The organism is Enterobacter cloacae complex sp. IR5418 (assembly GCF_049238105.1).
In the GTDB taxonomy this organism is placed as follows: Bacteria; Pseudomonadota; Gammaproteobacteria; order Enterobacterales; family Enterobacteriaceae; genus Enterobacter; species Enterobacter hormaechei.
On record NZ_JBMKHS010000023.1, the window covers coordinates 1 to 55878 of the forward strand.

Annotated in this window: 52 protein-coding genes and 4 pseudogenes (1 of these 56 only partly in view); 35 read left to right on the plus strand and 21 right to left on the minus strand. The window is 56.2% G+C overall.

All coding sequences use genetic code 11. The features are described from left to right. The 4 genes and pseudogenes from dmsB to ACOTX7_RS16790 form a co-directional block, all read right to left on the minus strand. Window positions 1–170, minus strand: a pseudogene (dmsB, locus tag ACOTX7_RS16775) (dimethylsulfoxide reductase iron-sulfur subunit DmsB); the annotation flags it as partial. A 10-nt stretch (window positions 171–180) separates the two neighbouring features. Next, window positions 181–2489, minus strand: a pseudogene (gene ynfE / locus ACOTX7_RS16780) (selenate/tellurate reductase subunit YnfE). 258 nt (window positions 2490–2747) lie between these two features. Beyond that, entirely contained in the window at window positions 2748–3053 is a 306-nt protein-coding gene (locus ACOTX7_RS16785; protein WP_006808860.1) for a DUF1161 domain-containing protein, read from the minus strand. Between the two features lie 128 nt (window positions 3054–3181). Next, window positions 3182–3985 (minus strand): glycosyltransferase family 25 protein, encoded by an 804-nt coding sequence (locus tag ACOTX7_RS16790; protein WP_421626138.1) that lies wholly within the window; start codon window positions 3983–3985, stop codon window positions 3182–3184. Between the two features lie 88 nt (window positions 3986–4073). Here ACOTX7_RS16790 and ACOTX7_RS16795 point away from each other — a divergent pair, with 88 nt between their 5' ends. Next, window positions 4074–4784, plus strand: coding sequence for a YnfC family lipoprotein (locus ACOTX7_RS16795; RefSeq protein ID WP_006808858.1), 711 nt, complete (start codon window positions 4074–4076; stop codon window positions 4782–4784). A 17-nt stretch (window positions 4785–4801) separates the two neighbouring features. Here the strand turns inward: ACOTX7_RS16795 and speG are convergent, their stop codons facing one another. Continuing rightward, window positions 4802–5362: a spermidine N1-acetyltransferase gene (speG, locus tag ACOTX7_RS16800; RefSeq protein ID WP_047354707.1), complete on the minus strand. Its 561-nt coding sequence runs from the start codon at window positions 5360–5362 to the stop codon at window positions 4802–4804. After that, a complete protein-coding gene (locus ACOTX7_RS16805; protein WP_006808856.1) occupies window positions 5362–5700 on the minus strand; it encodes a DUF1283 family protein in 339 nt (112 codons plus the stop codon). The genes speG and ACOTX7_RS16805 overlap by 1 nt, the downstream gene beginning before the upstream one ends. Window positions 5701–5986: 286 nt before the next feature. Here ACOTX7_RS16805 and rspA point away from each other — a divergent pair, with 286 nt between their 5' ends. From rspA to ACOTX7_RS16825, 4 genes are all read left to right on the plus strand, one after another. After that, window positions 5987–7201 (plus strand): starvation-sensing protein RspA, encoded by a 1215-nt coding sequence (gene rspA, locus ACOTX7_RS16810; protein WP_006808855.1) that lies wholly within the window; start codon window positions 5987–5989, stop codon window positions 7199–7201. Window positions 7202–7215: 14 nt separating this feature from the next. Next, complete coding sequence (locus ACOTX7_RS16815; RefSeq protein WP_221257239.1) at window positions 7216–8235, plus strand: Zn-dependent oxidoreductase; 1020 nt, start codon at window positions 7216–7218, stop codon at window positions 8233–8235. Window positions 8236–8308: 73 nt separating this feature from the next. Further along, a complete protein-coding gene (locus ACOTX7_RS16820; RefSeq protein WP_421626139.1) occupies window positions 8309–9688 on the plus strand; it encodes an MFS transporter in 1380 nt (459 codons plus the stop codon). A 222-nt stretch (window positions 9689–9910) separates the two neighbouring features. Further along, complete coding sequence (locus ACOTX7_RS16825; RefSeq protein ID WP_205923956.1) at window positions 9911–11374, plus strand: mannitol dehydrogenase family protein; 1464 nt, start codon at window positions 9911–9913, stop codon at window positions 11372–11374. Between the two features lie 44 nt (window positions 11375–11418). Here the strand turns inward: ACOTX7_RS16825 and ydfZ are convergent, their stop codons facing one another. Further along, window positions 11419–11622: a putative selenium delivery protein YdfZ gene (ydfZ, locus tag ACOTX7_RS16830; RefSeq protein ID WP_003857405.1), complete on the minus strand. Its 204-nt coding sequence runs from the start codon at window positions 11620–11622 to the stop codon at window positions 11419–11421. 287 nt (window positions 11623–11909) lie between these two features. On the opposite strand from ydfZ, the gene ACOTX7_RS16835 reads away from it, so the two are divergent. Then, window positions 11910–12341 (plus strand): universal stress protein, encoded by a 432-nt coding sequence (locus tag ACOTX7_RS16835; RefSeq protein WP_015570611.1) that lies wholly within the window; start codon window positions 11910–11912, stop codon window positions 12339–12341. A gap of 35 nt (window positions 12342–12376) precedes the next feature. Here the strand turns inward: ACOTX7_RS16835 and ACOTX7_RS16840 are convergent, their stop codons facing one another. Together ACOTX7_RS16840 and ydfG are read right to left on the minus strand one after the other, a co-directional pair. Then, window positions 12377–13063: a GntR family transcriptional regulator gene (locus ACOTX7_RS16840; protein ID WP_221255921.1), complete on the minus strand. Its 687-nt coding sequence runs from the start codon at window positions 13061–13063 to the stop codon at window positions 12377–12379. 90 nt (window positions 13064–13153) lie between these two features. Beyond that, window positions 13154–13900, minus strand: a complete 747-nt coding sequence (ydfG, locus tag ACOTX7_RS16845) for a bifunctional NADP-dependent 3-hydroxy acid dehydrogenase/3-hydroxypropionate dehydrogenase YdfG (protein WP_221255922.1) — start codon at window positions 13898–13900, stop codon at window positions 13154–13156. Window positions 13901–14043: 143 nt separating this feature from the next. Between ydfG and dcp the strand changes: the two genes are divergently transcribed. Continuing rightward, a complete protein-coding gene (gene dcp / locus ACOTX7_RS16850; RefSeq protein WP_221813598.1) occupies window positions 14044–16095 on the plus strand; it encodes a peptidyl-dipeptidase Dcp in 2052 nt (683 codons plus the stop codon). Between the two features lie 25 nt (window positions 16096–16120). Here dcp and ACOTX7_RS16855 read toward each other — a convergent pair whose 3' ends face one another. Both ACOTX7_RS16855 and ACOTX7_RS16860 read right to left on the minus strand, forming a co-directional pair. Then, window positions 16121–16360, minus strand: a complete 240-nt coding sequence (locus ACOTX7_RS16855) for a DinI family protein (RefSeq protein ID WP_006808847.1) — start codon at window positions 16358–16360, stop codon at window positions 16121–16123. An 86-nt stretch (window positions 16361–16446) separates the two neighbouring features. After that, window positions 16447–17679 carry an amino acid permease gene (locus tag ACOTX7_RS16860; RefSeq protein WP_221257241.1) on the minus strand — a complete coding sequence of 411 codons (1233 nt, stop codon included), beginning with the start codon at window positions 17677–17679 and terminating at the stop codon, window positions 16447–16449. Window positions 17680–18345: 666 nt separating this feature from the next. Here ACOTX7_RS16860 and ACOTX7_RS16865 point away from each other — a divergent pair. Together ACOTX7_RS16865 and ACOTX7_RS16870 are read left to right on the plus strand one after the other, a co-directional pair. Then, complete coding sequence (locus tag ACOTX7_RS16865) at window positions 18346–18711, plus strand: hypothetical protein (RefSeq protein WP_047354714.1); 366 nt, start codon at window positions 18346–18348, stop codon at window positions 18709–18711. A gap of 10 nt (window positions 18712–18721) precedes the next feature. Then, window positions 18722–20818: a pyrroloquinoline quinone-dependent dehydrogenase gene (locus ACOTX7_RS16870; protein ID WP_221255923.1), complete on the plus strand. Its 2097-nt coding sequence runs from the start codon at window positions 18722–18724 to the stop codon at window positions 20816–20818. A gap of 74 nt (window positions 20819–20892) precedes the next feature. Here ACOTX7_RS16870 and ACOTX7_RS16875 read toward each other — a convergent pair whose 3' ends face one another. Then, window positions 20893–21483, minus strand: a complete 591-nt coding sequence (locus ACOTX7_RS16875; RefSeq protein WP_221255924.1) for a DUF4142 domain-containing protein — start codon at window positions 21481–21483, stop codon at window positions 20893–20895. Window positions 21484–21710: 227 nt separating this feature from the next. Here ACOTX7_RS16875 and ACOTX7_RS16880 point away from each other — a divergent pair, with 227 nt between their 5' ends. Together ACOTX7_RS16880 and ACOTX7_RS16885 are read left to right on the plus strand one after the other, a co-directional pair. Beyond that, window positions 21711–21989 (plus strand): DUF1471 domain-containing protein, encoded by a 279-nt coding sequence (locus ACOTX7_RS16880; protein ID WP_003857380.1) that lies wholly within the window; start codon window positions 21711–21713, stop codon window positions 21987–21989. Window positions 21990–22294: 305 nt separating this feature from the next. Then, window positions 22295–22468 (plus strand): GnsA/GnsB family addiction module toxin, encoded by a 174-nt coding sequence (locus tag ACOTX7_RS16885; RefSeq protein ID WP_006808842.1) that lies wholly within the window; start codon window positions 22295–22297, stop codon window positions 22466–22468. A 180-nt stretch (window positions 22469–22648) separates the two neighbouring features. On the opposite strand, the gene ACOTX7_RS16890 is transcribed toward ACOTX7_RS16885, so the two are convergent. Further along, window positions 22649–23638 (minus strand): 2-hydroxyacid dehydrogenase, encoded by a 990-nt coding sequence (locus ACOTX7_RS16890; RefSeq protein WP_006808835.1) that lies wholly within the window; start codon window positions 23636–23638, stop codon window positions 22649–22651. A 210-nt stretch (window positions 23639–23848) separates the two neighbouring features. Between ACOTX7_RS16890 and ACOTX7_RS16895 the strand changes: the two genes are divergently transcribed. From ACOTX7_RS16895 to ACOTX7_RS16905, 3 genes are read left to right on the plus strand one after another with little or no spacing between them, the layout of a single operon-like run. Then, the gene (locus tag ACOTX7_RS16895) at window positions 23849–26488 is read left to right on the plus strand and encodes a YdbH family protein (protein ID WP_221255925.1); all 2640 of its coding nucleotides are present in this window, start codon (window positions 23849–23851) and stop codon (window positions 26486–26488) included. Then, complete coding sequence (locus ACOTX7_RS16900; protein ID WP_221255926.1) at window positions 26485–26676, plus strand: YnbE family lipoprotein; 192 nt, start codon at window positions 26485–26487, stop codon at window positions 26674–26676. Before ACOTX7_RS16895 ends, ACOTX7_RS16900 begins: the two co-directional genes overlap by 4 nt. A 7-nt stretch (window positions 26677–26683) precedes the next feature. Beyond that, window positions 26684–27001 (plus strand): YdbL family protein, encoded by a 318-nt coding sequence (locus ACOTX7_RS16905; RefSeq protein WP_205922878.1) that lies wholly within the window; start codon window positions 26684–26686, stop codon window positions 26999–27001. Here the strand turns inward: ACOTX7_RS16905 and feaR are convergent, their stop codons facing one another. Continuing rightward, window positions 27002–27910 (minus strand): transcriptional regulator FeaR, encoded by a 909-nt coding sequence (feaR, locus tag ACOTX7_RS16910; protein ID WP_221255927.1) that lies wholly within the window; start codon window positions 27908–27910, stop codon window positions 27002–27004. 241 nt (window positions 27911–28151) lie between these two features. On the opposite strand from feaR, the gene ACOTX7_RS16915 reads away from it, so the two are divergent. Then, entirely contained in the window at window positions 28152–29651 is a 1500-nt protein-coding gene (locus tag ACOTX7_RS16915) for an aldehyde dehydrogenase family protein (RefSeq protein ID WP_221255928.1), read from the plus strand. Between the two features lie 82 nt (window positions 29652–29733). Here ACOTX7_RS16915 and ACOTX7_RS16920 read toward each other — a convergent pair whose 3' ends face one another. The 3 genes from ACOTX7_RS16920 to paaZ all read right to left on the minus strand — a co-directional run bounded on the left by ACOTX7_RS16920 (window position 29734) and on the right by paaZ (window position 35472). Beyond that, complete coding sequence (locus tag ACOTX7_RS16920; protein ID WP_006808829.1) at window positions 29734–30840, minus strand: GGDEF domain-containing protein; 1107 nt, start codon at window positions 30838–30840, stop codon at window positions 29734–29736. A 120-nt stretch (window positions 30841–30960) separates the two neighbouring features. Continuing rightward, complete coding sequence (gene tynA / locus ACOTX7_RS16925; RefSeq protein WP_421626140.1) at window positions 30961–33234, minus strand: primary-amine oxidase; 2274 nt, start codon at window positions 33232–33234, stop codon at window positions 30961–30963. A 195-nt stretch (window positions 33235–33429) separates the two neighbouring features. Continuing rightward, window positions 33430–35472, minus strand: coding sequence for a phenylacetic acid degradation bifunctional protein PaaZ (gene paaZ, locus ACOTX7_RS16930; protein WP_221813600.1), 2043 nt, complete (start codon window positions 35470–35472; stop codon window positions 33430–33432). Window positions 35473–35757: 285 nt separating this feature from the next. Between paaZ and paaA the strand changes: the two genes are divergently transcribed. From paaA to ACOTX7_RS17000, 14 genes are all read left to right on the plus strand, one after another. Beyond that, window positions 35758–36687, plus strand: coding sequence for a 1,2-phenylacetyl-CoA epoxidase subunit PaaA (gene paaA, locus ACOTX7_RS16935; RefSeq protein WP_221255931.1), 930 nt, complete (start codon window positions 35758–35760; stop codon window positions 36685–36687). Window positions 36688–36699: 12 nt separating this feature from the next. Next, the gene (gene paaB / locus ACOTX7_RS16940; protein WP_003857353.1) at window positions 36700–36987 is read left to right on the plus strand and encodes a 1,2-phenylacetyl-CoA epoxidase subunit PaaB; all 288 of its coding nucleotides are present in this window, start codon (window positions 36700–36702) and stop codon (window positions 36985–36987) included. An 8-nt stretch (window positions 36988–36995) separates the two neighbouring features. After that, window positions 36996–37742: a 1,2-phenylacetyl-CoA epoxidase subunit PaaC gene (gene paaC / locus ACOTX7_RS16945; RefSeq protein WP_221255932.1), complete on the plus strand. Its 747-nt coding sequence runs from the start codon at window positions 36996–36998 to the stop codon at window positions 37740–37742. A gap of 11 nt (window positions 37743–37753) precedes the next feature. Beyond that, window positions 37754–38251, plus strand: a complete 498-nt coding sequence (gene paaD, locus ACOTX7_RS16950) for a 1,2-phenylacetyl-CoA epoxidase subunit PaaD (RefSeq protein WP_032673482.1) — start codon at window positions 37754–37756, stop codon at window positions 38249–38251. A gap of 7 nt (window positions 38252–38258) precedes the next feature. Further along, entirely contained in the window at window positions 38259–39329 is a 1071-nt protein-coding gene (gene paaE / locus ACOTX7_RS16955) for a 1,2-phenylacetyl-CoA epoxidase subunit PaaE (protein WP_047354722.1), read from the plus strand. Continuing rightward, window positions 39326–40093, plus strand: a complete 768-nt coding sequence (paaF, locus tag ACOTX7_RS16960) for a 2,3-dehydroadipyl-CoA hydratase PaaF (protein WP_221255933.1) — start codon at window positions 39326–39328, stop codon at window positions 40091–40093. Before paaE ends, paaF begins: the two co-directional genes overlap by 4 nt. Then, window positions 40093–40881 carry a 2-(1,2-epoxy-1,2-dihydrophenyl)acetyl-CoA isomerase PaaG gene (gene paaG, locus ACOTX7_RS16965; protein ID WP_205922904.1) on the plus strand — a complete coding sequence of 263 codons (789 nt, stop codon included), beginning with the start codon at window positions 40093–40095 and terminating at the stop codon, window positions 40879–40881. The genes paaF and paaG overlap by 1 nt, the downstream gene beginning before the upstream one ends. Before the next feature lies 1 nt (window position 40882). After that, entirely contained in the window at window positions 40883–42307 is a 1425-nt protein-coding gene (paaH, locus tag ACOTX7_RS16970; RefSeq protein ID WP_221255934.1) for a 3-hydroxyacyl-CoA dehydrogenase PaaH, read from the plus strand. After that, window positions 42297–42719, plus strand: coding sequence for a hydroxyphenylacetyl-CoA thioesterase PaaI (paaI, locus tag ACOTX7_RS16975; RefSeq protein WP_006808819.1), 423 nt, complete (start codon window positions 42297–42299; stop codon window positions 42717–42719). The genes paaH and paaI overlap by 11 nt, the downstream gene beginning before the upstream one ends. After that, the gene (gene pcaF / locus ACOTX7_RS16980) at window positions 42719–43924 is read left to right on the plus strand and encodes a 3-oxoadipyl-CoA thiolase (protein ID WP_221255935.1); all 1206 of its coding nucleotides are present in this window, start codon (window positions 42719–42721) and stop codon (window positions 43922–43924) included. Before paaI ends, pcaF begins: the two co-directional genes overlap by 1 nt. 26 nt (window positions 43925–43950) lie before the next feature. Next, the gene (paaK, locus tag ACOTX7_RS16985; protein ID WP_006808817.1) at window positions 43951–45267 is read left to right on the plus strand and encodes a phenylacetate--CoA ligase PaaK; all 1317 of its coding nucleotides are present in this window, start codon (window positions 43951–43953) and stop codon (window positions 45265–45267) included. Between the two features lie 154 nt (window positions 45268–45421). Continuing rightward, entirely contained in the window at window positions 45422–46357 is a 936-nt protein-coding gene (gene paaX, locus ACOTX7_RS16990; RefSeq protein ID WP_047354727.1) for a phenylacetic acid degradation operon negative regulatory protein PaaX, read from the plus strand. A 9-nt stretch (window positions 46358–46366) separates the two neighbouring features. After that, window positions 46367–46972: a phenylacetic acid degradation protein PaaY gene (gene paaY / locus ACOTX7_RS16995; protein WP_221255937.1), complete on the plus strand. Its 606-nt coding sequence runs from the start codon at window positions 46367–46369 to the stop codon at window positions 46970–46972. 180 nt (window positions 46973–47152) lie between these two features. Next, window positions 47153–49150 (plus strand): BCCT family transporter, encoded by a 1998-nt coding sequence (locus ACOTX7_RS17000; protein ID WP_006810542.1) that lies wholly within the window; start codon window positions 47153–47155, stop codon window positions 49148–49150. Window positions 49151–49205: 55 nt separating this feature from the next. On the opposite strand, the gene ACOTX7_RS17005 is transcribed toward ACOTX7_RS17000, so the two are convergent. Together ACOTX7_RS17005 and ACOTX7_RS17010 are read right to left on the minus strand one after the other, a co-directional pair. Further along, on the minus strand, window positions 49206–49958 hold the full coding sequence (locus ACOTX7_RS17005; protein WP_006810543.1) for a hypothetical protein: 753 nt from the start codon (window positions 49956–49958) through the stop codon (window positions 49206–49208). Window position 49959: 1 nt separating this feature from the next. Beyond that, on the minus strand, window positions 49960–50157 hold the full coding sequence (locus ACOTX7_RS17010; RefSeq protein WP_006810544.1) for a hypothetical protein: 198 nt from the start codon (window positions 50155–50157) through the stop codon (window positions 49960–49962). Between the two features lie 258 nt (window positions 50158–50415). Here ACOTX7_RS17010 and ACOTX7_RS17015 point away from each other — a divergent pair, with 258 nt between their 5' ends. The 5 genes and pseudogenes from ACOTX7_RS17015 to ACOTX7_RS17035 all read left to right on the plus strand — a co-directional run. After that, a complete protein-coding gene (locus tag ACOTX7_RS17015; protein WP_221255938.1) occupies window positions 50416–50850 on the plus strand; it encodes a nuclear transport factor 2 family protein in 435 nt (144 codons plus the stop codon). Further along, window positions 50847–51509: pseudogene (locus ACOTX7_RS17020) on the plus strand (SDR family NAD(P)-dependent oxidoreductase); the annotation flags it as partial. The gene ACOTX7_RS17015 and the pseudogene ACOTX7_RS17020, both read left to right, overlap by 4 nt. 190 nt (window positions 51510–51699) lie before the next feature. Beyond that, window positions 51700–53451 carry an S-type pyocin domain-containing protein gene (locus ACOTX7_RS17025; RefSeq protein ID WP_221813601.1) on the plus strand — a complete coding sequence of 584 codons (1752 nt, stop codon included), beginning with the start codon at window positions 51700–51702 and terminating at the stop codon, window positions 53449–53451. Continuing rightward, a complete protein-coding gene (locus ACOTX7_RS17030) occupies window positions 53451–53918 on the plus strand; it encodes a DUF6392 family protein (protein WP_221813602.1) in 468 nt (155 codons plus the stop codon). The genes ACOTX7_RS17025 and ACOTX7_RS17030 overlap by 1 nt, the downstream gene beginning before the upstream one ends. A 243-nt stretch (window positions 53919–54161) precedes the next feature. Beyond that, window positions 54162–54335: pseudogene (locus tag ACOTX7_RS17035) on the plus strand (DUF3833 family protein); the annotation flags it as partial. On the opposite strand, the gene ACOTX7_RS17040 reads toward ACOTX7_RS17035, so the two are convergent. Together ACOTX7_RS17040 and ACOTX7_RS17045 are read right to left on the minus strand one after the other, a co-directional pair. Next, window positions 54332–54790 (minus strand): DMT family transporter, encoded by a 459-nt coding sequence (locus ACOTX7_RS17040; RefSeq protein WP_221255939.1) that lies wholly within the window; start codon window positions 54788–54790, stop codon window positions 54332–54334. The pseudogene ACOTX7_RS17035 and the gene ACOTX7_RS17040 overlap by 4 nt on opposite strands. 4 nt (window positions 54791–54794) lie before the next feature. Beyond that, complete coding sequence (locus ACOTX7_RS17045) at window positions 54795–55229, minus strand: DMT family transporter (protein ID WP_003857304.1); 435 nt, start codon at window positions 55227–55229, stop codon at window positions 54795–54797. Between the two features lie 98 nt (window positions 55230–55327). On the opposite strand from ACOTX7_RS17045, the gene ACOTX7_RS17050 reads away from it, so the two are divergent. Then, window positions 55328–55878: the 5' portion of a LysR family transcriptional regulator gene (locus ACOTX7_RS17050; RefSeq protein WP_221255940.1), read on the plus strand. 382 nt of this gene lie beyond the right edge of the window; 551 of the gene's 933 nt are visible here — the first part of the coding sequence; its start codon is at window positions 55328–55330; its stop codon lies off the right edge, out of view.

The window sequence follows — 55878 nt, forward strand, 5'->3', positions numbered from 1 at the left end:
TTCTGATGCCAGACGCCGTTGTCCTCCTGCCAGTCGCCGCCCGCGTATTCATAAATACGACGGAAGCTGACGTCCGGGGTTAAGTCTTTGTAATCCTTGCAGGCCAGCTCGCAGGTTTTGCACCCGGTGCAGCGGCTGGAATCAATAAAAAATCCATACTGGGTTGTCATCGGTTAATCCTTATGCCTTCTCGATCTGCACCAGGTTAGTGTGCTGCGGGTTGCCTTTCGCCAGCGGTGACGGGCGGTGCGTGGTCAGGGTATTAATGCAGGAGCCGTGATCGACACGATCGCCGTTCATGTTGGCGTCATGCCAGGCGCCCTGGCCCATCGCGCTCACCCCCGGCATGATGCGTGGTGTCACTTTCGCGGCAATGCGCACTTCGCCGCGGTCGTTGAAGACGCGCACCATATCCCCGTTTTTGATACCGCGTTTCTCTGCATCCACAGGGTTAAGCCACACCTCCTGGCGACAGGCGGCCTGGAGCACGTCCACGTTGCCGTAGCTGGAGTGGGTGCGCGCTTTGAAGTGGAAACCGAACAGTTGCAGCGGGAATTTGCTGCGCTCGGGCGCGTCCCAGCCTTCGAAGGTTGAGGCATAGACCGGCAGGGGGGTGATGGTTTCGTCTTTTTGCAGTTCCCAGGTTGCTGCAATATCCGCCAGCTTGCTGGAGTAGATCTCGATCTTCCCGGACGGGGTTTTCAGCGGATTGGCATCCGGATCGTCACGGAATTTTTTGTAGGCCACAAAATGTCCATTTGGATCTTTGCGCTTATAAATACCCATTTTTTTCAGCGCGTCGTAGGACGGCAGCAGCGGATCTTTGGCGACCATTTTGGCGTACAGGTAGCGCAACCACTGCTCCTGCGTACGGCCTTCGGTGAATTTCTGATGGATATCCGGGCCGAGGCGTTTCGCCACCTCGCTCATGATCCAGTAAATAGGCTTGCGCTCGAACTTCGGTGCGGTCACCGGCTGGAGGAAAATCAGGTACCCCATGTTGCCGGCGTAATCGTTGGGGATGATATCTTCCTGCTCAACGGTCATCAGGTCCGGCAGAACAATATCGGCATACTTCGCGGACGAGGTCATGAAGTTGTCGATGACGACGATCGTTTCGCACTTACTCTCGTCCTGCAATATGTCGTGGGTTTTGTTGATATCGGAGTGCTGGTTGATGATGGTATTACCCGCGTAGTTCCAGATGAACTTGATCGGCACATCGAGCTTATCCTTGCCGCGTACGCCGTCGCGCAGGGCGGTCATCTCCGGTCCACGGGCAATGGCATCCGTCCAGCTGAAGCAGGAAATTTGCGTTTTCACCGGATTTTCCGGCAGCGGCATACGTTCGATGGTGATGGTGTAGGTTGATTCGCGCGCGCCGCTGTTGCCACCGTTAATGCCAACGTTACCCGTCAGGATCGGCAGCATGGCGATGGCGCGGGACGTTTGCTCGCCGTTGGCCTGACGCTGCGGGCCCCAGCCCTGGCAAATGTAGGCCGGTTTCGCCGAACCGATTTCACGGGCAAGCTTAATGATGCGATCGGCGGGGATGCCCGTAATGCGTGACGCCCACTCCGGGGTTTTCGCGGTTTGGTCATCACCCTGGCCGAGAATATAGGCTTTATAATGACCATTAGCAGGAGCGCCTTCCGGCAGGGTTTTTTCGTCATAACCCACGCAGTATTTATCGAGGAAAGGTTGATCGACGAGGTTTTCATTAATCAGCACCCATGCAATACCCGCCACCAGTGCGGCATCGGTGCCAGGACGAATGGGGATCCACTCGTCTTCACGCCCTGCGGCAGTGTCGGTGTAGCGCGGATCGATAACGATCATCCGCGCGTTTGACCGTTCGCGCGCCTGCTCGAGGTAGTAAGTGATCCCGCCGCCGCTCATGCGCGTTTCCGCCGGATTATTGCCGAACATCACGACCAGTTTGGTATTTTCGATATCCGATGTGCTGTTGCCATCGTTACTGCCGTAGGTGTAGGGCATTGCGCAGGCGATCTGCGCGGTCTGTAGGTGCCGTAGTGGCTGAGGAAGCCGCCGTAGCAGTTCATCAGGCGCGCAACCAGCGAGGCGTAAGGGGAGGAGCGGGTGATGTTGCCGCCTACAATCCCGGAGGAGTAGTTAATGTAGACCGCTTCGTTGCCGTATTTTTCGACCACGCTTTTCAGGCTCGCGGCGATGGTGTCCAGCGCTTCTTCCCAGGTAATACGCTCAAACTTGCCTTCTCCGCGTTTGCCCACGCGTTTCATCGGATAGTTCAGACGGTCTGGATGATTAATGCGACGGCGAATTGAACGGCCACGCAGGCAGGCGCGAACCTGATGGTTGCCGTAAATGTCCTCGCCGGTGTTATCCGTTTCAACCCAATAGACTTCGTCATCGCGAACGTGCAGACGCAGCGCGCAGCGGCTACCGCAGTTCACCGAGCAGGCACCCCAGACGACTTTATCTTCTGCTGGCTGAATAGCGGTCTGCACTGCGGCGGCGGCGCTTTTCAGACCAAAAGGTAATGTGATCCCACCGGCGGCAAGCGCCAGGGACCCTATGGCAGTAGATTTAACCAGAGCTCGACGGCTTATCCCGCCGTGATGTTCAACTTCGGACATGACTCACCCCATCATTGTTAATAATTATTTTCACCCGTGACTACAACCGGGCTAATGATGGGGGAGTGTTACTTATTTGGAGGTATTAAATATTAATCCTAGTCAATTCAGGGGTATTGAGTGGAAAAATCATTGCGGCTCAGCGGGCGCATTCTCTTGCGTACCTGCCCCGCTTACCGGGTAGTTGCCGCTACTGGTGCGGGTGTACAAAATTTTGAAAGTATCATTGGCACAATGCCCAACGACCTGCGCATCCGGCTGATCGGCCTGATCGTTCGGGACGATGTTCAGGGTAAAGCCAGACTCCGGCACGCCGTTGTTGATAATCTTCTGCTGAATGTCACTTTTCACGCGCTCGCAGGAGTCCGGGGCCGCAAGAATAGCGGGTGAAGCACTCATTAACAGCAGGGCGGTAATCCAGGGTAACCGTTTCATCTGTAGCTCCTTTTCACTGTGTAGACTGTAAGCATAGCAGGGTTAGGGTAAGCTTTTGTTTTTGGGTCTCTGTTTCTGAATTGTCCTGGAAGTGCTGAAACGCACGGCCATTAATGAAAATAGGTTACTTACCCTTTCCCTTGATTGATTATTGGATTGAACAGTGGCGTAATCGCGCGTCGATAACGGTGGCGATGCTTTGCAGCTAACGGCCTTTCCCGCATAAGTAAATTCCAAATTCTTTTCTTTTTGGCATCCAGCAGGGCATCACCTTTTGATTCATTAATTGTTGAAACATTGGCTTCTTCGGAAAGGCGCACTGGATAAGGTACTATAGAGTGAATTTTCGCCAGTGATAGGTCTTCGAATAAACTCCATTTATCGGCAACCATCCATACAGGATAAAGGTTATCCAGAAGGCTACTAGCAGCTTTTTGATTGATAATATATGCATGAGTAGTCGTGGCATGCTGAGTCTTATGTATATTATATGAGCCGAAAATGTGTTTGGACGGTTTTTTGTAATATTTATTGACCCGACTCAGAAGAAGAATCTCAGGTTTTGCCTTGCTGAGCGTAACGCTATTAAGTATCTCACGCAGATCGCTGTTTAGTACAACATCATCCTCAAGGATAAGAGCGGCGTCGATATTTTCATCTATTATTCTTTTGTATATTTTTTGATGGCTTAATGCACAACCTACTTCTCCCGGAAGAAAAGCATAATTTGTCTCCCGTGTGACATTTCTTAGTTCAGTTTCAGTCATTATTCGACCATCTACTGCTTCAATAAACTCGTATTCAATGTTCAATTCGGACAATTGACATTCCATTTTCGCACGACGTTCGAGCGAGTGTTTGAGATTGACTATAAAAGTTCTCATCCTTTGAACGTTCCTTGAAGACTGTTTGGCTGGACTACATTCGTACATTTTACCAGTATTCGAACCAATTCAACATCGTTACCATACTATTTGCTACTATGAGTGCCACAACCCTTTCATTCTTTTGGTAAATGATGTGAACAAATACGCAGCGATAACGCTACTGGCAACGGTACTGGTGGGATGCGACAACGACACCGCGCCGCTGTCATTTACGCCGGAGATGGCGAGCTTTTCGAACGAGTTTGACTTTGATCCACTGCGCGGCCCGGTGAAAGACTTTACCCAGACGCTGTTCAACGATAAGGGGGAAGTCTCTAAACGCGTGACCGGAACGATGTCGACGGAAGGGTGTTTCGATACGCTTGAACTGCACGATCTGGAGGCTAACACGGGCGTTGCGCTGGTGCTGGATGCTAACTACTACGTCGATGCGGAAACCCAGCAGCAGAAGGTGAAGTTGCAGGGAAAATGTCAGCTGGCGGAACTGCCGTCCGCTGGTTTGACGTGGGACACCGACGATAACGGGTTTGTGGTTGCCGCGCACAGCAAAGAGATGGAAGTGAAGTATCAGTATGACGCCGACGGCTACCCGTTGGGTAAAACCACGGTCTCCGGCGACCAGCGTTTATCGGTCAAGTCGATGCCGTCGAAAGATCTGCACAAGCGCATGGATTATACGGCGGTAAGCCTGTTGAACGATAAGCCGATGGGCAATGTAAAGCAGAGTTGTGATTACGATCGCCACAACAACCCGGTGAGCTGTGAGCTGGTGATCACCGATGACAGCGTCAAACCTGCCGTGGAGCGCAAGTACACCATCAAAAACAGCATTGAATATTATTGAGCGTAAAACCGCGCAGGTTACTGCGCGGTAGGTTTAAGCAGACTGGCGGAAGAGGACTTATGCCCGGCCAGATGCTGATGCTGGAAAATGCACATGCGGATGGTGTTACGGTATTCGCCGTTAATAAAGAACTCATGGATCAGTTCACCTTCCACCATAAAGCCCAGCTTACGGTAGATGTGAATCGCTTTTTCGTTCTCTTTGTCGACGATGAGATAAAGCTTGTAGAGATTCAGGACGTTAAACCCGTAATCCATCGCCAGCTTTGCCGCCCGCGACGCCAGACCTTTCCCCTGATGTTCCGGTGAAATTATAATCTGAAATTCCGCCCGACGGTGAACGTGGTTGATCTCAACCAGTTCAACCAGCCCGGCTTTTTCACCTTCGCACTCCACCACAAAGCGGCGTTCACTCTGATCGTGGATATGCTTATCGTAGAGATCGGACAGCTCGACAAAGGCCTCGTAAGGCTCTTCAAACCAGTAACGCATCACGCTGGCATTGTTGTCGAGCTGGTGAACAAAGCGTAAATCTTCGCGCTCCAGCGGACGGAGCTTAACGTCACACAGCGTCGACATTACGGTGCTACCGTGCGGCCAGTACGACGATCCAGACAGCGCAGGGTGTTAGGCTCCCAGTAAGCGTTGACATTGGCACTTTGCTGGCATTTGTCGCGGGCATCAAACGCGACGTCTTCTTTATCCCACTCTTTTTCCACGCGCTTATTCACTTTCTGACGCAGGCTGCGGGTGTCATTCCATTGTTCTTTGTCCATGGCGGCGTTCTGACGGCTTTGCGCGCTGTCACCAGACTCAATGATGAGTTTGCTGGTTTCGGCTGATGCCGTTGCGGCAAAGGCGAACGATGACAGCGCCAGTACGGCTGTCAGACAAAGGCGTTTGCTTAATGTAGTCATAGCGTTTCCTTTAAACGGGTGCAGACAATCGGATTACCCCGTTGGATTCTACACCAATCCTAAAGGGTGTCATACCCGCGCGGCAGGTATGGGAACGATGTGAACATTATCGCGCAGGATGTCTAAATCAATCCTCACGAAACGAGAGATTGTTCAACGCTGTGGTTGCGTAGTAGTGTCCTCATTGTGTGATCGTCCGCTGATTTTACGATCATTATACTTGTATGGTAGTAGTGTAGTTGCGTAAATTTCCTGCATCACAACGAGCGATGTAAGGAAATGGATTATGAAGATTGTCGGGGCTGAAGTATTTGTCACCTGCCCGGGGCGTAACTTTGTCACCCTTAAAATCACGACCGATGAGGGCATTGTCGGGCTGGGTGATGCCACGCTGAACGGACGTGAACTTTCCGTTGCCTCCTACCTGAAAGATCACCTGTGCCCGCAGCTGATTGGCCGCGATGCGCACCGCATCGAAGATATCTGGCAGTTCTTCTATAAAGGCGCGTACTGGCGTCGTGGTCCGGTCACGATGTCAGCGATTTCTGCCGTGGATATGGCGCTGTGGGACATAAAAGCGAAAGCCGCGAACATGCCGCTCTACCAGCTTCTGGGCGGGGCATCCCGGGAAGGGGTGATGGTTTATTGTCACACCACCGGACACACCATTGACGACGTGCTGGAAGATTATGCCCGTCATAAAGAGATGGGCTTCAAGGCGATTCGCGTGCAGTGCGGCGTGCCGGGAATGAAAACCACCTACGGCATGGCTAAAGGGAAAGGGCTGGCGTACGAGCCTGCGACCAAAGGCGCCTGGCCGGAAGAACAGCTGTGGTCCACCGAGAAATATCTCGATTTCACACCCAAACTGTTCGACGCGGTGCGCAGTAAATTCGGCTTTAATGAACATCTCCTGCACGACATGCACCACCGTCTGACGCCCATCGAAGCGGCGCGGTTCGGCAAGAGCATCGAAGAATTCCGTATGTTCTGGATGGAAGACCCAACGCCTGCGGAAAACCAGGAGTGTTTCCGCCTGATCCGCCAGCACACCGTCACGCCAATTGCGGTGGGTGAAGTGTTTAATAGCATCTGGGACTGCAAGCAGCTGATTGAAGAGCAGCTCATTGACTATATCCGCGCCACCCTAACCCATGCGGGCGGCATCACCGGGATGCGTCGCATTGCGGACTTTGCCTCACTCTACCAGGTGCGTACCGGTTCACATGGCCCGTCGGATCTGTCGCCGATTTGCCACGCCGCGGCGCTGCATTTTGACCTGTGGGTACCGAACTTCGGCGTTCAGGAGTATATGGGGTATTCAGAGCAGATGCTGGAAGTGTTCCCGCACAGCTGGCGCTTCGATAACGGCTATATGCACCCGGGCGACAAGCCAGGGCTGGGCATTGAATTTGATGAGAAGCTGGCGGCGAAATACCCGTACGAACCGGCCTGTCTGCCGGTAGCCCGTCTGGAAGACGGCACCCTCTGGAACTGGTAAACGAGGAGCGAATGATGAAAAGCGTAGTGATCCAACAGCCGAATGCGCTGGTAATCGAGGAGCGTCCTCTTCCGTTGCCGGGCGCAGGGGAAGTCCGCGTCAAAATTAAGCTGGCCGGGATCTGTGGTTCCGACAGCCATATCTATCGCGGACATAACCCGTTTGCGAAATACCCGCGCGTGATTGGTCATGAGTTCTTTGGCGAGATTGACGCTGTGGGTGAGGGCGTGGAGAGCACCCGTCTGGGCCAGCGCGTTTCGGTTGATCCGGTGATCAGCTGCGGGCACTGCTACCCCTGTTCCGTCGGTAAACCGAACGTTTGCACCTCGCTGGTGGTGCTGGGCGTTCATCGCGACGGTGGCTTCAGCGAATACGCCGTCGTCCCGGCGAAAAATGCGTGGCACATCCCGGACGCCATTCCCGACCAACACGCGGTGATGGTAGAGCCATTCACCATTGCCGCTAACGTGACGGGACAGGCGAAACCGACCGAACAGGATGTGGCGCTGATCTACGGCGCAGGCCCAATGGGGCTGGTCACCGTGCAGGCGCTGAAGGGCGTTTACAAGGTGAAGCAGGTCATCGTTGTCGATCGCATTGATGAGCGGCTGGCGATGGCACAACGCAGCGGCGCGGACTGGGTCTTCAACAACGGCGAGCAGTCTTTACAGGCCGCGCTGGATGCAAAAGGGATCAAGCCGACGTTAATCATCGATGCTGCCTGTCATCCGTCCATTTTGCAGGAAGCGATTACGCTGGCGTCTCCGGCGGCGCGCATCGTGCTGATGGGCTTCTCCAGCGACCCGAGCCAGATCGTGCAGCAGGGGATCACCGGCAAAGAGCTGTCGATCTTCTCTTCACGCCTGAATGCCAACAAATTCCCGGTGGTCATTGACTGGCTGGAAAAAGGGCTAATCGACCCTGAAAAACTGGTCACCCATACATTTGACTATCACCACGTTACAGACGCCATCGAACTGTTTGAAAAAGACCAGCGGCAGTGCTGCAAAGTCTTGCTCACGTTCGACCAATAATAATTCACGCGGTTAAGAGCCTGCGAAGACAGGCTCTAAGTGGTACGCATCTTACCTTTCAGAGATAGCCATTATGACTCAAGCACAACCTCAAAGAAGTACGTCAGATCTGGTGAAAGCCGCCGTATCTGGCTGGCTGGGCACCGCCCTGGAGTTTATGGATTTCCAGCTTTACTCCCTGGGTGCCGCGCTGGTGTTCCATGAAATTTTCTTCCCTGAGCAGTCCGCGGCCATGGCGCTGATCCTGGCGATGGGCACCTACGGCGCAGGTTACATCGCGCGTATCGTCGGGGCGTTTATCTTCGGCAGAATGGGAGACAGCATTGGTCGTAAAAAAGTGCTGTTTATCACCATCACCATGATGGGGATCTGCACCACCTTAATCGGCGTATTGCCGACCTACGCGCAGATCGGGATTTTCGCACCGGTGCTACTGGTAACGTTGCGTATTATTCAGGGGCTGGGCGCGGGCGCGGAAATCTCGGGCGCAGGCACCATTCTGGCGGAGTATGCGCCGAAGGGCAAACGCGGCATCATCTCTTCGCTGGTGGCGATGGGAACCAACTGCGGGACGCTGAGCGCCACGGCGATCTGGGCTGTGATGTTCTTTGCTCTCGATCGCGAAGAACTTATTGCCTGGGGCTGGCGCGTGCCGTTCCTCGCCAGCGTTGTGGTGATGATCTTCGCCATCTGGCTGCGTATGAACCTTAAAGAGAGCCCGGTGTTTGAGAAGGTTAACGACGCCGAAACCGTGACACCGGTTGCCGCGCAGGATACCTCTTTAGGCGCGATGTTTAAGAGCAAATCCTTCTGGCTGGCTACCGGGCTGCGCTTTGGTCAGGCGGGTAACTCCGGGCTGATCCAGACTTTCCTTGCCGGGTATCTGGTGCAGACGCTGCTCTTCGATAAGGCGATCCCAACCGATGCGCTGATGATCAGTTCGATTCTGGGCTTCCTCTCAATCCCGCTGCTGGGCTGGCTGTCCGATAAAGTGGGGCGCCGTCTGCCGTATATCATCCTTAACATTTCAGCCATCATTCTGGCTTACCCGATGCTGTCGATTATCGTCGACAAGAGTTACGCGCCGGGCGTGATTATGCTCTCTATCATCGTGATTCATAACTTTGCGGTGCTCGGGCTGTTCGCGCTGGAAAACATCACCATGGCGGAAATGTTTGGTTCGCGGAATCGCTTTACACGCATGGCGATCTCGAAAGAGGCGGGCGGTCTGGTTGCTGTGGGCTTTGGTCCGGTGCTGGCAGGGATCTTCTGCAACATGACCGGGTCCTGGTGGCCGATTGTCGCGATGCTGGTGGCGTACTCGCTGATTGGGCTGATTTCGGCTCTGATGATGCCGGAAGTGCGCGACCGCGATCTGAGTGAAGCCGAAGATGCAGCCGAAGCAACCCATAAGGAAGCGGTGGCCTACGGCGCGCTCTCTTCACGCCGCTGATGGTTTACAACTTGCGTTACCTGTCACACAACTTTTCACTGATGTCACACCACATGGCGAAAAGTTAATTTAAATCAAGATCTGAAAACGACGTATCAGTATGGTTAATGGCAGCGTTTTTTGACTCCGACTGCCATTCTAGTTGGTGTAGTCAGCAGGCGCTGCCGCTCTGATAAGGAGCGGCAGCGGATCACAGCGTTCATTACTTAACGAGTCTCAATCATGGAAAACCGGTTATTACAGGCGAAGGCGACGCGTCCGCAGTACGATCGCGACAGCCTCAAGGCACGCATTGTTCATTTAGGCTTTGGCGCGTTTCACCGTGCGCACCAGGCGGTGTACACCGATATACTCGCCGCAGAACAGGGCAGCGACTGGGGTTACTGCGAAGTTAACCTGATTGGCGGCGAACAGCAGATTGCCGATCTCAAGGCACAGGATAACCTTTATACCGTGGCAGAGATGTCTGCCGATGCCTGGACGGCGCGCGTGGTCGGCGTCGTCAAAAATGCCCTGCATGCGCAGGTCGACGGGCTGGAAAGCGTGCTGGCGGCGTTGTGCGAACCGCAGGTTGCCATTGTTTCCCTGACCATCACTGAAAAAGGGTATTGCCACTCTCCGGCAAGCGGACAACTGATGCTCGATCATCCGTTAATCGTTGCAGACCTGCAAAACCCGCATCAGCCGAAATCTGCGCCGGGCGTGGTGGTTGAAGCGCTGGCGCGGCGTAAGGCGGCGGGGCTACCGGCATTCAGCGTGATGTCATGCGATAACATGCCGGAGAACGGCCACGTGATGCGCAACGTGACCTGTGCCTACGCGCGCGCTGTTGACGGCGAACTGGCGGACTGGATTGAAGCCAACGTCACCTTCCCGTCAACCATGGTGGATCGTATTGTGCCCGCCGTTACGGCTGATACGCTGGATAAAATCGAACAGCTGACCGGCGTACGCGATCCGGCAGGCGTGGCCTGCGAGCCGTTCCGCCAGTGGGTGATTGAGGACAACTTTGTTGCTGGCCGTCCAGCGTGGGAAAAGGCGGGTGCGGAACTGGTTTCAGATGTCATTCCCTTTGAAGAGATGAAGCTGCGTATGCTTAACGGCAGCCACTCCTTCCTGGCGTATCTCGGCTACCTGGCCGGTTATCAGCACATTAACGACTGCATGGAAGATGAACATTACCGCGCAGCCGCACATGCGCTGATGCTGAAAGAGCAGGCGCCGACGCTGAAAGTGAAGGGTGTGGATTTAGGTCGCTATGCTGACCAGCTTATCGCGCGCTACAGCAATCCGGCACTGCGTCACCGTACCTGGCAAATCGCCATGGACGGCAGCCAGAAATTGCCGCAGCGTATGCTCGATTCCGTGCGCTGGCACCTTGTCCACCAGAAACCTTTCCCGCTGTTGGCCCTGGGTGTGGCAGGCTGGATGCGCTATGTCGGCGGTGTGGATGAGCAGGGTAACGCCATTGAGGTGAGCGATCCGCAGCTGGCGGTAATTCAGGCGGCGGTAAACGGTAGCGCTGAAGGCGAAAGCCGGGTTAGCGCGCTGTTGGGCATTGAGGCTATTTTCGGTAATGAGTTGCCGAAGGACGCGGTGTTTGTTGATGCCGTGATGCAGGCCTATCACACGTTGCTGCAAAAAGGCGCGAAGGCCACGGTTGCTGAGTACGCCGCCCGGCTCTGACGCGATGACATGCCGCCGTTCGCGGCGGCATGTCGGGGAACAGCTTAGTGCATTCCCAGGCGAATCAGCTCAATCGGTTCGAACTTACCTTCGCATCCTTCCACTTCAACCGTTTTACCACGACGCACCTGCTCGGCATTCAGGCCGTCGCTGTGGATCGCTTTAATCACGCCGAACTGACCTGTGCCGCTAATCATAACGCGGCTGCCAGTGGTGATTGCATTTCGGTTACGGTCGTATGTCATCATGGTATTTTCTCCTCTTGCACTTATCCGTTACGGCGCTAATTCAACGGCTGCCGTTCACGGGGCACTATTAATACGCCTCTCTTAAACTGAATTATTTGCTTTTGATCAAGCTCACACTTTTTTCTTATTTCATGATGGCGCTGACGGTTCAGGACATCGCTTTACAAAGCGGACAGTTATTTTCCTTATTTGATAGTTTACGAACGTAAGTGTTTAGGTTTCGTTTATCTCCGCAATGCCATTCTGGAAGCAGAAAATAACCCTTCATCGGAAAAGGAGTCAGGCTTATGTATAAGAAAATTTTGATGCCTGTTGACGTGTTTGAAATGGATTTGAGCGATAAAGCGGTACGCCACGCGGTCAACCTCGCGAAGGCGGAAGGCGCGACAATCACCCTGGTCAACATTCTCCCTAACAGCAGCCGTTCGTTACTGCGGGGGTTCAATGCGGATATTAAGAAGTTCGAAGAGTATATGACCGCCGAATCTGATAAGAAGATGAAGGCGCTGAAACGGCTCTTTGATATGTCCCCGGACAATATTGACTGTGAAGTTCGCTTCGGCAACGTACGCGATGAAATCATCAAGCTCAGTAAAGAGGGGAAATATGATGTCATTGTTATCGGATCAAAAAATCCGAGTATCACAACGCATCTGCTGGGTTCAAATGCTGAAACTATCCTGCGCTACGCCACTATTCCGGTATTAGTGGTCCGCTAATCACTTCGCCGCAACCGAAAGGGGGCGGCGAGGTTTTATTCTTCGCTAAACCACTCGCGGTTTTCCTGACGAATTAACTGAACTGACTCGCTAATTTCCTGGAGGTGAAGCGTCATCGCTTTATCTACGGCTTCCACGTCGCGTTTTTCCAGAGCACTGAAAATATCATGATGCTGTCGCAGCAACATCTCTGGCGGAGAAACATGATTAAGACTCATGTAGCGCACGCGGTCGATGGTCGCTTTGATGTTTTCGACGGTATCCCACGCGAGCTGGCACTCGGCGACCTGCGCCAGTTTCTGGTGAAACTCGTCGTCCAGCTGGAAAAAGTCGTTTAACTGTTTGCGGTCGATGGCGATACGTTGCTGATGCAGGTTTTGCTCCAGCAGGTAACATTGGTTGTCGTTAATGAGCGACGCGGCACGACGCACCACGGCGCACTCGATGGCCTGACGAACAAAACAGCCATTTCGTACCTGCGAAAGGGAAATTTTATTTACATAGCTGCCGCGCTGCGGGCGGATCTGAATAAGGCCGTTTTCTGCAAGCTTGATAAACGCCTCACGTACCGGCTGACGGGAAACGTCAAAACGTACCGAAACCTCTTTTTCTGAGAGTGGCGTTCCCGGTGGGATCAGGCAGCGAACAATATCACGGCGTAAAATGCGATAGATTTGCTGGTTAACGGGCTGGGTAGGATTAAGTTGCGATTCAGCGGCCATGGGTTGTGGTTTCTCAGAGAGTTAACCTGAACATACTACCATTCTTTTCCCTGCCATCACATACCCGGCCCGCAGGCCGGGTGGGGTAAATTAATCGCGATGCACGCTGAGTCCGGCATAGGTCTGGCTGACGGGCATCATCTCAACTGTATTGATGTTGACATGCTTCGGCAGGGTCGCAACCCACCAGACGGTTTCGGTGATATCTTCCGGCGTCAGCGCGTTCGCATTTTCATAGGTTTTATCCGCTTTCGCGTCATCGCCTTTGAACCGCACATTTGAGAACTCCGTTCCGCCTACCAGACCCGGCTCAACATCGGTCACGCGGATCGCGGTCCCGTGCAGGTCGGTGCGCAGGTTCAGGCTGAACTGACGGACAAAGGCTTTGGTTGCGCCGTACACGTTGCCGCCCGCGTAAGGCCAGCTACCTGCGGTGGAACCGATATTGATGATATGACCACGGTTACGTTCAACCATGCCGGGCAGCACGGCGCGGGTCATGTACACCAGCCCTTTGTTGTTGGTGTCAATCATGTTTTCCCAGTCTTCCACGCTGGCTTTGTGAGCAGGCTCCATGCCCAGCGCCAGGCCGGCGTTATTGACCAGAACGTCGATTTCACGCCATTCGGCAGGCAGGCTGGCAATCATCTCTTCAATGGCGGCGCGGTTGCGGACGTCCAGCTGTGCGGTCAGGATGCTGTCACCCAGTTCGTCTTTTAGCTCCTGCAAACGCTCCTGACGACGCCCCGTTGCAATCACTTTGTGTCCGTTGGCGACGAAGCGACGCGTGATGCTTTCACCAAAACCCGCCGTTGCCCCGGTAACTAAAATAATCATCTCACTGTTCCTCAACGCTTTTTGTGTTGTACTAACATAGCACGCTCTTTGGCACGTCGTTAAGGCAACATTTGTATGACGCCATTGCAGGCCAGCGCAGGCTGGCCTACTCTGGGGAGAAATACCGTGCTCAGGAGTAAACGATGTCGGTCAACAATCCTTTTTTTGAAATTAGCCTGTTGCCTTATCAGGCGCCACGTTTTGATGCGATCAACGACAGCCATTATCGTCCGGCATTTGATGAAGCAATGCGCCTGAAGCGTGCAGACATTGACGCGATTATCACGCAGCGCGCCGAGCCGGATTTCGACAACACCGTGCTGGCGCTGGAAAAGAGCGGGGCCATGCTGTCGCGCGTGAACAGCGTGTTCTTCGCCATGACGTCCGCACACACCAACGATTATCTTCAGGCGCTGGACGAGCAGTTCTCCACCGAACTGGCCGGGCTGGCGAACGATATCTGGCTAAACGATACCCTTTTCGCCCGTGTGGAAGCCGTCTGGCAGGAGCGCGAGGGCCTGGATGCCGAATCCCGACGACTGACGGAGGAGACATATCAGCACTTTGTTCTTGCGGGCGCGCGACTGAACGCCGATGAAAAAGCGGAGCTGAAAGCCCTGAATACCGAAGCCGCCACCCTGACCAGCCAGTTCAACCAGCGCCTGCTGGCGGCGAAAAAGGCGGGCGGACTGGTAGTGGACAACGTGCATGCGCTGGATGGGCTGAGTGCAGAGGAGATCGCTGCCGCGGCTCACGCTGCCGCAGAAAAAGGGCTGACGGATAGCTGGCTGATCCCACTTTTAAATACCACCCAACAGCCCGCACTGGCGGCGCTGTCGCAGCGCGAGACGCGTAAGAAGCTGTTTAACGCAGGCTGGGAACGCACTCAGAAAGGGGACGAAAACGATACGCGCGATCTGATCCGTCGGCTTACCGCGTTGCGGGCAAGGCAGGCGCAGCTGCTCGGGTTTGAAAATTTTGCCAGCTGGAGCATTGCCGATCAAATGGCGAAAACGCCGGATGCCGCGCTCGAATTTATGCGCGGAATAGTGCCTGCGGCGCGCAGCAGGGCCGCGCTGGAGCAGGCGGATATTCAGAAGGTCATCGACGACGAGCAGGGCGATTTTACGGTGCAGGCCTGGGACTGGGCGTTTTATGCCGAACGCGTGCGCTCAGCGAAATATGCACTGGACGAAGCGCAAATCAAACCCTATTTCGCGCTCAATACCGTGCTGGAGGATGGCGTATTCTGGTCAGCCACGCAGCTGTTCGGTATCCGCTTTGTCGAGCGGTTTGATATTCCGGTTTACCACCCGGACGTTCGCGTGTGGGAGATTTTCGATCACACCGGCGAAGGCATGGCGCTGTTTTACGGCGACTTTTTCGCTCGCGACTCTAAAGCGGGCGGCGCGTGGATGGGGAATTTTGTTGAGCAGTCTTACGAATTTGCCGCGCGTCCGGTGATTTACAACGTCTGCAACTATCAAAAACCGGCCAACGGCCAGACCGCGCTGATCTCCTGGGATGATGTGATTACCCTGTTCCACGAGTTTGGTCATACGCTGCATGGCCTGTTTGCCAGCCAGCGTTACGCCACGCTTTCCGGCACCAACACGCCGCGTGATTTCGTTGAATTCCCGTCACAGATCAATGAACACTGGGCCAGCCATCCGCAGGTATTTGCGCACTTTGCTCGTCACTATCAAACCGGCGAACCGATGCCGGATGCGCTGCGGGAAAAAATGCTCAATGCGACCCAGTTTAATAAGGGGTATGACATGACGGAGCTATTGAGCGCCGCGCTGCTGGATATGAACTGGCACGGCATTCAGAAGCCTGTTGAAGATGTGGAAGCCTTTGAAGCCGCCGCCCTGAAAAAAGAGGGGCTGGATCTACCAGCCGTACCGCCGCGCTACCGCAGCAGCTATTTCGCCCATATCTTCGGCGGCGGCTACGCGGCAGGTTATTACGCCTATCTCTGGACGCAGATGCTGGCGGACGATGGCTACCAGTGGTTTGTCGAGCAGGGCGGTTTGACGCGCGAAAACGGACAGAAATTCCGCGAGGCGATTTTGTCCCGCGGCAACAGCACTGATTTAGCTGAACTTTATCGCCAGTGGCGCGGGCACGATCCGAGGATTGAACCGATGCTGGAGAATCGCGGGCTGAGTGCACCGGGAGGCATTGAGGGCTGAAAACAGAACCGGGCTTTGCGCCCGGTTACTCTTGCGTCAACCACATGTCCGACTCTTCGAACATCTCCTCGAGCATGCGGTTCAGCTTTTCCCGGTCGCTTTTGCTGGCATCGCTGTTCAGGCCGTTCGCTTGCATCGGCTTAACCGTCACGCTGGCATCGGGAAAAATCCGGTGTACGCGTTTTGTCAGCTCGGCCAGGATGATTTCCCTGGCTCCCTCCAGCCCCTGTACGTTTCGCTTGTCATAAACCAGTTCCACAAACATGATTGTTTACCTTATGGATATTACGCTGGGATTCAGCCAAAGCGTAAAATACTACTGTATATGAGTACAGTCAAACCGCGTTCAGACTAAAGCATTGTCCAGAGCAATGCGCACAGCGTTGCCAGCCCACCCAGAACAACCAGAAATACCGTCACGCCACGAAGCTCCGCCAGCGCGGGGCGGGTGTAGATGAGGTAGGCGGGGATAAGGAACAGGATCACCGCAATCAGTGGCCCGCAGAACATTTCAATCAGGCTGAGCACATCCGGATTGGCATAAACAATGCCATAGGTCAGCAGGAACAGCGCCAGAGAGGCCAGCCGCTTGCTGGCTCTGGCCTTTTTACCGGATACGCTGGCAGCCAGTTGACCAAACGTTTGTGCGACCGACAGACCTACGCCCAGGAAAGATTTCGTCATACCGATGATGGCGATGAGCGGAGCAATGTGGTAAATCAGGCTGAAATCACCGTTTCCCTTCATCACGGACAGCACGTTCAGGTTCTCTGCCTTCGCCCGCACAAAGCTTTCATGCGGGATACCCAGCACGCAGCTCAGCACGAAAAAGAGGATGCTGGCGAAGATGGCGAAATAGGCGATGCGGATCACGAAGAGAGCCTTTTTTTCACCCTCGGCTTTCCTTTCCCGGTAGTAAGAGCTCAGCGGAGAGACCATAGGCGCACAGCAGAACGAGAAGGTAATAAGCGGCAGCGTCAGCCAGATGTTTTTCAGCGTTACCGGAAGCGGTGCGGCTGTTATTTCAGCGGCTGTACCGGTCAGGTTAGACAGATGCCAGCCCGGGATCAGTGATACGGCGATCAGCAGCACGGATGCCGCGAACGGCAGCGCCAGCGCGCTCATAATGGCCACGACTCTGTCCCGGCCCTTGCTCAGCACCACATACAGTGCAGCAACCACGATAAACGACAATGGCCCACGGCTGATCGCGGTGATATGCAGATGCTCCACCAGTAAATTATCCAGCGCATTAATTAGCGCCACCCCGTAAACCAGGGTTACCGGGAAGAAGGTCACACAGTAGAACAGGGTGATCAGCTTTTCACCTCGTCCGCTGAAGAAGGAACCGAAGATCGGCAACGTGCCGTTTTCAGTCTTCTCCTCACGCATATAGACACGACAGAGGAGTAAATGGGGGATCAGGGATAACGGCAGCCCCAGCAGGAGCATGACCAGGAAAATAACCGGGCCACGGGTGCCGATTTCCACGGGCAGGAACAGCGTTCCCGCCCCGACGGCTGTACCGTAGAGGCCCAGCGTCCAGATGTTATCCTGCCAGTGCCAGTTAGAGCGTGTTGTAATAGTACCTTAGAGCGTTGTGGCTTTATTCATCATGTTTTACCGCGTTATTAAAGGGTCGACGACGTGTTTAGTTTTTATTCTGTTCGTAGTCGTCGATGCGCCATGACGTCGCGGGCGGGAGGGGTTTGATTTCGCATACCGTAAACCTTATGTGTATGCCTGCAATAACTATCGTTATTTTTTGACGATGCTTTAACAGGCGGTTAATTAAGAAAGGGATTTGTTAAATTAACGAACAAATAATGCCTGACTTTCCCTGCCTGCACGTCTGTTAATTAAGGAGTAAACACCCTGTTTTATTAAGTACCATAAGGCGTCGAAATATTGAAGAGGGGATTTATTTGATTATTTCATTGGGCGTAAAAAAGCCGCTTTCTGCCCGAAATTAAAAAACACAATATAGACAATCGCGTAACTCGCTCGTAGCTTTCGAACCGTTTTGTAACACTACGTTCTGTTTCTGGTGGCGAAGGGACCCAGGGCACCGTATGTCCGCTATTAAACGCCCCTTAAAAAAATCCTCTTCTATACTCAGTTACGTTTAGTGAAATATGCGGCCGCGCCTCACGTCGCGTTGCCTTAATAGCGGCGGGCAGCAGGGGCATATATCCACGAAAACGCCTTAATCATGGTCAATTTTGCATTTTTTAGAGGGGGATTCCTGGTATGTTGCATTCTCAATCCTCGCGGGTCGGCAGCATTTTGCTGTTGCTGACCGCGATAATAGCCTTCGCGCTGGCGCTATACGCCTGGTGGACGCCGCTTACCGGCGTCACTGGCACCATTGGTGCACTGGGGGTGGTCATTGCCAGCGTAGTGCTGGCGATCCTGACCTTACTGTTACGTGCGGCATCGCGTCGCGGGGCGCGCATCTTCCTGATTATTGTCACTCTGGTGGTGCTGGTGGGTATTGGTTTTGCCGCCGCGCTGCTGCACCAGTACATCATAACGGCAGCCATGGTGGTCGGCCTGATCGGTCTGATTATGCTGAGCAGCCATTCCGCCCGTTACAACCATCCCGTCAGAAGCTGAGGAGCCGCCCGTGCACAACGATAAGCATTATCCCTTCATAAAAGTCAGCATGACGGCGCTGGCGCTGCTGGTCGCTCCGCTCGCGCTACAGGCGCAGGATAAGGCCGCTGAAGCCTCTCAGGGAACCCAGGAATCGCTTAATATCGATGCAGCCGATCAACAGGCACCTGGAACCACAAAAACAACAGACGATGCCTCAACCGGCAACGGTGGTGAACAGAAAGCCGCTTCGACGAGCCAGCCAGCGACGCCGCTGGTGCCCGGCACCGCCACCTGGGACAGCTTCCACGGCCAGCTTAACGCCCAGAAATACAGCCCGTTGACCCAGATTACGGCGGATAACGTCGGGAAATTAACGAAAGTCTGGGAGTTCCATACCGGTGATGTCTCGGATGGTAAAGGCGACACGCCAGCCACCGTCTGGTCCGCAACGCCCATTTTCGCCAACGACACGCTCTACATCGGCACCCCTTTCGATCGCCTGATTGCACTGGATCCGGGGACGGGTAAAGAGAAGTGGCACTATGACACCAAATCGTCGCGCATGGCGCTGACCCAGCCGGTGCTGAAAAACCGCGGCGTTTCCTACTGGCAGGCCAAAAATCCGGTGAACGGTCAGGCATGTCAGAAGATCGTCTATATGGGCACCGTTGACGGTAAACTCTTTGCGCTGGACGCCGATTCAGGCAAGCCGTGCAGTGATTTTGCGGACAACGGCGTGCTGGATCTGAACCAGTGGAACACGGTGAACGCGAAGTATCCGCTCTCTGTCCTGCAACCGCCAACCGTTGTCGGCAACCATATGCTGGTGGGCTGGGCCGGGAAAGACTGGGCCTATGCCGAAGCGCCTCCGGGCACCGTATTTTCCGTCAACGCCCGGACCGGTAAGCTTGAATGGACCTTTGAAGCGATCCCGGCAGAGATCCGCAAGCGCACCGGTACCGCCAACGTCTGGACGCACATGTCCGCCGATGAGGCCAATGGCCTGGTCTATCTCCCGGTCTCATCGCCGTCACCTAACTATTGGGGCGGTAACCGTGCCGACGCTATTCCGCTCGGCACCTCGACCACCGCGCTGGACATCAATACCGGTAAAGTGGTCTGGTCCCGTCAGTGGGTACACCACGACGTCTGGGATTACGACATCAACTCTGCCCCGACGCTGATGGACATCACCGTAGACGGCAAGCAGATCCCGGCGCTGGTTCAGGCCACCAAGCAGGGTTTCCTGTTTGTGGTTAACCGCCTGACGGGGGAGGACGTATGGCCAATCGAAGAACGTCCGGTTCCGCAGGGTGATGGTTCGGTCCAGGGCGAAGTGCTCTCGCCTACGCAGCCATTCCCGACCAAACCCGCGCCGCTGCTCGACCAGTCGAAAAAACCGGCAATCTGGAAGCTGGCGGATATCGTCGGTGCGGGCCAGTGCTCCCGCCTGTGGGATAACCTGACCTATGAGGGAATGTATACCCCGCCTACCACCAAAGGCGAAGGCACACTCACCTATCCCGACAGCGCTGGCGGCGTGCAGTGGGGCGGGGTGGCGTTCGATCCGCAAAAACAGATCGCCATCGTCAACACCTCGCATATCGTCCAGTACGTGAAACTCTACAGCCGTGAGGATTACGATAACGCGGACAAAGACTCCGGCAACGAGAGCGGCTTTGCCCCGCAGGAAGGCGCCCCGTACGGTATGCGTCTGCTGGTGGCGAGCAACTGGCTGGGCATGCCGTGCTGGCAGCCGCCGTTTGGTGAAATCGTGGCGCTGGACATGCACACGGGGGATGTGAAATGGCGTCGTCCGGTTGGTGCTTCCCAGCAGTATGGCTTCTTCATGCCGGAAAGCTGGGGTTCGCCTACCATTGGCGGCCCGGCCATCACGGCGGGGGGGGTGATCTTCATCGGCGCTTCAATGGATGCCAAAGTGCGTGCCTACTCGGTCGAGAGCGGTGACGAGTTGTGGTCCGATCAGGTAGAAGCTCCGGCGGTAGCGAACCCGTCCGTCTATGAATATAAAGGTCGCCAGTATGTGGCCTTCGTGGCTGGTGGGAATACCATCCTGAAGGATCAGGTGGGAGACCAGGTGGTGGTTTACGCGCTGCCAGAATAATTCATCAAGAAGGGAAAATAAGCGTGGGGCCTGCTGGCCCCACGTTATTTTGCAGTAGTCGTTTTACCGACGCGTTATTTATCGGCTGACGCGCCGGAGTGCGTTGACATCTGCTCGGCGGACTTCAGGTGCTGCTCAACCACCGGCGTGTGCTCGTTGGCCAGCGCCTTCACATCCGCATCGTCGATTTTACTGGCGTCGCTCTTAAGCTTCGACAGCACCTTCTCGTGGTCCTTCACACCGGCGTATTCCATATACATTTTGTCAAACGCGTCACCCTGCTGGTTTTCCAGCCTTGAGTTCAGGGCTTTATGCGCGGCGTCAGGCTCGGTCGGCAGTTCTACGCCCTTTTTCTGGGCTACGGCCTGGACTTTGGTCAGCGCGGCGCCGTGATCGTCGACCATTTTCTGGGCGAATGTTTTCACTTCACTGGTTTGGGCCTTGTCCAGGGCGAGCCTGGCGGCGGCAACTTCGTTGATATTGGCCTGCGCCATGTCCTTCAATGCTTTCTCGTCGCCGGAGCTGAGTCTGGCGTCCGGTTGAGCCTGGCCCGCAGTTTGAGTTTGTGCGGCGTTTGTCGTCTGGGCTTGTACGCCAACGGTGCTGAACATTGCTGCAACTGCTGATACGGCTAGCAGCCTTTTCAGGGTTTTACTCGTGTGCATATTGTTCTCCTGATGGTCATGGTACAGGTAAGTTTCGGTTGCTTCAGGCGCAACCGGCAGATAAATGCTCACTGCACAGGTCAGTATAGTAGATGAATCTGCTGCACCCGCTGTTCAGGACAGTAATGGCTGATCGTGATGCTCAATTCTTCTACAATATTGATACGGATCATTTACATATTTGCTGCTAATGTTAAATATAGAAATTCATCAACAGGAGGAATGATATGAAAAAAGCACTATTAGGGAGTGTATTGGCTTTAACAGTAGCAAGCTTCGGCGCATCTGCGGCAGATATGATTTCCAAAGATGAAGCGCACCACTTCAAACTTGAATACCTTGGGAATGTATCTGTAGGGGCTTCAGGTGGACAAATTTCGTCACCTTCAGATCTTCATCAAAAACTCTCGAAACTGGCAGACGAGAAGGGCGGGAAATACTACGTCATCATCGCTGCCCGCGAGCATGGCCCTAACTTCCAGGCCGTAGCAGAAGTGTTTAAATAATCTTCTCGAAGAACACAGAAACCCGCTTCTGGCGGGTTTTTTACGTATAGACAGCAAAAAAAATGCCCCTGATGCGGGGCGAGTTTGAGTCAAATCTTTTCTTATGTTTATGTGTTTTGTGCTCTAAGGCTTTGGGACAATAACACCCTGCTCAAATAATGCAATCTAAATGCATATTTAAATGCGATGGCTGCATACGTTACACAGATAGTCTACTCTTTACATACAGTTATGGTTAAAGGCAGTTAATCGTTAGCTGTCGCCTGCTGGAGTATGGAAACAGTAAACGGTTGCAAGAGGTAAACATGAACGTTGACGCACTGACGCAAAAGGCAGAAGAAGAAATTTCAGCGCTTATCACCAAAAAAATTTCCGAGTTACGTAAAAAAACAGGGCAGGAAGTGTCTGAAATTGAGTTTATCGCTCGTGAAGCCATGACTGGCCTCGAGGGATATGAGGTAAAAATCAAACTCATCTAATCTACAAAAGGTCGTTCCTGCGGCTTTGCATGTTGTCGTGACATTGAATAAAGACAGCTAAGACTATCCTGCGTGTGGCAGGTTGAGGCTAAAAAGCCCGGTAGCGTTGTGCTTGCCGGGCCTACAATTCACGCAATCCACAGGCCGGGCAGGGCCTTGCCGCCACCCGGCTTACCAGGTTTACACTATGGCGTTAGGGCACGCTTCGCCCTTTTCGAGTTGACGCAAATTCCCTAGCGTGGTTTCTGAAATGCTGATCAGCGCTTCGGCGGTCAGAAACGCCTGGTGGCCGGTGAACAACACGTTGTGGCAGGCCGACAGGCGACGGAACACATCGTCCTGGATCACGTCGTTAGATTTATCTTCGAAGAACAGATCGCGTTCGTTCTCATAGACATCCATACCTAATGCGCCGATTTTTTGCGTTTTTAACGCTTCGATAGCGGCCTGAGAGTCGATCAGCCCGCCGCGACTGGTATTGATGATCATCACGCCGTCTTTCATCTGGTCGAACGCCGACTGGTTAAGGAGGTGATAGTTTTCCGGGGTCAGCGGACAGTGCAGGGAGATAACGTCCGACTGAGAAAAGAGCGTCTTCAGATCGACATACTCCACGCCCAGCTCCAGCGCAGCGGCGCTGGGGTACGGATCAAACGCCAGCAGGCGCATGCCAAATCCTTTAAGAATGCGAAGGGCGGCCACGCCGATTTTGCCGGTGCCAATGACGCCTGCGGTTTTACCGTACATGGTAAACCCCGTCAGCCCCTCCAGAGAGAAGTTGGCATCACGGGTACGCTGATAGGCACGGTGAATACGACGGTTGAGCGACATCATCATCCCGATGGCATGTTCTGCCACGGCTTCCGGAGAATAGGCCGGGACGCGAACGACCTTCAGACCCAACTCTTTGGCGGCATCAAGATCGACGTTGTTAAAACCCGCGCAGCGCAGGGCAATGTATTTCACGCCCTGTTTTTTCAACTCTTCCAGCACCGGTCGGCTGCCGTCGTCGTTAACGAAAATACAGACACCTTCGCAGCCGTGGGCAGTCTTCGCCGTCTTTTCAGTCAGCAGAAAGTCGAAAAATTCAAGATCGAAACCGTACGTCTCGTTAACATGTTGCAGATACTTTTTGTCGTACTGCTTTGTGCTATATACCGCGAGTTTCATAAGACTTTCTCCAGTGATTTTGGAACCACGTTAGCATGTTTAAAATTATCTTACAATTTTTCAAAATTCATTGAAATCAATAAGTTCTATGAATTATTGTAGAGCATCTACTCTTAAAAATGGCATTACCTTCAACTGACTGGCTAAACATGCGACAATGAGCGGCAGGAACGGCTTATTTTTTTCGCAAAATCAGGATATTAACTGCCCATGAAGGGTAAATACAAAGCCGCAATCGCGCTCTTACTGCTGCTATTTCTTGTGCCGCTGACGCTGCTGATGACGCTCGCCCAGTGGGTACCCACGCTCGCCGGGATCTGGCTTCCCGTAGGAACGCGTATCGCGTTTGAAAAAAGCCCACGGATCACGCGCCACGCCCTGATCATCCCCGATCTCCGCTATCTGGTAGAAGAGTGTGAAGTTGCCCGTGTGGAAAACGTGACCCTGTCACACCCCAGCCGCTGGGATCTGGATATTGGCGCACTTGAACTTAACTCTGTCTGCCTGAGCAAACTGCCGCAATCAGCGCCCTCTACGGTGGCGCCGAAAACGCTGGCACAGTGGCAGGCCATCCTGCCCAATACCTGGCTGACCATCCACCGCTTTACCCTTTCTCCCTGGCAGCAGTGGGAGGGTGAGCTGCATGCCTCGCTCACGCCCGCCCGCCAGGACATCACCTATAAAGGGGAACAGGTGAGCATCAAAGGGCAGTTGCGCGGCCAGACGCTCTCCATTAGCCAGTTCGATGTGCACCTGCCGGACCAGCCGCAGCCCGTGAAGCTGGTCGGTGAATTTACCCTGCCGCTGGTGCCGGACGGCGTACCGGTGAAGGGGCACACAGTCGCAACCTTTAACGTGCCACAGTTATCCTCGCTGGTCGATGCCGATCTGGACTGGGAGGACAATCAGGGCCAGCTGGTGGTCATGGCGCGGGACAACCCCGAGCCGCTGCTCGATTTACCGTGGCAGATCACCGCTCAGCAGTTGACCATCAGCGACGGACGCTGGAACTGGTCAGCCTCCGGTATGCCAATGAGCGGTCGCGTCGGCCTGAAAGTGGATAACTGGCAGCAGGGGCTGGAGAAAGCCACCTTCACGGGGCGGCTCAACGTGCTGACCCAGGGGGATGCGGGTAAGGGCAACGCGGTGCTGAATATCGGTCCCGGCTCGCTCAGTATGAAAAACAGTGCTATGCCGCTGCACCTGAGCGGGGAAGCCAAGCAAAACGATCTGATCCTCTATGCCAGACTCCCGGCTCAACTGACCGGTAGCCTTTACGAACCGCAGCTTACCTTTGAACCCGGCGCATTATTGCGCTCGCGCGGACGGATCATTGATTCGCTGGATATCGATGAGATCCGCTGGCCGCTGGCGGGCGTGAAGCTCACGCAGAAGGGGGTGGATGGCCGCCTGCAAGCCATTCTGCGGGCGCATGAGAACGAGATGGGCGATTTTGAGCTGCATCTGGACGGCCAGGCTAACGACTTTTTGCCGGATAACGGTTTGTGGCAGTGGCGTTACTGGGGCAAAGGGAACTTCACGCCGATGAACGCGCGCTGGGATGTCCGGGGAACCGGAGAGTGGCGCGACAACGTTATCGAACTGACCGATCTCTCCACGGGGTTCGACAAATTGCAGTACGGCACGATGCTGGTCAGCAAACCGCGTCTGGTGCTGGATCACCCGGTGCGCTGGTCGCGGGACCCGGAAAACCCCACCTTTAGCGGCGCGCTCGCGCTCAATGCCGGGCAAACAAGCTTCTCGGGCGGAAGCGTGCTGCCGCCGTCCGTTTTGACCTTCAGCGTGGACGGGACAGACCCGACGGTGTTCCAGTTTAAAGGGAAACTTCATGCAGACGACATCGGGCCGGTCCAGGTCAACGGGCGCTGGGACGGCGAACGCCTTCGCGGTCAGGCCTGGTGGCCAAAACAGTCTCTTACGGTATTCCAGCCGCTGATCCCGCCAGACTGGAAAATGACCCTGCGCGGCGGCGAAATGTACGCGCAGGTCGCTTTCTCGGCGGCGCCCGATCAGGGCTTTGAGGCCGGGGGGCACGGGGTGCTCAACGCGGGCAGCGCGTGGATGCCGGACAACAAGATTAACGGCGTTGACTTCGTTCTGCCGTTCCGCTTAAGTCAGGGCACCTGGTCGCTGGGTACGCGCGGGCCGGTAACGTTACGAATCGACGAGGTGAAAAACCTGGTCACGGCCCGAAATATCACCGCGGATCTCCAGGGCGATTACCCCTGGACGGAAGCGAACCCGCTCCTGCTCACCAACGTGAAGGTGGAAGCGCTCGGCGGGAAAATCACCATGCAGCAGTTGCGAATGCCGCAGCACGATCCGGCTTTACTGCGCGTGGATAATATTTCCTCCAGCGAACTGATAAGCGCGGTAAATCCGAAGCAGTTTGCCATGTCCGGCCCGGTGAGCGGCGCGCTGCCGTTCTGGCTGGACAATGAAAAATGGATCATTAAAGATGGCTGGCTGACTAACCCGGGGCCGATGACGCTGCGTATCGACCAGGACACGGCAGATGCCATTGTGAAAGACAACGTAGTTGCCGGGGCGGCGATCAACTGGCTCCGCTATATGGAAATTTCGCAGTCGTGGACAAAACTCAATGTGGATAATCTGGGTGTGTTAACCATGCAGGCGGCCATCAAAGGCACCAGCCGCGTCGAGGGTAAAAGCAGCTTCGTGAACCTGAATTACACCCATGAAGAGAACATTTTTACCCTCTGGCGCAGCCTGCGCTTCGGGGACAATCTGCAAACATGGTTTGAGCAACATGCGGCGATACCCCTTCTCCGCAGTTCGACAGGCAAGGAAAGTGAGGAACAACAATGAAAAAGAGGGCTGGTGTACTCACCGTGTCCGTCGTCGCGCTGCTGTCAGGCTGCACGCCGCGCATTGAAGTGGCGGCGCCCAAAGAGCCGATCACCATCAACATGAACGTGAAAATCGAGCATGAAATCCACATCAAGGTGGATAAAGACGTTGAAGCCCTGCTGAAAACCCGCAGCGATCTGTTCTGAGGATGCCATGAAACGATTAGCTCTGATGTTACTGGCGCTGGGGATGAACGTTCACGCCGCCACGCTTACGCTCAACGAGGCGCGTGCCCAGGGGCGCGTAGGGGAAACCCTGAGCGGCTATCTTGCGCCCGTTCAGCACGACGCTGAAACCCTGGCGCTGGTTAACCGTATCAACGCCGCACGTACGGAAAGTTATCAGCAACTGGCTGACAGTAATAATTTGCCCGTCGACGAGGTGGCGAAAATGGCGGGACAAAAGCTGGTGGCCCGCGCACAGCCGGGCGAGTACGTGAAGGGGATTAACGGCAAGTGGCTGAAAAAGTAACTACCGGTAACGCTTACGGTATTCGCCCGGCGAAACCCCGAAACGCTGCTTAAAGGCGGTGGAAAAATGGCTATGGTCGGTAAAGCCCCAGCTGTAGCCAATTCCCGCCAGCTTTTCGTCATCGCCAATGGAACGCAGCGCCTGAGCGCATAAATCGAGGCGACGGTTCTTAATATACTGCGCCACCACCAGCCCTTTCCCGGCAAACATGCGGTATAAGCTGCGCACGGACATCCCGCTCTCTGAGGCTATCCACTCCGGTCTTAACGCCTCCGACTGAATATGATCATCAATCAGGGACAGCACGTGGCGGAACTGACGCTCCTTGCGCGGCAGCACCTCGTCACGCTGCTGGAAGGCCGGACGCAACAGACACACCATCGCCTCCAGCGCCGCTTCGCTTTCACTGGCGCTCAGCTCGGCATTGCCCATGCTCTCCTGTAACAACCGGTAGCTTAGCTGCACGGTCGGCAGAGTGCGGGAGAGGGGCAGTGCGCAGCGCACTTCCTGAAAACGCGCGTGTTGCTCAATGAGTTGTCGCGGGAGCAGCAGCGAAATCTGGCGGGAACGCTCCTGCCAGAAAATGGAGCACGGGCGGGAGGCGTCAATCAGCGTGATATCTCCGGCTTTCAGCATCGCACGACGGTCGTCCTGTTCGATTCCGGCGCTGCCTTCCAGCTGAAATACGGTGTAGAACCAGGCGTCGTTGCCGTTTTTAATCTCCTGAGGGGTGCGAAACAGGTTAACGCCTGCGGCGGTCACCGTGCTCAGCTTCAGACTTTGGGTATAGCTGGTTTCCAGCTCACCGAAAAACGCCCCCTCTAACGGACGTGCCGCAAAGCGCCCACAAACCTGGTTAATTTGCGCCAGCCACTGCTGAAAATTGTCCTGTTCGCTTGCACACGCCATTGATTTTCTCGCTGCACCGTCACCGTTTACGCATTGTTGCATTTATGTTGCATTTTGTCAGGGCTACGAGGCTGACTATAGGAAAGAACACTCAAGGGTTACAGCGATATAAGCGGGAATTATCACGATTTGCGGAGCCTGTCACAGCTGACAAAGCGAATGTCACACAGACAAAAGCAGGAATGCGAAACCCCTCTTAGACTGCATACACACCCTGCGAAGCATAACGAAGGAGTACCCTATGTCCGAATCACACGTCGCCGTCCTGCCTGGCGTGCAGCAGTTTTTAGATCGTCAGCACGGCTTGTGGATTGAAGGGCGTCAGGCGGCATCCGATAGCGAAAAACGTCTGAACGTTTACAACCCGGCAACCGGCGAGGTCATTGCCTCCACCGCCGATGCCAGCGTCGACGATGTCGATCGTGCGGTGATGTCTGGCTGGCGCGCCTTTGTCGCCCGAAGCTGGGCCGGGCGGCTGCCGGCAGAGCGGGAACGCATCCTGCTGCGGTTTGCGGATCTGGTGGAACAGCATGGCGAAGAGCTGGCACAGCTCGAAACCCTGGAGCAGGGGAAATCGATTAACATTTCCCGCGCCTTCGAGGTGGGCTGCACCCTGAACTGGATGCGCTACACGGCGGGGCTGACCACCAAAATTGCTGGCAAAACCCTCGATCTCTCGATTCCACTGCCGCAGGGCGCGCGCTATCAGGCGTGGACGCGTAAAGAGCCGGTTGGGGTGGTGGCGGGGATTGAGCCGTGGAACTTCCCGCTGATGATTGGCATGTGGAAGGTGATGCCCGCGCTGGCGGCAGGCTGTTCCATCGTGATCAAACCTTCCGAAACCACGCCGCTCACCCTGTTACGAGTGGCTGAACTGGCGAGCGAGGCGGGGATCCCGGATGGCGTGTTCAATGTCGTGACCGGCAGTGGCGCCGTCTGTGGCGCGGCGCTGACCTCTCATCCGCGCATTGCCAAAGTGAGCTTTACCGGTTCGACGGCGACGGGCAAGCAGATTGCCCGCGCGGCGGCGGATACGCTAACGGGCGTGACGCTGGAGCTTGGCGGCAAAAATCCGGCCATCGTGCTGAAAGATGCCGATCCGGCATGGGTGATTGAAGGGCTGATGACCGGCAGCTTCCTGAATCAGGGGCAGGTCTGCGCGGCCAGTTCACGCATTTATATTGAGGCGCCGCTGTTCGACACGCTGGTCAGCGGGTTTGAACAGGCCGTGAAATCGCTGAGCGTCGGGCCGGGCATGTCGCCGGAGGCGTTTATCAATCCGCTGGTGTCACGCGCCCACTGCGATAAGGTTCAGGCGTTCCTCGATGAGGCGAAGGCGCACAATGCGGAGCTGATCGCCGGGAACCGGGGGCCAGACGGCAAAGGCTATTACGTTTCGCCAACGCTGGTGGTCAACCCGGATAATCATCTGCGCCTGACGCGGGAAGAGGTGTTCGGGCCGGTGGTGAACCTGGTCCGTGTGGCCGACGGGGAAGAGGCGCTTCAGCTGGCGAACGATACGGAGTATGGCTTAACGGCCAGCGTCTGGACGCAGAACATCAGCAAAGCGCTGGCGTACACCGACAGGCTACAGGCCGGAACCGTGTGGGTGAACAGCCACACGCTCATCGACGCCAACCTGCCGTTCGGCGGCATGAAGCAGTCCGGCACCGGGCGCGATTTCGGCCCCGACTGGCTGGATGGCTGGTGTGAAACGAAGTCGGTGTGTGTGCGGTATTAAAAAAAACGCCTTACCCGGCCTGCCGGATCGAGGTAAAGGTTGGTTTTGTAGGCCGGGTAAGCGCAGCGCCACCCGGCGTAACTTACAGCGACCACCGATCCCGCCCGGCCTCCTTCGCCCGATAGAGTGCCGCATCGGCGCGGGCAATGATTTCCGGGCCAGCCAGTCCTGCGGTATAGCCTGCGATGCCTGTACTCACCGTTACACATTCACTCACCTTCGACGCGCTGTGCGGAATGGCTGCGGTGCGCAGGCCCGCCTGGATCCGCGCGGCGACTTTCTCAGCAACGCTTGCTTCGCAATCAAAGAGGATCACCACAAACTCCTCGCCACCGTAGCGGGAGACCACATCCTCTGGCGTGCGCACCGAGGTGTTCAGCACCTCCGCCACCCGCGCGAGACACGCATCTCCCGCCTGGTGACCATAGGTGTCGTTATACAATTTGAAGTAATCGACATCCAGCATCAGCACCGCGAAGCGTTTGCCTTGCTCCACTGCATTTTCCAGCACCAGTTCCATCGCCCGACGGTTGGCCGTTTTCGTCAGCGGATCCTGATGGGCCAACGCATCCAGCCGCGAAATCAAACGCTGATTCTGCTGGTTGCGACGCCACGCCTCTTCAAACCAGCTCAACAGGATATAGCGTCCGCAAACGAGAATGAACGTGAAGACTACCCACGTCCCGACAAAGCGATAATTAATTTCCTGATTCAACAGCATGCTGGCAACAGGCATGGTGATCCACAGCGGAACCGTGAAGCAGAGCAGTGCCACCGGGTGAAAATAGAGCGCGGTCATGCCAGCCATCAGCAGGGTGACGAAGATGGGCCAGGGATGGGGAAGCTGTATGACATAGATAAACCAGTAACAACACAACGACCAGAGCACACCGCAGAGGAACAGTACCGCACTGACCCCGCGCATATGGCGCCAGGCCATTAGTACCAGCGCACCGTTCAGAATGATCACACCGAGCATGGTGGCATCAACAATCAACTGGAGATGCGGGGTAATGTGAAACAGGGTATCAATCTGGCCGAACAGCGAATTGCGCAGCAGGACCATAATCGCAAAGCTCGTGTTCACGAAGGCGAGCCACGGCAGGTTCACGGCCAGCCCGTGAACAACCATTGACTTACGGGTAGGCCATGTCGCCGGTTCGGGTGTGGCGTTATGTCGTTTTTCCATTGAAGCTCTTTTCCCTTCCGGGGGAGTGATATAAGGCAATATACCTTTAACTATAAGCAGGTTGAATTAATCATCAAACAGAGAGGCGATAAAAACCGGGCATTACGCCCGGTCGGTGGGTTATTTCTGCTCTTTTTTCTTGCCGAGCGTGGGCGTCTCGTCAAAGAAATTCCACGGCTTGAGTAACGTGTGCACCCATTCCGTCGGCATAATCGGCCACTCCTCGGCGCGGGCCACGTGGGTGGTGCCGGTGGTCATCCAGACGACGTTATCCTGGTCATTCAGCGACTCGTTATCTTTGCTGTACTGGCCGAGGCCCGTATCGTGAGTGGAACGGTTCGGGTATTTTCCCTCCGGGTACATCTCGTCGGGATGGTAACGCGTCACCCAAAGCTGTTTATCCATAAAGCTCAGGCGGTGATAAATCCAGTCGTCCGGGGCAAACTTCGCGCCGGACGCTACCGGGTGTGTACCTCCCGCGTAAGGGATGATCTGATACGAGACCGGGTTGCCCATGCGATTCTCTTTGCGGGTGTTGCTCAGCAGGCGGATGGTGCCAGGGTCGAACTTCTGCGCCGCTTGCTGTTCGGTATCAATGTCGTACTGATTAACCTGCATGGTGCTGGTGCGCGGGCCGCCAGCGGTGTTCGGTTTGACGTCCGGATCCATCGCCACCAGCTTGTTATTGATGCCGTCCACGTCCATATCCAGACGGAAGTTATAGATGTGCTGGTGCGTGGTCCCGACAATATTATGGTCGATCAGCGTGCCGTATTTCGTGTCATCCTTCGCGGTGGCATCATGCATGGTTTTCGTCTGCACACCTTTCACCGCTTCTATGCCCGTGGCCCCCGCATCAATGCCGATGGTGCCGTTTTCGTGGAATACCCAGTCGAAGATGTAATCGTAGTTACCCACGGTGCTGACCCAGCGCACCACCAGCTCGCGGCGTTCGGTGCTGACGTTGGGTTTACCTAACTCCTGGTGCTTATATTCCGGCCCGGCGTAACGCTCGAAAATGGCGATCGCCCGAGGGATCTCCATTGGCGCGCCGGTGTAATCCGGGATGGTTTCGTTGAGCATCACGGCGTTAGACGGCACGTCTTTGCCGCGCACCAGCGGTGAGGTCAGGGTACCCATGCCGTAGTCGCCGGAGTCCAGGTAGGCTTTAAAGTACCAGCCGATATCCGGGTCGCCGTACGGCACAATCATGCCGCCGAGCGATCCCTGATACATCACCTGCCGTTTTTTGCCATTGTCGTTATAGGTCACGGTGGAGATCATCGGGCCGACGCGGGAGTCCAGGCTCAGATGAAAATCCCAGTTCTGCCAGTGCACCATGTCCCCGGTGATGGTGTAGTTCTTGCCTTCCGGCTCGATAATCTCCAGCGGTTTTTTCACCGTTTCAACGCGGTCGCGGCCATCATACGGGCGCGGTGTGAGCGGCACCGGCACGACCGGGCCTTCCTCAATCTTCTGGATTTTCTTCTGCTCAAGATCCACCACCGCAACCAGATTTTCGATCGGGTGCGCCCAGTAGTTACCGTCACCCACGTCGAGATAGCTGATCACCTTCAGCAGGCGGTCTTCCTGTTTCAGCCCGTCCTTGCCGTCAAAAAAGCCGACGGTAAGCGGGGTGGTGATCACGTTCTTCGGGTCGGTAATGCCGCGCTTTTTCAGGACTGCTGCAAACTCCGGGCTTTCATTGATGATCTGCTGCACGGTATTGAAGTCATCCAGCAGCACCATGCCGTGCGCGTCTTTGATCGGCTCCCAGCGGAGGATCTTTTTGTCCTTCAGATCCACGCGGCTTTCGATGATGTGTTTGCCGTCAAGCATGACGATATTTGCCTGGCGGGGTGCATCCACCGCCGTGCCGTTCAGCACAAAATCCCACACTTTGGCTTTTTCTGGCTCCGCCAGCGCAATCTGGGTAAAGCGGGTATTGGGTTTAAAATCCGCAGAGGCCTTCACAATGGCCACGGCCAGTTTGATTTCATCAGCCGTTAGCGCGTTTAACGGGTGAGGGCGTTTTTCTACCTGGAATGTCTGATCAAGACCGGACTGAAAAACATCGTTGATAAAGGTCTCCGGAATATACGCCTTGTTGTCCTTCATCACCACGGGCACCTGGAGCGTCAGCGGTTTGCCGTTAACGATGGCGGTGTTTGCTCCGGGTTTGACCTTCACAAAGGCACCGTCTTTGGCGATGGTGAACATCTGGGCGTAATCATCCCACTGCACGTCCGCGCCAAACGCCTGAAGCGTTTTGTCCATCGGAACCATATGCGCCTCGCTGCCGTGAGCGTAAACAGGGGATTGCCAGGCGCAACAGAGCGCAACGGCGATGGCCAGTGCCGTTCTACGGGCAGAAAAAGAAGAATTGCTTCCCATCACAGACCTCATCTTGTTGTGTTTATTGTGTTGTGTCAGCCTTATCCTGACAGGCGCGCACGAAAAGCGTTTGCCTGCATCTGCCAGGTTGTTTGTTGGTCTTGCCAGGTTAAAAAAAGAGCGGGGATAAATCACAGGGTCGTGCAGATCAATCCCCTCTCCCCGGTGGGGAGAGGGTCAGGGTGAGGGGTGACGTTAGCTGAAATCACCCTGCTGGCGCGCCACCAGCGTCAGGATGGAGTAGAGCGCCACGGCCTGCTGGTGCTGGTTGAAAATCTCCACCGCCCATTCCACTACGCCGGTCGGTTTTTCCTCGGCAGTGCGCTGTTTCTTCAGCGTTTTGCGTTTACAGGTCAGGCGCACCTGAATGGTGTCGCCCGGTTTGACCGGCTCAATAAAGCGCAGGTTTTCCATGCCGTAGTTGGCAATCACCGGCCCAACGCCTGCGTCGACAAACAGCCCGGCCGCGGCGGAAATCAGGAAATAACCGTGCACCACGCGCTCGCCAAAAATCGACTCCGCCGCGCCAATTTTGTCCATATGGGCGTAGAAATGATCCCCGCTCAGGCAGGCAAAATTCACGATATCCGCTTCCGTGAGGGTACGGCGCGGAGTCAGCAGGCTGTCGCCTGGCTGCAACTCCTCGAAGTATTTGCGGAACGGATGAACGCGATCCTCCTGCACCCCCGCGCCACGTACCCACTGTTTGCCGATGGCGGCGAGCATGGACGGGCTGCCCTGAACGGCCGTGCGCTGAAGATAGTGCTTCACCGCGCGCAGGCCACCCAGCTCCTCGCCGCCGCCCGCGCGTCCGGGACCACCGTGCACCAGCTGCGGCAGTGGTGAGCCGTGTCCGGTGGACTCTTTGGCCGATTCTTCGTTGAGGATCTGAATACGCCCGTGGGCACGGGCTGTACCGGCAATAAACTGCCGCGCCACGTGGGTATCTGCCGTCACCAGCGTTCCCGCCAGGCTCCCGCCGCCCGCCCGCGCCAGCTGCATGGCGTGTTCGGTGTTACGGTACGGCATCAGGGTTGCGACCGGGCCAAAAGCCTCGGTGGAATGGACGGCTGGAGTCTCGTCCGGCTGCGGGCAGAACAGCAGGGTGGGCGGGAAGAATGCGCCAGCCGCCTGCAAATCGGCTTTGCCACCCAGACGTATCTGGCACCCCGCGGCAAGCAGATGATCGACTTTTTCCTGCACGTCGGCACGTTGCTCACTGTTGACCAGTGCGCCCATCTTTACCCCTTCCTGGGCCGGATCGCCGACGATCACTTTCTCCAGCCGCGCAATCAGCGCCTGGCTGACGGCTTCAACCTGCGCTTCCGGCACGATGATGCGGCGGATAGCAGTACATTTTTGCCCGGCTTTGGCGGTCATCTCGCGCACCACCTCGCGGATAAACAGCGCAAACTCCGGCTGCTCCGGCGTCACGTCCTTACCCAGCACGCAGCAGTTCAGGGAATCCGCTTCCATGGTAAACGGAATGGAATTCGCGACGATATTCGGGTGTACACGCAGGCTCTGCCCGGTGCTGGCCGACCCGGTAAACGTCGCCACGTCCTGGCTGTCGAGCTGGTTCAGCAGATCGCCTGCGCCACCGCAGATCAGGCTGATGGCGCCGTCCGGCACCAGTCCGCTTTCGACGATCGCTTTCACCATCGCCTGAGTCACCTGCGCAGTGGCGGTGGCGGGCTTGATGATGGCGGGCATCCCGGCAAGCCAGGTGGGGGCGAGCTTTTCCAGCATCCCCCAGCACGGGAAGTTGAACGCGTTAATATGCACCGCCACGCCGGATTTCGACGTTAAGACGTGGCGTGCCGCAAAGCCGCCTTCCTTCGATAGCGGGATCAGCTCATCCTCCGGCCACAGCGTGTCGTCCGGTAGCTCACGGCTGCCGAGGCTTGCGTAGGTGAAGAGGGTGCCGATACCGCCTTCAATATCCACCCAGCTGTCGGCCTTCGTCGCGCCGGTCTGGGCTGACAGGGCATAGAACCGATCCTTCTGGCTGAGCAGGTGTTTCGCGACCGCTTTCAACATGGCGGCGCGCTCGATAAAGCTCATTGCGCGAAGCGCTTCCCCGCCGTGTTCAATGGCGTAACGGCGCGCGGCCGCCATATCCAGCCCTTCGCTGGTGACCTCGAATAGCGTTTCCCCGCTAATGGCGTGGGTGATGGTGCGCGCGCGGCCCCGGCCTGATTGCCAGGTGCCGGACAAGAAGCTGGCTAACTGCTGCATTTCTTCTCTCCAGATGTTTCGTGATTTCACTATAAATAGTTTGATCGCGAATCATAAAAATCAAGCTGCGTTTTAATGAATTGTTAACGTTGTGATCTGCATTGCTTAGCGCTTGTGCTGTAGATGCTTGTTTTATGGACTTTTTATGAAAAGCCTTGCGAGCATTGTCACAAAATAAACAAACGCTCCTTGGGGTTATATTTAACCTTTGTGTAACTTTTAAGAAACCAAATGATTCACCATTTTGCAACTTGTGGTGATCTAACGAATCATAAAGGTGGTTATGTGACGCAAGAACAACGCTTTGAGCAACGCATCGCACAGGAGACGGCCATCGAGCCGCAGGACTGGATGCCGGAAGCCTACCGCAAGACGCTGATCCGCCAGATTGGACAGCACGCTCACTCTGAAATTGTTGGCATGCTGCCGGAAGGGAACTGGATCACCCGCGCGCCGACGCTGCGCCGGAAAGCCATTCTGCTGGCGAAGGTGCAGGATGAAGCCGGACACGGCCTGTACCTCTACAGCGCGGCGGAAACGCTGGGCTGCGCCCGGGAGGACATCTATCAAAAGATGCTCGACGGCAAGATGAAATACTCCTCCATCTTCAACTATCCGACTGTGAGCTGGGCCGATATCGGCGTCATTGGCTGGCTGGTGGACGGGGCGGCCATTGTGAACCAGGTGGCGCTGTGTCGTACCTCTTACGGTCCGTATGCCCGGGCGATGGTGAAAATCTGTAAAGAAGAGAGCTTCCACCAGCGTCAGGGTTTTGAGGCCTGCATGGCGCTGGCGCAGGGCAGTGAAGCCCAGCGGCAGATGTTGCAGGACGCCATCAACCGTTTCTGGTGGCCCGCGCTGATGATGTTCGGACCCAACGACGACAACTCCCCGAACAGCGCCCGCAGCCTGGCCTGGAAAATCAAACGCTTTGGCAACGATGAGCTTCGCCAGCGCTTCGTGGATAACACGGTGCCTCAGGTGGAGATGCTCGGCATGACCGTGCCGGACCCCGACCTGCGTTTCGATGAAGAGAGCGGTCACTACCGCTTCGGCGAAATCGACTGGCAGGAATTTGACGAGGTGATCAACGGGCGCGGCATCTGCAACCACGAACGTCTGGCCGCAAAACGTAAAGCCTGGGACGACGGCGCCTGGGTGCGTGAAGCCGCTCTGGCCCACGCGGAAAAACAACGCGCCCGCCAGGCCGCATAAGAGGAATCAACCATGAGCAATGTTTACTGGCCGCTATACGAAGTTTTTGTCCGTTCTAAGCAGGGGCTGTCGCACCGCCATGTGGGCAGCCTTCACGCTGCCGACGACCGCATGGCGCTGGAGAACGCGCGCGACGCCTATACCCGCCGCAGCGAAGGCTGCTCCATCTGGGTGGTGAAGGCGAGCGAAATTGTCGCTTCCCAGCCGGAAGAGAGCGGTGAGTTTTTCGATCCGGCGGAAAGCAAGGTTTACCGCCATCCGACCTTTTACACCATCCCTGATGGCATCGAGCATATGTGAGGTTGGGGATGAACAACGTATCTGCTTATGCCCTGCGTCTGGGCGACAACGGTCTGGTGCTCTCACAGCGTCTGGGCGCCTGGTGCGGCCACGCGCCGGAGCTGGAAATTGACCTGGCGCTCGCCAATATCGGCCTTGATCTGCTCGGGCAGGCGCGCAATTTCCTGACCTACGCCGCTGAACGGGAGGGGAAGGGCGATGAAGACGCTCTGGCCTATGGCCGCGATGAGCGTCAGTTCCGCAATCTGCTGCTGGTGGAACAGCCAAACGGCAGCTTCGCCGACACCATCGCCCGTCAGTACCTGATGGATGCGTGGAACGTGGCGCTGTACGAACGGCTGATCCACAGCCGTGACAGTCAGCTTGCCGCCATTGCCGCCAAAGCGATTAAAGAGGCGCGCTACCACCTGCGTTTTAGCCGCGGCTGGCTGGTGCGTCAGGGGGACGGGACAGAAACCTCTGCCCAAAAAATGCAGCAGGCGCTGGATAACCTGTGGCGCTTTACGGCCGAACTGTTCGACGCCGACGACGTCGAGCTGGCGCTGACAGAAGAGGGGGTGGCGGTTGATCCGCACGCCCTGCGGGAACCGTGGGAGCGCGAAGTGTTCGCCGGGCTGTCGGAAGCCACCCTCCGCGTGCCTGAAGAGGTGGCGTATCGCACGGGCGGCAAGAAGGGGCTGCATACCGAACATCTGGGGCCGATGCTGGCAGAGATGCAGTATCTCCAGCGCGTTTATCCCGGTCAGCAGTGGTAAAGGAGGACGCTATGCAACGCCTCGTCGACATTGCGCCTGCACAAATCCCGCAGATCTGGGCGCTGTTAAGCCAGATCCCCGACCCGGAAGTGCCCGTGCTGACCATCACCGACTTAGGCATGGTGCGCAGCGTGAAGGCGCAGGGGGAAGGCTGGGTCATCGGCTTCACGCCAACCTACTCGGGCTGCCCGGCAACGGAGCATCTGCTGGGGGCGATCCGCGAAACCCTGACCGGGAACGGCTTTGCCCCGGTACATATTGTGCTGCAACTGGAACCCGCCTGGACCACCGACTGGATGACCGAGGATGCCCGCAGGCGCCTGCGCGAATATGGCATCAGCCCGCCTGTCGGCCATAGCTGCCACGCCCACGTTCCCGCGGAGGTGAGTTGTCCGCGCTGTGCGAGCACCGATACCTCGCTTATCAGTGAATTTGGATCCACGGCCTGCAAAGCGCTCTACCGCTGCAATACCTGCCGTGAGCCATTCGACTATTTCAAATGTATTTGAGGCTGCCATGACAACGTTTCATTCATTAACAGTGGCAAAAGTGGAACCCGAAACCCGCGACGCGGTGACCATTACCTTTGCGGTGCCGCAGGCGTTGCAGGAGGCGTACCGCTTCCGTCCCGGTCAGCATCTGACCCTGAAAGCCAGCCCTGGCGGGGATGAACTGCGTCGCTGCTACTCCATCTGCCGGAGCACCGCCCCTGGGGAGATCAGCGTGGCGGTCAAAGCCATCGAAGGCGGGCGTTTTTCCCGCTATGCCCGGGATGAGATCAAACCGGGCATGGCGCTGGAGGTGATGGTACCCCAGGGGCAGTTTGGCTACCAGCCGCAGGCCGAACGCGAAGGCCACTATCTGGCGATTGCCGCCGGGTCCGGGATCACCCCGATGCTGGCGATTTTGTCCGCTACGCTGGCCACTGAAACCCACAGCCACTTCACCCTGATTTACGGCAACCGCAGCAGCCAGAGCATGATGTTCCGCCGGGCGCTGGCAGATCTGAAAGACAAATACCCGCAGCGTTTGCAGCTGATCGCCATCTTCAGCCAGGAGACGCTCGACAGCGATCTGCTCCATGGCCGCATTGACGGGGAAAAGCTCCAGGCGCTGGCAAAAACGCTGGTGAATTTCCGCCAGTACGATGAAGCCTTCATCTGTGGCCCGTCGGCGATGATGGACGAGGCCGAGGCGGCGCTGAAAGCACTGGGTATGCCGGAAAAAGCGATCCATCTTGAACGCTTTAATACGCCGGGCACCGCCGTTAAACGGACCGTCAGCGTGCAGGCCGACGGGCAGAAGGTCACCGTCCGCCAGGACGGACGCGACCGGGAAATCACCCTGACGGCGGATGACGAGAGCATTCTTGATGCTGCCCTGCGGCAGGGGGCGGATCTGCCTTACGCCTGCAAGGGCGGCGTGTGTGCCACCTGCAAATGCAAAGTGCTGCGCGGAAAAGTCGATATGGCGACCAACTACAGCCTGGAGCCAGACGAACTGGCGGCAGGCTATGTGCTGAGCTGTCAGGCGCTGCCGTTAACCGCTGACGTTATCGTCGATTTTGATGCGAAGGGGATGGCATGAGCGAACTGATTGTCACCCGTCATGGCCGCGTGTTGCAGCTGACCCTTAACCGTCCGGCGGCGCGCAATGCGCTCAACAATGCGCTGCTCACGCAAATCGCGGAGCAGCTAGAGATCGCCGCCGCGGATGCTGAGATCGCGGTCTGCGTGATTTACGGCAACGAACGCTGCTTTGCCGCCGGGGCCGATCTCAACGAAATGGCGGAGAAAGACCTGCCCGCCACCCTGAACGATATCCGTCCGCAGCTGTGGGCGCGGATTAACGCCTTCACTAAACCGCTGATCGCCGCGGTGAACGGCTTCGCGCTGGGAGCAGGCTGCGAGCTGGCGCTGCTCTGCGATGTGGTGATAGCCGGGGATAACGCCCGTTTTGGCCTGCCGGAAATCACCCTCGGGATCATGCCGGGCGCAGGCGGCACCCAGCGGCTGATCCGCAGCGTGGGCAAATCGCTGGCCAGCAAAATGGTGCTGACGGGCGAAAGCATCACGGCGGTTGAGGCGCACAGCGCCGGGCTGGTCAGCGACGTCTTCCCGGCCTCACTGACCCTGGAATACGCCCTTAAACAGGCGACGCTGATGGCGCGCCACTCGCCGCTGGCGCTACAGGCGGCGAAGCAGGCGCTACGCCAGTCGCAGGAAGTGCCGCTTCAGGCCGGGCTGGTGCAGGAGCGTCAGCTGTTTACGCTGCTGGCAGCCACCGACGATCGCCGGGAAGGGATCAACGCCTTTTTACAAAAACGCACCCCAGACTTTAAAGGACGCTAATTGTGGAATCTATTCTGAGCCATGTTGAGCAGGGCGTAATGACCATTACGCTGAACCGCCCGGAGCGCCTGAACAGCTTTAACGACGTCATGCACCAGCAGCTTTCCGACTGCCTGAAGCAGGCCGAGCGCGATGACACCATCCGCTGTCTGCTGATCACCGGGGCCGGACGCGGTTTCTGTGCCGGGCAGGATCTCAACGACCGTAACGTGGATCCGAACGGTCCCGCGCCGGATCTGGGCATGTCCGTAGAAACGTTTTACAACCCGCTGGTGCGCCGCTTAGCCCGGCTGCCGAAGCCGGTGATTTGCGCCGTGAACGGCGTGGCGGCGGGGGCGGGGGCCACGCTTGCGCTCGGCTGCGACATGGTGATCGCGGCCCGTTCAGCCAGTTTTGTGATGGCCTTCAGCAAGCTCGGGCTGGTGCCGGACTGCGGCGGAACCTGGCTGCTGCCGCGCGTGACCGGACGCGCCCGCGCCATGGGGCTGGCATTGCTGGGCGATAAGCTCAGCGCGGAACAGGCGCAGGCCTGGGGGATGATCTGGCAGGTGGTGGACGACGAAGAACTTTCCGCCACCGCACAGCAGATGGCGCTCCATTTTGCCTCGCAGCCGACCTTTGGCCTGGGCTTGATTAAGCAGGCGATCAACGCCGCCGAAACCAACACCCTCGACGCCCAGCTTGATCTGGAGCGCGACTATCAACGGCTGGCCGGACGCAGCGACGACTACCGGGAAGGCGTCAGCGCGTTCCTGGCAAAACGCGCGCCGAACTTTACGGGGAAATAAGATGGGGAATATCCATACGGTCGCCGTCATTGGCAGCGGCACCATGGGCGCCGGGATTGCCGAAGTGGCGGCCAGCCACGGTCATCCGGTTCTGGTGTATGACATTGACGTAGCGGCGATTTCCCGCGCCATCGACGGCATTCGCCAGCGGCTGTCCTCTCGCGTTGCGCGCGGAAAACTCTCTGCCGACGCCGGGGAACAGATCCTGGCCCGCCTGACGCCGGTGACGAATATCAATGCCCTGGCGAAAGCCGATCTGGTGATCGAGGCGGCCTCCGAGCGGCTTGAGGTGAAAAAGGCGCTGTTTAAACAGCTGGCAGAGGTCTGCCCGCCGCAGACGCTGCTTGCCAGTAACACCTCGTCTATTTCCGTCACCGCGATTGCGGCGGAGATAAGCCACCCTGAACGCGTCGCCGGGCTGCACTTCTTTAACCCCGCTCCGGTGATGAAGCTGGTGGAGGTGGTCAGCGGGCTGGCGACCTCTTCCGAAGTGGCCGATGCGCTGTGCGAACTGGCACTGCGCTGGGGAAAGCAGCCGGTGCGCTGCCAGTCCACGCCGGGGTTTATTGTCAATCGCGTGGCGCGTCCGTTCTACTCGGAAGCCTGGCGCGCGCTGGAGGAGCAGGTGGCCACACCCGAGGCGATCGACGCCGCCCTTCGTGAAGGCGGCGGTTTCCCGATGGGGCCGCTGGAGCTGACGGACATGATTGGTCAGGACGTCAACTTTGCCGTGACCTGCTCCGTGTTTAACGCCTTCTGGCAGGAGCGTCGTTTTCTGCCGTCGCTGGTGCAGCAGGAACTGGTGCTGGCGGGGCGTCTGGGCAAGAAAAGCGGGCAGGGCGTATACCGCTGGCAGGAGGAGAAACCCGCCGTCAGCTGGCTCGCCCCGGTCAGCGACAGCTTCAGCCCGATGCGCGCCAAGCGAAGAAGTGACGGCGTCACGGAAATTGATGATCTGTTGCTGATTGAAACGCAGGGTGAAACCGCACAGTCACTGGCGCTGCGCCACGGCTGCCCGGTGGTGGTGGTCGACCGTATCGAGCGGGATGTGGCCGTGATTGCCGCCGCGCCCGGCAACCCGCACTCCGCCACGCAGAAAGCCATTTACTGGTTGGAGCACCAGCAAAAACGGGTGCTTCAGATTGCCGATTACCCCGGCCTGCTGATCTGGCGCACGGTGGCGATGATTGCCAACGAAGCGCTGGATACCCTGCAAAAAGGGGTCGCCAGCGAGCAAGACATCGATACCGCCATGCGCTTAGGGGTCAACTATCCCTGTGGCCCCATCGCCTGGGGCGAGCGTCTGGGCTGGCAGCGTCTGTTAACCCTGCTGGAGAACCTGCAACGTCACTACGGCGAGGAACGCTATCGCCCCTGTTCACTGCTGCGCCAGCGTGCGCTTCTGGAGAGTAGTTATGAGTCATAACGCCTGGCATAACGCCCGCGCGATGTACGAACGAGACGCCTGCGCGCAGGCGATGGGGATGGACATTATCGACATGGGCGAGGGCTACGCGGTAGTGACCATGACCATCACCCCGCAGATGCTCAACGGCCATAAAACCTGCCACGGCGGACAGCTGTTCTCGCTGGCCGATACCGCCTTTGCCTACGCCTGCAACAGTCAGGGGCTGGCGGCGGTGGCCTCCGGTTGCGCCATCGACTTTCTGCGTCCGGGCTTTGCCGGAGATAAGCTCACCGCCACCGCGCGGGTGAAGCATCAGGGCAAACTGACCGGCGTCTACGACATTGAAATTCAGAACCAACACCAGAAAGCCGTCGCGCTGTTTCGCGGGAAATCGCACCGCACCGGCGGCAGTGTGACAGGAGAAGCCTGATGCGTGACGCATTTATTTGTGAGGGTGTGCGTACGCCGATCGGTCGTTACGGCGGCGGGTTGTCCAGCGTACGTGCCGATGACCTGGGGGCCGTGCCGCTGCGCGCGCTGCTGGCGCGTTATCCGCAGCTCGATCTGGAGCGCATAGATGACGTGATCTTCGGCTGCGCGAATCAGGCCGGAGAGGATAACCGCAACGTGGCGCGCATGTCGGCGTTGCTGGCCGGGCTGCCGCAGACGGTTTCCGGCACCACCATTAACCGTCTGTGCGGCTCGGGTCTGGATGCCCTTGGCTTTGCGGCGCGCGCCATTAAGGCCGGGGATGGCGATCTGCTGATTGCCGGTGGCGTCGAATCCATGTCCCGTGCGCCGTTCGTGATGGGCAAAGCCACGGCGGCGTTTCAGCGTCAGGCGGAGATCTTCGACACCACCATCGGCTGGCGATTTGTGAATCCGCTCATGCATCAGCAATACGGAACTGACAGCATGCCGGAAACGGCAGAGAATGTAGCGGAATTGTTAAATATCAGCCGTGCCGATCAGGACGCGTTTGCCCTGCGCAGCCAGCAGCGTACCGCGCGGGCGCAGCAGAATGGCGTACTGGCGCAGGAGATCATCCCGGTGCAGGTAGCCGGGAAAAAAGGGGCGGTAACGGAAGTGAGCATGGACGAGCATCCGCGCGCCGAAACCACCCTTGAACAGCTTGCCGCGCTGAAAACCCCGTTCCGCAAGAACGGTGTGGTGACGGCGGGGAATGCCTCCGGCGTGAACGACGGGGCGGCGGCGCTGATTATCGCCAGCGAGCCGATGGCGCTTGCCCAGGGATTAACCCCGCGCACCCGCATAGTGGCCATGGCGACCGCGGGTGTCGAGCCTCGCCTGATGGGATTAGGCCCGGTGCCCGCCACCCGCAAGGTGCTGGAGCGTGCCGGACTCAGTATCACCGATATGGACGTCATTGAGCTTAACGAAGCCTTTTCCGCACAGGCGCTGGGCGTGCTGCGTCAGTTGGGCTTGCCGGATGACGCGGAGCATGTCAACCCGAACGGCGGGGCAATCGCGTTAGGCCACCCGCTGGGAATGAGCGGAGCCAGACTGGCGCTGGCCGCAAGCAATGAATTGCACCGACGCGGCGGGCGCTACGCGCTGTGTACGATGTGCATCGGTGTGGGTCAGGGCATTGCCATGATCCTTGAGCGTGTTTGAGCGAACAATAATGTGAGTACCCTGCGATGATAAATACAACAAAGCTTGATCCGATCGAAACCGCGTCCATGGATGAGTTGCAGGCGTTGCAGACCGCGCGCCTGAAATGGACGCTGAACCACGCCTACCACAACGTTCCGATGTACAAACGCAAGTTTGATGCTGCGGGCGTTCACCCTGACGATTTTAACGAGCTGGCGGACCTGCAAAAATTCCCGTGCACCACCAAACAGGATCTGCGCGACAACTACCCGTTCGATACCTTTGCGGTGCCGATGGAGCAGGTGGTGCGTATCCACGCCTCGTCGGGCACCACCGGAAAGCCGACCGTGGTGGGGTATACCCAGAATGATATCGACAACTGGGCCAATATCGTCGCCCGTTCCCTGCGCGCCGCCGGGGGCAGCGCGAAGGATAAAATTCACGTCGCCTACGGTTACGGGTTGTTCACCGGCGGGCTGGGGGCGCACTACGGTGCTGAGCGTCTGGGGGCGACGGTGATCCCCATGTCCGGCGGCCAGACGGAGAAGCAGGCGCAGCTGATCCGCGATTTCCAGCCGGATATGATCATGGTGACGCCGTCTTACTGCCTGAACCTGATTGAAGAGCTGGAGCGGCAGATGGGCGGCGATGCCAGCGCCTGTTCCCTTCGCGTCGGCGTGTTTGGCGCCGAGCCGTGGACGCAGGCGATGCGCCGCGAAATTGAAAAACGGCTGGGCATTACCGCGCTGGATATTTATGGCCTCTCGGAGGTAATGGGGCCGGGCGTGGCGATGGAGTGTCTGGAAACCGCGGACGGCCCGACCATCTGGGAAGATCACTTCTACCCGGAGATCGTCAACCCGAATGACGGCACGCCGCTGGCCGACGGCGAGCAGGGCGAACTGCTGTTCACCACGCTGACCAAAGAGGCGCTGCCGGTGATCCGCTACCGCACCCGCGACCTGACGCGCCTGCTGCCGGGCACCGCACGTACCATGCGCCGGATGGATCGCATCAGCGGGCGCAGCGACGACATGCTCATCATTCGCGGCGTTAACGTCTTCCCGTCACAGCTGGAGGAGGAGATCGTCAAGTTCGAACACCTTTCGCCGCACTATCAGCTGGAGGTGAACCGCCGTGGGCATCTTGATTCACTTTCGGTGAAGGTCGAGCTGAAACAGAGCAGCTTAACGCTGACGCATGAGCAGCGCTGTCAGGTCTGCCACCAGTTGCGTCATCGGATCAAATCGATGGTGGGGATCTCAACCGACGTGATGATCGTTAACTGCGGCAGTATTCCACGCTCCGAGGGCAAAGCCTGCCGGGTATTTGATTTACGTAAGGTTGCGGCTAACGGTTAAAACACCTAACCCCTCATCCTAACCTTCTCCCCAGAGGGGAGAAGGGACAGCTCGGTGCGGTCTTTTTCCCTCTCCCCTTTGGGGAGAGGGTCAGGGTGAGGGGGTAACCCAAATTCCTGTGCTATGATTCATCCAGGAAAAAAATAACAACAGAATGAATCACATGAACAAACTTGACGCCTTTATCCAGCACGCAGTCAGCTCTGTCCCCGTCAGCGGAACATCACTTATCTCCTCGCTGTATGGCGACGCGCTTTCCCATCGCGGCGGCGAGATCTGGCTTGGCAGCCTGGCGGCCCTGCTGGAAGGAATGGGATTCGGCGAACGCTTTGTGCGCACCGCGCTGTTTCGCCTCAACAAAGAGGGCTGGCTGGACGTGTCCCGCATTGGCCGCCGCAGCTTTTACCGCCTCAGCGATAAGGGGCTGCGTTTGACACGCCGCGCGGAAAATAAAATCTACCGGGCGGAACTGCCTGCGTGGGATGGTAAATGGCTACTGCTGCTCTCCGAAGGGCTGGATAAAACCACGCTCGCTGATGTTAAAAAACAGCTCATCTGGCAAGGCTTCGGCACGCTGGCACCGAGCCTGATGGCTTCGCCGTCGCAAAACCTGGCGGACGTGCAGTCTCTGCTGCATGACGCGGGCGTGGCGGAAAACGTCATCTTTTTTGAAGCCCATTCGCCGCTGGCCTTGTCACGCGCGGCGTTGCGATCCCGCGTGGAAGAGTGCTGGCAGCTCACGGAACAAAACGCGATGTACGAAACGTTTATCAACTCGTTCCGTCCGCTGCTGCCGCTGCTGAAAGAGGCGTCGCCCGAGGATTTGACCCCGGAACGCTGCTTCCAGATCCAGCTGTTACTCATTCACTTTTATCGTCGCGTGGTGCTGAAAGATCCGCTGTTGCCGGAGGAGTTACTCCCTGCGCACTGGGCGGGGCAGAACGCGCGACAGCTGTGCATAAATATCTACCAGCGCGTGGCGGCGGGTGCCCTTGCGTTTGTCAGCGAGAAGGGAGAAACCTCCGTGGGCGAACTGCCCGCTCCCGGCACGCTTTACCACCAGCGCTTTGGTGGTCTGAATATCACATGAGGAGAAGGTATGCCTGTTTATCAAATTGATGGTCTGACCCCGGTCGTGCCTGAAGAGAGCTATGTTCACCCGACCGCGGTGCTGATTGGCGACGTGATCCTCGGTAAAGGGGTTTACGTCGGCCCCAACGCCAGCCTGCGCGGTGATTTTGGCCGGATCGTGGTGAAAGACGGCGCGAACATTCAGGATAACTGCGTGATGCACGGTTTTCCGGAGCAGGACACGGTGGTGGAAGAGGACGGGCATATCGGCCACAGCGCGATCCTCCACGGCTGCATTATTCGCCGTAATGCGCTGGTGGGGATGAATGCGGTGGTGATGGATGGGGCGACGATCGGCGAAAACAGCATTGTCGGAGCGGCGGCGTTTGTGAAGGCCAAAGCGGAGATGCCAGCGAATCACTTAATTCTGGGCAGTCCGGCGAAAGCGATTCGTGAACTGAGTGCGCAGGAAATCGAGTGGAAAAAGCAGGGTACGCGGGAGTATCAGGTGCTGGTGGATCGCTGTAAGCAGACGCTGCATCAGGTGGAACCGCTGCGGGAAGAAGAGCCGGATCGCAAACGGCTGGTCTTCGATGAGAATTTACGGCCAAAGTCGGCTGGCCGGGATAAATAATCGTTTTTCACCCCTTAATATTGTATGGCTTGAGGAATAACTGACGGGCGGAAAAATATATCTTCTGCGTAGTAGTGTGAATTTAAACATGACAAAACTGTCATTACAGGGAGATTTTGTTACCCTATGGCAGCTCACGCCTCTTATTCAGAGAGGTTAATCAGTTATGGAACACACTATATGAGTGAAAACGAAACTATCCCAAAGCAGTCCAAAAGCCAGATTAACAAAGCGGTATTTTACACATCTGCTTTGTTAATTTTCCTTCTTGTCGCCTTCGCGGCGATTTTCCCGGACGTTGCCGATAAAAATTTTAAGTTACTGCAACAGCAAATATTCACTAACGCCAGCTGGTTTTACATTCTTGCCGTCGCATTGATATTACTGAGCGTGACGTTCCTCGGCTTATCCCGTTACGGTGATATTAAACTCGGGCCTGACCATTCCCAGCCTGATTTCAGCTACCACTCCTGGTTCGCCATGCTGTTTTCCGCGGGGATGGGGATCGGCCTGATGTTCTTTGGCGTGGCGGAACCGGTCATGCACTACCTCTCCCCGCCGGTGGGCACGCCTGAAACGGTCGCGGCGGCCAAAGAGGCCATGCGGCTGACCTTCTTCCACTGGGGGCTGCACGCGTGGGCCATCTACGCCATTGTTGCGCTGATCCTGGCGTTCTTCAGTTATCGCCACGGCCTGCCTTTGACGCTTCGCTCGGCGCTTTATCCCATTATCGGTGACCGTATTCACGGACCAATAGGCCATGCGGTGGATATCTTTGCGGTGATCGGGACCGTTTTTGGCGTCGCGACCTCACTGGGCTACGGCGTGTTGCAGGTCAATGCCGGGCTGAATCACCTTTTCGGCGTGCCTATTAGTGAAACCGTGCAGGTGATCCTGATTGTGGTGATTACCGGGCTGGCGACGGTGTCCGTCGTCTCCGGCCTGGATAAAGGCATTCGTATTTTATCTGAGCTGAATCTGGGTCTGGCGGTACTGCTGCTGGCGCTGGTGCTGTGCCTGGGGCCAACCGTGCTGCTGCTGAAATCGTTTGTGGAAAATACCGGTGGCTATCTCTCTGAGCTGGTGAGCAAGACCTTCAACCTGTATGCGTATGAACCGAAATCAAGCAACTGGCTGGGGGGCTGGACGCTGCTGTACTGGGGCTGGTGGCTGTCCTGGTCGCCGTTCGTCGGGATGTTTATCGCCCGCGTCTCGCGCGGCAGAACCATCCGTGAGTTTGTAACCGGCGTGCTGTTTGTCCCGGCTGGCTTCACCCTGATGTGGATGACGGTCTTTGGTAACAGCGCCATCTACCTCATTATGAATGAGGGGGCCGCCGATCTGGCGAACACCGTCCAGCAGGACGTGGCGCTGGCATTGTTCAATTTCCTTGAGCATTTCCCGTTCTCATCGGTACTGTCATTTATCGCTATGGCGATGGTCATTGTCTTCTTTGTGACCTCCGCCGACTCCGGCGCGATGGTGGTGGATACGCTTGCGTCCGGTGGCGAAGCCAATACCCCCGTCTGGCAGCGCATCTTCTGGGCCGCGCTGATGGGCGTGGTGGCTATCGCGCTGCTGCTCGCAGGCGGGCTGAGCGCACTGCAAACCGTAACCATCGCCAGTGCGCTACCGTTCTCCGTGATCCTGCTGATCTCTATCTATGGCCTGCTGAAGGCGCTGCGGCGTGATTTGACCAAACGCGAGAGCCTGAGCATGGCCAACATCGCGCCGACGGCGGCCCGTAATCCGATTCCATGGCAGCGCAGATTGCGCAACATTGCCTATTTGCCGAAGCGGTCCCTGGTGAAACGCTTTATGGATGAGGTCATCCGACAGGCGATGGTGCTGGTGCAGGAGGAGCTGAACAAGCAGGGAACCCAGAGCCATATCAGCGATGCGTCAGACGATCGTATCCGCCTGGAAGTGGATTTAGGCAATGAGCTGAACTTCATTTATGAAGTCAGGCTGCGCGGCTACAACTCGCCGACTTTTGCGCTGGCGGCCATAGAGAATGACGAAAACCAGGCAGAACAGCACAGATACTACCGGGCTGAAGTCTATCTTAAAGAAGGTGGACAGAATTACGATGTTATGGGCTGGAACCAGGAGCAGTTAATTAACGATATTCTGGATCAGTACGAAAAACATCTGCACTTCCTGCATCTGGTGCGTTAAACCTCACTGTCGGTAAGCCCCTGAAGCATCTGCTTCAGGGGACACCGTGCCCGCCTTATTCCCGCATCGCCAGCGCGCTGGCGCTTGCCGGATCGAACAGCGAAATACTCTCGATCTGATCCAGCATGATCACTTTGCGAAAATCCATGGCGCTTTTAGGCTCTGAATCAAGCGTGATGTCATGTTCGGCGTACCATTTGCTGTAGTTATGTTCGATACAGAGCTGCATGCTCTTCCCGTCACGGTAGCCGCTCAGCATCGGAATAAGCACGATATTGGCCGTTTTTTCATACTCCAGCGTGGCGGTATGGATCATGCCAATATAAATCCGTCGCGATTTCAGCGTGACGTGCGCCAGTTCTCCTTCTTCCATGCACTGATAGAGCAGTTGTTCAATACCGCTCGATTGCGCCAGCCGCTTGTACAATTTTTTCCGGCCTTCACCGTCCAGCCGCGCGCTTCCGGCCCAGTTCGAGCGGTAGAGACAAAACAGGATCGCAAAGGCCAGCATTACCACCACCGGGGCCTGAATACCCAAAAAGCTCCAGTTCATAAAATCAATTTGCCAGTCGGCATATTTTGCAGACGTGAAGTGGAACGTGTTATCGGCGGCAGAGAGAGCGAACAGCAGCAGCCACAGCAGGCCGGTGGCGATCACCCCCTGAAGGACGAAAATACAGCCATACAGCGCCACAAGGAAATAGACGTCCCAGCCGAAGGAACGCTTAATTTTGAACCGTGTTGAGAGGTCGCGGCTGGTGTACCAGTAGCCACAGACCATCAATACCATGAATATTGCCGTTCCCATTTCAGGCCCTCTTCAGCGCGTTGACATGGCGCAGAAAGTCCCGCCGCACCTCGTTACTTTTGTAGTTAACCGAGGCACTTCCATCCTGGTCGATGATAATCCGATCGCCATCCTCTACGGCTTCGATAATCTCCTGGTGACTCATAACCTGTAGCAAGGATTCCGGGCTGGAAAAGAGCGCCATCAGTAAATTTTTCATCGCGTGACATCCTTATGAATTAAAAGGATAAGTCTGGAAGATAAATGGCACCTTTGCCTTAAGGTTATCCCTAAAAAATAGCGGCACAGGGGTGCTAAACCCTTTTTGACTGAAAAAGAGACGATGAGTGACTCTTTTAACATGTTGAATAAAAACAGAAATAAAAAATATCTTTGCACAAACTTGGACAAATAACGTTAATTGTGTAAGTTTAAATTATGCGATTCCGCTACGTTGTTTATAGCCAGGATGTGACCCATGAGCACGTTGCCGTCCGTTATCAGTCGGTTCGTTGATTACTACGCCACGCTGGATACCCAGCCCCCCTCGGCGCTGGCGGAGATTTATCGCGCCGATGCCACGCTTATCGATCCCTTTGGCGAACACAACGGGATGTTCGCGATACAGCGCTATTTCACCCACCTGCTGGCTAACGTCCAGCACTGTCGCTTTACCGTTGATGCACCGTTGCAGCAGGGCGATCGCTTTGTTGTCACCTGGATGATGCACTGGTCGCACCCGCGTATTGCCCGGGGAGCGATGCGACAACTGCTGGGCTGCTCCGTGGTAGACATGCGCGACGATCGCATTGTTCGCCAGCGCGACTACTACGACGCCGGAGAGATGATTTACGAACATCTTCCGGTTCTCGGCTGGGCCGTGCGCGGCGTTAAGCGGAGAGTGCAATCATGAAAACGGTTCTGATTACCGGCGCAAGCTCGGGCATAGGGGCGGGGCTGGCGAAATCTTTTGCCGACGATGGCTACCGGGTGATTGCCTGCGGGCGCGATGCGCAACGTCTTGCAGCCCTGCATCAGCACAGTCCCCACATCACGGTGCGCCTGTTCGATATGACAGACAGGGACGCCTGTCGCCAGGCGCTGGCGGACTGTGCTGCCGATACGGTGATCCTCTGCGCCGGGACCTGCGAGTATCTCGATCGCGGCGCGGTAGACGCGGCGCTGGTGGCGCGGGTGATGACCACCAATTTCATCGGCCCGGTAAACTGCCTTGCGGCGTTGCAGCCGCAGCTGGTATCCGGCAATCGTGTGGTGCTGGTCAGTTCGATGGCGCACTGGCTTCACTTCCCGCGAGCCGAAGCCTATGGCGCCTCCAAAGCGGCGTTAACCTGGTTTGCCGACACGCTGCGTCTCGACTGGGAACCGAAAGGGATTGCCGTCACGGTCGTTTCACCCGGTTTCGTTGACACGCCGCTGACCCGCAAAAACGATTTCCCGATGCCGGGCAGGGTCAGCGTAGAGCACGCCGTTCACGCCATTCGTCGCGGTCTGGCGAAAGGGAAGGATCACATCGCGTTTCCCGCCGGGTTTAGCCTGGCGCTGCGCCTGCTTTGGTTCTTTCAAGACGGTAAAGAGTTTTCTGTAACTCGTGACAATAATATTTCGAATAAAGCGGCAATTTTTCGTTGTTACCCTGTATGTGGTTACCATGCAAAGCATGGCAATTTGGCATCCAAATTGATTTAAGTTAAGTGGACTTTTGATAATATGCCTGCAATACCAATATAGTTCATGAGGGATTATGGCTACTGGATTTTTTCTGTATCACCTGGATAAAACCACTTGTGGTGGACGTATTCTCTCGGGTGCACCCGATGACACTTACGAGATTGGTGGTGTGGTACGTCAGCAGGTTCGGGAAGGCGACCCGGTGACCTGCGGGAAGCATAAGGGGCGTTTCCGCGTCTGTGGCGGCATGGGAGATACCTATTCGGTGAACGGTGCCCCAAAAGAGTGGGCGGGTTCGCTGGACAGTTTCAGCTCCTGCCCCTGCCGGGCCCGGTTCGTTCCTACAGTATTTTCACACACTTATGAAAGTGATTGTAATGCCAGTCGCGTGGCAGAGCGGGCAAGGGAGGCAGATAAGAAAGCCCTGATAGCCCAGCAAGATATAATGCCCACAAATAGTCTGCCGGGAGCCGCTGCTGCTTCTGCGGCAGTACTGGTATTTGCTAAATCAGTACTTCGCGGTACTGGCAATACTGATGCGGGAACAGCAGACGAGCCACAAACTAACATTGGGGAAATGAGTTTCTTTCAGTCCAGACCCTCACAGCCAGCCCCTGAGCCAGCACAGCACGCACAGGCCGCGAAGAAGAAAACTTCACCTCCACCACCTCCACCACCAGAACCGCCGAAGAAAAAATCACTATTCGATAAAGTGACAGGTTTCTTCTTTGGTGAAGCTGAAGCAATGCCACTTCACCCGCCTCCGGTTGTTATGGGCGGTTCAGCTGAAGCCGGAATGGCAGCTGCGGCAGGAGGGGCTACAGCAAAAGCGAATCAGGACGCAGCCAAAGCCCTGACGCATACCATGAAGCACCTTTCAGGCCCGGAAGTCTTGAGCGGTTCGATTGCGATGAATTTGCCGTTTGTTTTGATGGGGGTGATTGTTCAGTCAAAACTCAAGGGTGAAAAGAGCGATTTGCTGACACATGAAAAGTTACTGGAAGTCGCTCACAGTAAGGGAACCGTACCAACCCGCGTACGCTATAACTGGATTACCGATGATGAAACCGGGCGATTAAAAGCCGTTGGCTATCATACCAGCCCGGAGAGCGCGCGTGATCAGGTGAAAGTCAGGCTGATGGAAAAGCGATTTGACGGGAAATATCGTTTTTGGGGTGATGGACCGGGTGGAAAGGTACAGATAACATGGACACCTGCCGACGCTCCGGGTAATACAAATGCTGGCGGGTGGCATACGGGTAATGAAGGGCAAAGTGCTGGGACGGTGACGATTCCGGGGCTTGAGAATCCCGATATTCAGGGCGTAACTATCACCACAACGCCAGTACCGGAAGAGAAGGATTTTCGGGATTACATTCTGGTGTTTCCGGGGAACATACATCCACCGATTTACATTTACCTCAGCAAGCCCCCGGTACAACTGCTGGAGGTTAATCTATACAGCAACTTTACAGGTAGACCGCGCAATGGTACTCACGCAGACCATATGCCATCGGCAGCCGCAGTGAGAGCATTCTTGCGACGTCAATTTCCTGATGCAAAACCCTCTGAAATTGACAGCATGGCGAAGGATGTAGCAGCAGTCATTATTCCAGCCGAAATCCACCAGAAGTTAAGTGTTACTTATGGCGGTAGGAATAATCCGGTACAAATCGAGCAGGATTCAAAAAACTTAAGAGCAGCATTAGAACGAGACATTGAAACAATAAGACCTGCTCTAAAAGAACGTGGCTTAACTGATGGTCAGATTGATGAAGCCAAAGCTAAGATGCACCAACTGAATCAAGGACAAGGGTTATATTAATGAGCGTAAATGTTGAAAATTTAATCAATAGCTTAGGTAAAACGTATCAGGAAATTTTTGATACGGGGCTTATTCCTTACAAGACGAAACCTACAGGTTATCCGGGAGATCCAGACCTTACTTTAAGTATGATGAATGAAGGCATTTATCTTGCTTTTAAACGAGAAGGTGTAATTCTCTATTCTATCGAACTTTTTTTGCAAAACTCAAATAAAGCCAATTATCGCTTCCCTAACGAGCTACCATCACCGTTAGAGGCTGAAATGGTACGTTCGTGGGTTCATGCGCAGTTTGGCACCCCTGATAAATTTTTGCCGCCAAGAAAGCGTTTACGCAAAGATGTTGGTTACACAGATCTCTTTACAATTATGGATTTCCACATTCCGATCAGTATGCAGGTCGACTATGATTTGCAGGAACAGGTAAAGGAAGTTGCATTCATCATAACGTCTGAAGTTCGCTGGTAAGCAACCACAGGCGGCCTTATGTAGGCCGCTTTTTCGTCCTCGCTAATGTTACTTGCCTTTAGGTCGCAAAATAATCAAAAGCTAGGTCTCCCGATTTTTGGCAAAAAATCTAAAGGGATCGTTTACTCAGATAAAAGTTCAGTCAGTTTTTTTGTGCACGCTTTAAAATTTCGTTCACCTGATCCGCTTCATTCCCGCTGACAAAATGCCGTGTACTCAGATCTCAGTACCAAACTTTCCACTAACTGGCGCTACAGCATGAACGTGAAGGCGGACGGTAAAACCTGGCTGCTGCACTTTGATGACTGGATGTATTTGCAGGACAGCACCCGTCTGTTCAATAAAACCGAAATGAAAAAATTTGGCGTCACCGTCGCCACGGTGACGCTATTCTTTACCCGCAAAGACGGAGGTTAATCGCCTTCGGGCCGGGGTTTACTGCTGGAGTAGATGAAGAACAGAGCAATACTCAGGCAGACCACGGTCCCCAGACGGCTCATTGAAAACGGAATGGCTTCATTATTCAGCCAGCCAAAGTTATCAATCAGCATGCTCATGGCCAGCTGGCCCAGGATCACCGCGACCGTAGCAACGGCGGTGCCGATACGCTGCACCGCGAGCACCATAATCACGATATAGGGTACGCCGCACAGGGCGCCGAGAAGCTGCCATTTGGGCACATCCATCAGGCTGACCGCCTGTTTCGGCTCAAAGAAGAAGATGAGCAGGGCGGTCACCAGCGCGCCGACGGAAAAGGTCAGAAATGCGCTTTTGAATACCCCCACGTTGCCGCCTAATTGCCCGTTAATGGCAGCCTGAATGCTCAGCGTTGCGCCGCCAATCACGGCCAGAATAATCATCATCACTGTCATAACGTTACCCCTGCGCCACGAGAATCAGCGCGGCAATGATAAATCCCAGCGCAATAATGCGTTTTGTATCGATCCTGCGGTGCGGCGTACCGAGCAGGCCATAGTGGTCAATAATCAGGCTTTTAAAAACCTGACCGGCCAGAATGCCGATCATCGTCATGGCAATACCGATCGCCGGGGTGGCAATGGTAAGAATGATGACGTAAACCGGGCCGAGCACGCCGCCCAGCAGGTGCCATGACGGTTGCGCAAAGAATGAGGGGCTGTTGCGGGGGCTGAAAAACAGCATCAGCAGAAACGTCAGCCCCGTCCCCACGCTGAATATGCTGAACGCCGCCCAAAGGTCACCCACCTCCGCGCCCAGCGGCCCCAGCAGCCCGGCTTCCACGGACAGCCCCATGCCGCCAGCAATCACCAGTAAAATTAAAATGATGTGCATAATGCTTTTTCTCCTTTTTCCAGGCGGAGAAGATTACGTCTGAACATCATTGAGAAAAATGCCATAATGCAGGAAACACCTGTGCAGGAAATGCATTAATGATGGATGCCGGACATATCAGCATTCGCGCGCTGCTGATCTTCATCGACGTTTATGAAACGCAGAATTTCTCCGTGGTTGCGCGGCGGGAAGGGATCTCCGCGTCGCAGGTTTCCCGCGTGATCCACCAGCTTGAGGACGCCCTCGGGCAGCAGCTTTTCTACCGCAACACGCGGGCGATAATTCCTACAGAGAGCGGGCATCTTTTTGTGCGCTATGCCCGGGCGATGGCCGGGAATCTGGAGGATGCGCGACGCGAGCTGGATGAACGCGCCCGCGAGCCGTCGGGCATGCTGCGTATCAATGGCCCGGTCTTTTTTGGACAAAGGCATATCGCGCCGGGCCTGCCCGGACTTCTGGCGCGTTATCCTCGACTCTCTGTTGAACTGACCCTCACCGACGATTTTATCGATCCGCACCGCGACGCGGCGGACGTTATCTTTCGCATCGGCGCGCTGACGGACTCCTCGTTTCACGCCCGGGTGTTCGGGCAGCAGTTCTATCATCTGGCGGCCTCGCCGGACTATCTGCAAAAACATGGCGCGCCCGA

Excerpts from the sequence above, each read along its gene's own strand:
- paaY (WP_221255937.1), top strand. The coding sequence starts at position 46,367 with ATGCCTGTTTATCAAATTGATGGTCTGACCCCGGTCGTGCCTGAAGAG.
- ACOTX7_RS16785 (WP_006808860.1), bottom strand. The coding sequence starts at position 3,053 with ATGAAACGGTTACCCTGGATTACCGCCCTGCTGTTAATGAGTGCTTCA.
- paaX (WP_047354727.1), top strand. The coding sequence starts at position 45,422 with ATGAATCACATGAACAAACTTGACGCCTTTATCCAGCACGCAGTCAGC.
- paaZ (WP_221813600.1), bottom strand. The coding sequence starts at position 35,472 with ATGCAGCAGTTAGCCAGCTTCTTGTCCGGCACCTGGCAATCAGGCCGG.
- ACOTX7_RS16920 (WP_006808829.1), bottom strand. The coding sequence starts at position 30,840 with ATGGAAAAACGACATAACGCCACACCCGAACCGGCGACATGGCCTACC.
- ACOTX7_RS16875 (WP_221255924.1), bottom strand. The coding sequence starts at position 21,483 with ATGCACACGAGTAAAACCCTGAAAAGGCTGCTAGCCGTATCAGCAGTT.
- ACOTX7_RS17045 (WP_003857304.1), bottom strand. The coding sequence starts at position 55,229 with ATGCACATCATTTTAATTTTACTGGTGATTGCTGGCGGCATGGGGCTG.
- ACOTX7_RS16890 (WP_006808835.1), bottom strand. The coding sequence starts at position 23,638 with ATGAAACTCGCGGTATATAGCACAAAGCAGTACGACAAAAAGTATCTG.
- paaD (WP_032673482.1), top strand. The coding sequence starts at position 37,754 with ATGCAACGCCTCGTCGACATTGCGCCTGCACAAATCCCGCAGATCTGG.
- ACOTX7_RS16865 (WP_047354714.1), top strand. The coding sequence starts at position 18,346 with ATGTTGCATTCTCAATCCTCGCGGGTCGGCAGCATTTTGCTGTTGCTG.
- paaC (WP_221255932.1), top strand. The coding sequence starts at position 36,996 with ATGAACAACGTATCTGCTTATGCCCTGCGTCTGGGCGACAACGGTCTG.
- paaE (WP_047354722.1), top strand. The coding sequence starts at position 38,259 with ATGACAACGTTTCATTCATTAACAGTGGCAAAAGTGGAACCCGAAACC.
- ACOTX7_RS17010 (WP_006810544.1), bottom strand. The coding sequence starts at position 50,157 with ATGAAAAATTTACTGATGGCGCTCTTTTCCAGCCCGGAATCCTTGCTA.
- speG (WP_047354707.1), bottom strand. The coding sequence starts at position 5,362 with ATGTCGACGCTGTGTGACGTTAAGCTCCGTCCGCTGGAGCGCGAAGAT.
- ACOTX7_RS16880 (WP_003857380.1), top strand. The coding sequence starts at position 21,711 with ATGAAAAAAGCACTATTAGGGAGTGTATTGGCTTTAACAGTAGCAAGC.
- ACOTX7_RS16885 (WP_006808842.1), top strand. The coding sequence starts at position 22,295 with ATGAACGTTGACGCACTGACGCAAAAGGCAGAAGAAGAAATTTCAGCG.
- ydfZ (WP_003857405.1), bottom strand. The coding sequence starts at position 11,622 with ATGATGACATACGACCGTAACCGAAATGCAATCACCACTGGCAGCCGC.
- ACOTX7_RS16905 (WP_205922878.1), top strand. The coding sequence starts at position 26,684 with ATGAAACGATTAGCTCTGATGTTACTGGCGCTGGGGATGAACGTTCAC.
- ACOTX7_RS16835 (WP_015570611.1), top strand. The coding sequence starts at position 11,910 with ATGTATAAGAAAATTTTGATGCCTGTTGACGTGTTTGAAATGGATTTG.
- ACOTX7_RS16855 (WP_006808847.1), bottom strand. The coding sequence starts at position 16,360 with ATGTTTGTGGAACTGGTTTATGACAAGCGAAACGTACAGGGGCTGGAG.
- ACOTX7_RS16915 (WP_221255928.1), top strand. The coding sequence starts at position 28,152 with ATGTCCGAATCACACGTCGCCGTCCTGCCTGGCGTGCAGCAGTTTTTA.
- ACOTX7_RS17030 (WP_221813602.1), top strand. The coding sequence starts at position 53,451 with ATGAGCGTAAATGTTGAAAATTTAATCAATAGCTTAGGTAAAACGTAT.
- ACOTX7_RS16895 (WP_221255925.1), top strand. The coding sequence starts at position 23,849 with ATGAAGGGTAAATACAAAGCCGCAATCGCGCTCTTACTGCTGCTATTT.
- ACOTX7_RS17000 (WP_006810542.1), top strand. The coding sequence starts at position 47,153 with ATGAGTGAAAACGAAACTATCCCAAAGCAGTCCAAAAGCCAGATTAAC.
- rspA (WP_006808855.1), top strand. The coding sequence starts at position 5,987 with ATGAAGATTGTCGGGGCTGAAGTATTTGTCACCTGCCCGGGGCGTAAC.
- paaK (WP_006808817.1), top strand. The coding sequence starts at position 43,951 with ATGATAAATACAACAAAGCTTGATCCGATCGAAACCGCGTCCATGGAT.
- pcaF (WP_221255935.1), top strand. The coding sequence starts at position 42,719 with ATGCGTGACGCATTTATTTGTGAGGGTGTGCGTACGCCGATCGGTCGT.
- ACOTX7_RS16790 (WP_421626138.1), bottom strand. The coding sequence starts at position 3,985 with ATGTACGAATGTAGTCCAGCCAAACAGTCTTCAAGGAACGTTCAAAGG.
- dcp (WP_221813598.1), top strand. The coding sequence starts at position 14,044 with ATGTCGGTCAACAATCCTTTTTTTGAAATTAGCCTGTTGCCTTATCAG.
- ydfG (WP_221255922.1), bottom strand. The coding sequence starts at position 13,900 with ATGATTATTTTAGTTACCGGGGCAACGGCGGGTTTTGGTGAAAGCATC.
- tynA (WP_421626140.1), bottom strand. The coding sequence starts at position 33,234 with ATGGGAAGCAATTCTTCTTTTTCTGCCCGTAGAACGGCACTGGCCATC.
- paaF (WP_221255933.1), top strand. The coding sequence starts at position 39,326 with ATGAGCGAACTGATTGTCACCCGTCATGGCCGCGTGTTGCAGCTGACC.
- ACOTX7_RS16815 (WP_221257239.1), top strand. The coding sequence starts at position 7,216 with ATGAAAAGCGTAGTGATCCAACAGCCGAATGCGCTGGTAATCGAGGAG.
- paaH (WP_221255934.1), top strand. The coding sequence starts at position 40,883 with ATGGGGAATATCCATACGGTCGCCGTCATTGGCAGCGGCACCATGGGC.
- ACOTX7_RS17015 (WP_221255938.1), top strand. The coding sequence starts at position 50,416 with ATGAGCACGTTGCCGTCCGTTATCAGTCGGTTCGTTGATTACTACGCC.
- ACOTX7_RS16840 (WP_221255921.1), bottom strand. The coding sequence starts at position 13,063 with ATGGCCGCTGAATCGCAACTTAATCCTACCCAGCCCGTTAACCAGCAA.
- ACOTX7_RS16820 (WP_421626139.1), top strand. The coding sequence starts at position 8,309 with ATGACTCAAGCACAACCTCAAAGAAGTACGTCAGATCTGGTGAAAGCC.
- feaR (WP_221255927.1), bottom strand. The coding sequence starts at position 27,910 with ATGGCGTGTGCAAGCGAACAGGACAATTTTCAGCAGTGGCTGGCGCAA.
- ACOTX7_RS16825 (WP_205923956.1), top strand. The coding sequence starts at position 9,911 with ATGGAAAACCGGTTATTACAGGCGAAGGCGACGCGTCCGCAGTACGAT.
- paaB (WP_003857353.1), top strand. The coding sequence starts at position 36,700 with ATGAGCAATGTTTACTGGCCGCTATACGAAGTTTTTGTCCGTTCTAAG.
- ACOTX7_RS17005 (WP_006810543.1), bottom strand. The coding sequence starts at position 49,958 with ATGGGAACGGCAATATTCATGGTATTGATGGTCTGTGGCTACTGGTAC.
- ACOTX7_RS16805 (WP_006808856.1), bottom strand. The coding sequence starts at position 5,700 with ATGACTACATTAAGCAAACGCCTTTGTCTGACAGCCGTACTGGCGCTG.
- ACOTX7_RS17040 (WP_221255939.1), bottom strand. The coding sequence starts at position 54,790 with ATGACAGTGATGATGATTATTCTGGCCGTGATTGGCGGCGCAACGCTG.
- paaI (WP_006808819.1), top strand. The coding sequence starts at position 42,297 with ATGAGTCATAACGCCTGGCATAACGCCCGCGCGATGTACGAACGAGAC.
- ACOTX7_RS16900 (WP_221255926.1), top strand. The coding sequence starts at position 26,485 with ATGAAAAAGAGGGCTGGTGTACTCACCGTGTCCGTCGTCGCGCTGCTG.
- ACOTX7_RS17025 (WP_221813601.1), top strand. The coding sequence starts at position 51,700 with ATGGCTACTGGATTTTTTCTGTATCACCTGGATAAAACCACTTGTGGT.